The organism is Bradyrhizobium sp. Rc2d (genome assembly GCF_900099855.1).
GTDB lineage: Bacteria > Pseudomonadota > Alphaproteobacteria > Rhizobiales > Xanthobacteraceae > Bradyrhizobium.
In genome coordinates, this window is the sequence record NZ_FNCU01000009.1 from 173,014 (window position 1) to 219,643 (window position 46,630).

Sequence of the window (46,630 nt, forward strand, 5' to 3'; positions counted from 1 at the left end):
CAAAATGCGACGAAGCGGTGGCGATCGCTTGCGGCCGCTTCGCCCTTCGCAAGAAATGCGAAGTGGATCATACTGAACGGTGCGACGAGTTGCGTGAATGGGCGCGCGTGCACTTCCGCGAGAACGGCATCGCGTTGCGGATGAACCGTGAACTTACTCAAATCGAGTTTATCGAGCATTGTAGCGCCTTGCTTCAGAATCAGCTCACAACCATCAGTGCTGCCGCAAGCGGCAATAGCGGCGGCACTCCTCGCAGACGCCAGTCCGACCAGATTTGAGACCGATAGCAACTCCGCCACGCGCCGCTGCCAAGAAGCGGCGATCGGCACGGTTTGGATGAGCGCCATTGCCAGTAGCGATCAAGCCGACGGGCTCTTCGCTCGATAACCAGCCGCATGCTGCTCGGTGACGCCTTCTCACCAAAGAAGAGAACTCTCCTTGCCGGCCAGCTTCCACAGTCGCGATCGGTTCCTTGCCGAATATGCATATACGTCCGTTCTGTGAACGCAGCGCCTGCAGCGAACGTATGTTTGGCCAACCTGACCATGCGGCGACTGTTCTTCTCGATCCCATGACGCAAGGCGCGTTTGTGGATAGCTTTGCAGGTGTCGTGCCAGACGGGATGCGGATTTCAGAACGATGCGATTACTTAGAGCGCGTCGCGTGCAAGACGACGCTCGACGCAGGGGCGTCGCGGAGCGGGATGCCATTCTATAGTCTCTTCATATCCAGCGCGAATTGCAGTCATCTGCCGAGTTGGAGATGGCTGTGAGGAGAGCTCTGGCCTGTAATCTGCGCCAAATGGAGCTTCGGCGCGGCGATTCACGTCCTCCATGATCGCCGGCGGCAATCATGTACGAAAGGCAGCCGACACTATCGGCTGGTGCAGCGAGACCCAGTTGCGTTCGACGTGATGTCGCCACGGACATGCCATGGTCCTAAAATGGGCGCTCCGGCTGGGGAGGCGAACGCACATCTCTTGATCTTGTCTGGTGTCCGCTGGAGACTAACAATGATGGAAATCGGACAAAACGGTCGGTCCATCCCAGAGGGGAAACCGCATCTAGGCGTGGTTCACTCGTAAATCACGGAGCGCTGCTTTTTTTGAGCGGCCCTGCGGTTGTTACATGGTGGTGGAGAACCGCTGGTTCAAAGCAGCCCTGTTCCAGAAGTCCCGCTAAGTCTCGCGCGAATGATCTTGGCCGGGTCTCGTCTGACTCTGCATATTGCCCCGAATGTAGACGGCGGCGATGGTCTGAGTTCCTCGCTCCATCCAGCGATCGGGAGAGACCCATTGCGGCGCAGGAGCGCTGTGATTGGCGTGCTCGGTCGGTGTGACGTTTTTGCCCAGGTCGCCATGCGGCAGCGTTCTGATGGCAATCGCGGTTTATACCTTGGATGACCGCTTCCGAACGTTATTGAGCTATCGATCGATCGTCGATGACGCGCTGGCACCGGTGGGGCGGCGAGAAGCGGCGCGCTGCGCTGATCCGGAAAGTCTGTTAGTTGCACACAAGACGGGCGCCATCGGTCCCAAGGACCTGAAGAGAGTGGCGATACCACGGTGCAGCCCAAGGCCCGTTGCACATCCGACCAATGGGCGGCTCATGCGCCGGGCCATCAATCACCAAGCACGCCGGGCGCGACAAGCGCAACGGCGTATTCTGCGCCAGATTTGTCTGTGCCTGGCGAAGCGAGCCGCCATCACGGTCGGCCGTTATATCCACGCTCACCAGTTCGAACGCGCCCCGCGCCAACTCAAGCTCCTGCTGGCGCGGCTTGCCCGGATCATCCGCCGCAACATTGATGGCGATGCGGTGCTGGAAGCTCGCTAGATCTGGTGCAGCGGTCACGCTTCGGATGAGCATCCGCGCGGTCCAAACGACTATGCGTTACATGCACTGGACGTCGAGCGCTCCATCTTTTCGATTACAAGGTACGACTTGTGCCGGCGCCAGCTACAAAATGGGCAGTCCCGCCTATGGAGCCGCTGCTGGGCACATGCCTGTTCATATCCTGCGAGCCTTCCGATGCAGGCTGTGGGCCTCGTGCCTGCCGTGTCGCCAAAGACAACACCGTCGCACGTCCTGCCGGCCAGATCACTTACGCTAAATCCGTCCGAGCCTCGTCGCCCAATGGACACGAAAAAACGTATTAGTCTGAGATCATCCTCTCCAATGCTGCGCGGATCTTGGTTGCCCTCGACGTCTCGATCGATGCGCTGTATTGCCGGGAACCTCGTTGGACAGCAAAGGCCTCGAGGCGCCCGGCCAACGACTCCGTTTTGGGGTCGCGCCTGCTGGTGCTCACATCTTTTTCTTTGATGCCAGTCTGGTAGCTTGCGACCTCATCTATTACTCCGCTGGAGTGGGAATGCTTGTAAAACAGCGCTGGAAGGAACTTCTTCCCGTGAAACAGGTCTATTCCGGCATGCTCCAGCAGGGCGTCGGGTGAGGGCATGTAGTCGCTAGAACGATCCCCTTCGTCGGAAATCCTGCCGTGCTGATGAAGATTATCATGCCAGTCGTCGAAGTCTGATGATTTTTGGTGTGCCGCTAGCGCAAATTGCATGCCGAACATAACGCAGTCAGAAGCAGACTTCTGCGCGCCAATCCCGATAAAGGCCCACTTCGGATCCGTTCCCAGTTGCTGCAGTGATTCCCCTCGTAATTTGAAATAGTCAGTTACGAAGGTATAAAGGCTGGCCGGCTCCATCACGATAACCGTCGGCGGTGCGCCAGCGCGGGTTCGAACATCGGCAGCAAAGTGATGCATCCCGCCGTCCGCCAACCGCACGACAGCACGCCAAGCACTATTCGACGACCGGTCGGCTAACGCCTCGATAAGCGTGGCAGGCGAATCCATGTACTTGAGGCGAAGGTCCGGGTAACGCCTGTTATAGCTCTCAGCCAGGTGATGAAAATTTTCGAGGTCGAAGGACAACATCTTCTCGTCCGGCTGCAGGTTGGCAGATAGATAGCGAGCCACCTCCTGACCGTATGCCGTTAGACCGGACGGAATTCCCGCATGGCTGGCACGCTCGAGAGTGTGCTCTAGCAACTTGAGCTTCTCGTCAATGCGGGCGGAGCGACTAGGGCGCGACGCGTTTCCGCCGCGAGATGGTTCGGATGAGTGCTGCCGTTCAATACTCGATCCAGGCGGACTCGATCGCACGGAATCCAGGTGAATAGAGAACTCGGCTTCCTGGGCTTGTTCATCGTCCTGAGAGCTCTCGCATCGTGCGCTCAATCGTGAAATGCAGCCGCCCATATCATGCTCCTGTCAAACCGGTCACCAGAATGGACTCGACACGAGCCCCGCAAGGGTTGTTCGAACTCGTAATCGCGCATTGAGCGCCGTGCCAGCGATCTGCACAACGGCTCGCGGGCCGATGGAGAAGGTCACCGAGCGACTTGACAGGCAGGCATGCCGCGCCCTTTTTGATAGTAATCGGAAAAAGAGGTCAGCATTAGGGAGTAAGACGTCATCAACATTCTCGCCTCTCGCTCGCGCTCAATCGGAAGGTCGATACCGCGAGCGCCATCCTGCTGTCGCGCGAGCAACCCGCAATAGCGCTACGCGATAGCCTGGCTTTTGCGTAGAAGCGTGCCGCAGACGGCCGCCACGGCTGCAGGTCAGCTTCTCGTCAGCTACCTCGCCCATCATGCTATGCTGCCCAACCAGCTCCGAAGTGTCGGTGCCAGCGCACGGCATTACGCCAGGCTCAGCCCCTTCATCGATCCACTCTCGCTGACGAAAACTGACCGCTTTTGTCCGGCATGAGCTGCATCACAGATATTTCAGAAACCCTGTTGTGCGTTCAGGCAAGACTGGGAGATTTATGATGCGATAGATTGTATGAACCTGCTGTTGAATACGGTTTCGTCACCTTTGCCAAGAACGCCGCGCGAAAGTCCGAGGCCAATGCGTGACGAGCGGAGCGACTTTCAGTCGCTAGACCAGGATCGCCCGTAAGCCCGGTTGTTTCTTGGCCATGCATTAATTCGATCACGTGGTCGGGCGCTCTCCCGTGTTACGGGTTTTAGGCGTCAGCTCGTTAGTCAGCCAAGCGCCGGGCACTACCGCCGAGCAGCTATGTGGCACCTTTGGAGCAATCTCCGCAATTCAACAGCCCTACACCCATCGTGAGTGGCGGCTGGCTCTTCGCTGTTCGGTTTCTCACGGCCGTGCAATCCCCTGTCAGGTTCAATACACTTGCAATCGAGGAACCGGTCGCCAGCGTTTTGTCAACGTATTCAGAATCTTATGGAGTGAGTGGACGAGTTGGCACGGCGATTGCTGTAAGCGTGCAAGAACACAGGGTGGTGGCGGTGCTCGACAAAACTAAGGGCGGTCTCTTTGAGACGCTCGTGCCAGGTGCCCGGCAGATGCGGATTGGTTCTTGTAATGCTGTACCAAGCTCACAGCGGCTCGATGAAGTGGCCGGAGCAGCAACCGCGAGGGCTTGATCCATTCACGACAGATCGCGAAAGCCGGAAGCGACCGGGCGACCAGACACGCCACTCCCGCATGTGACGTTAGCCTCCCGATGGCGTGCGCGGCGCAATATCTCACCATGACTCTGCAAGCGAATGCTGGCCGTGCCAGGCATTCGCGGCATCGGACTGCTCGTGGACCGGAATCCGACTGGATCGCCGCCGCTCAATTAATGGACGCGTTCCCATCGATGCGCGTGAGCAGGCATGCCGCTGTCTGCTACCCGCGAAGGTGGGCACGAAGAAATCTCCTGGATGGTGAACGCGATCATAAGGCCATCGCACCAACAACTCGCCGATCTCGCGGCGGCCAATGGTTGGGCCCGGACACAGAGTTGCTTCGTCAAGGACCGTTCTCTCCTCATAGCCAGAGGTCAAATGACATCTCAAGCGTCTCGATTTACACCGGATCAGCCTCCGCAGATATCCTGCGAGTACTTGACTGAGCAAGCGCGAGCCATGTTCGGCCCACATCCGTTCGCTGCGGAGATGTCCCAGGACCAGGCCGCTAGCCTGCTGCCTGAATACCTGGCGATGTCACAGGCGTTCCCGTACCTGCAGGCGGGGTCACAAAGGGATCTCATATTCGATGCAATGCATCACAATCGAGACCTTGCGAGGGACATTGAACTGACCAGCGTGGTCGCAAATTTCATCTGTTGGGACGAGACGGGTGGTTATGGCCGAGTTCTGCACGGCGGAAAGGCGGCGCTACCCGATATTCTGGTGACTGAAAACTTCCACTCAAACCTGTTTAGAAAGGATGCTTCGCAACTACTGGGCAGAGCAGTACGGCCCAACTACAGCGCCACGACGAAGCGGTACCTGCATTCTCTCTATGCCGGATTGTCATCGAAAGACCCCCTAGTGCGTTGCGCCTACATGGTCGCTTTTGAGCTACATGCTGCGGACATGATCCAGTCGCTATGGACCACTCTAGTCAAAACCTTTAAGGCGCGGTCTGACGATCTTGAGTACTTCCGCAGCCATGTCGGCGGAGAAGATCCCGCGGAGAAGTATCACGGAGACATGACAAGCCGGCTGATTGGCGAACTTGTCCCGGCTGACCGTAATGGTCGCTTTTTGGATGAATTCGATCGAGCCTATCGGCTCAGCTTACAGTGGTGCCGCGATCTGCTCCGAATTGTCTCACTTGAGGAAGATGGTCAATCGGAGATCGAACACCATGGCCGTTGTCATTGTGGTTCTGTCAAGTTCTGCGTCCGAGCGCCGCGAGAGCTCTCTGCGGTTCGATGCAATTGCTCAATCTGCCAAATGTCCGGATTTTTGCACTTGCTCGTACCTGGCGATAAGCTTGGCATTGAGTGCGGCGAAGAATTCCTCACCGCGTACCAGTTCAACAAGCACATCGCTCGGCACACGTTTTGCCGGGTTTGTGGCGTAAAGCCATTCTATAGGCCGCGATCGAACCCCTCCGGATTCAGCGTAAATATCCGATGCCTGGATAACAGGACCATCGAACGCATAAGAATAAGCGAGTTCGATGGCGAGCATTGGGAGCAAGCATTCCGCTCGATGCACCAGGACCTGGAGTCCTGCGTCGAAGATCAAAAACCCTGGAGCGAACTCGAATGGCGCGCGCAATGAATGATAAATCCCGTCTGCTTTCAGAGGAAGCTCTGACAAAATACCGCATAGAACTATTGGTGAAGGGGACGGTCGTGATCGGCCCCCAGATATTGTTCACCCAAGATGACTTGGCCAGGATCGATCAGCTGCAGGCTGAGATTCCCGAAGAAGAAGTGCGGGAGGGAGATGCCGGTGACTCGCACAATGTCTTCGTCAAACGCGTGAGGGTAGACCCGCCCGGCCGCGCTCCTAGCAACGTGAGTGGTGCAGCTCCAGGGCAGATCATGGAACTACTTGAAAGGAAAGACCGCAGCTTCGCGCTAAGAAAAATCTTGGGAGCATCGTCAGATTACGTGGTTCGCCGATGCCAAATGCATCGTATGCCTCCTGGTTCCTTTGTTGGCATCCATCTGGATGCTGCGAGCGACCCGGATTTCGAGTACTCGGTGATTGTGCAGCTCGCGAGAGACTTCGAGGGGGGTGAGTTCGTGGTATATCCAAGCGCGTACGAACAGCAGGTATTCCGACCGCCATTTGGCGCCGTGCTTGTCACCACATGTAAGCTCCGGCATGAGGTGAAGCCTGTGCTGACCGGGGAGCGCCGATCGCTGGTCTACTTCTGTTCAAAACGCAGCGGCGCGAACCGCCGGATCATCGAAAGCTCTACTGGTGGCCAATGAGATTTTGAATGAGTTGGGTAACGGGTGAGCTCTCAGCAGATAAGGTTGGTAGCTTGGCCATCTTGTGTAAGATCCGGTTGGGTCTTTGTCGCTGTGGGATATAGACTGTTTTTTCAGGCTCAGCGAAAGGTCGCCGCCTTAAGCTGCTCGGAAGAAATCACGCTGTGACCGTCACGATCCGTGACGAGCTCCCGCACTGAACAGTGCGATCGGATTGTCCAAATTCCACTGAATCGAAGCGGAGCTGCGACATTGGTCAAGCGGGACCCTCGGTTCTTCCGACCCAAGCGAGCACCTCTAACGAGGTCCACCCGTTCTCGTCGAGCGGCGACGCAACGAGCGCGCCGGGGAGTCTCATGTCAGCCCGAGCCATCATTAATGAGCTGATCCGTTTGATGGAAATCGCGGCGGCGTTCGTGAGCGAGCGGCGCATCGGCGGGACGAAACTGCTAGCCTCTTCGGCCGAAAGTCTGCCAAAGGGTGCTCAGGATAGATTGTGGTAAGTCATCGTTGCTGCCTTGACGGCAGGCGAGTCGGCGCGTGCCGATGGTGCATTCGCGCCGCGCGCACGAAGCCCTGTTGTCGTCAGGTTCTCGACAGCTACCACACCTAGCAAAACAGCCGAATGCCCAGAGTGATTTGGGACGGCATCTGCGCGAACTGGGGCTTGTTGCAGGGGCCAGACCTCAGAAGAGGAGCCTCAGCTGAAGCCTCCTGATCGCGCTCGGTTTTTGCACGATCGTCCTGGAGCAGCCGAGTCCTAAGTCTATATTTCGAAGGTGAAAACGGATGGACTTTACCTCAACTCGCGGGGGGCTCCAGCAGTCGGGCAGCGCGGGCCCGCAAGAGAACTTGTCGGTTTCCCCGTCGGCAGACTCAGCGGCTTTCGAACAGCAGTTGAGGGAGATCGCCAATGCAGGTGGCGGCGTGCCGACGCAAGCCTCCATCCATCAAGTCGGCGCATCCTTACCCGAGGGGCAGCCCCTTAGGGAGGCGGGCGAGCACGAATACCCGCCAATACCGCATCGCGGAAGGGCTGGGACGATGCTGGCGGTCTCGATGCCGCCGCCACGGCCAACTTGGGCTTTCGTAGGCCGTAGCGGCGAGCCTCTCTATTCTGAAGACGCCCCTCTTGTCGAGGGACTGAGGGCGGCACTTATCAAGGGCGGGTTCAAGGAGCGCACTGCCAAGAGTCATGTAGACGCTCTTCTTAGATTCGGACGATGGCTTCTCAAGAACAACAAGCAGGGCATAGCCGAGCGTCTTTACGACGGCACGCTGGACAGCGATGCAGCGGAGTTCAAGAAGGCGGGCGAGCGGGGCATCCTTACCGCGCTCGGTCATCTGCGGGCCTCGCAGGCTGCGGGCGGAGTCGCGCCGATCGCAAGCCGGGCTAACCCTTCCGCCGATGATGCCGACCTCATCAAGGAGTACAAGTCGACTATCATCAAGGAACGCAAGAAGGAAGCGGCGACTGCGTACAAGTATGCAACTGCTCTTGGCAGCTTCAGTGAGTATCTGCGCAACGACGCCAGGCCAGGCATTGCTGCTCGGCTCTACGATCAGTCGCTTGACGAAGATCTCATGCGCTATGAGGCCAGCCCTCGTCCTCACCCGAAGATCGGTGCCGCACTGGTTCACCTGCGGCAGTCACTGGCTGGAGACGGAGCGGTCGAGCATGATAGCCATATTCTCCCCGAACATGCCGACCTGATGGACGCGATGCGCCTGGCGGATGCCGTTGCGCAGGACAGCGCGTTGCAGCGAATTGTCAGCTGGCCAGAAATGCTGCCTGCGCAAGGTCACGATCAGGACGCGCCGTTGAGCATCATGGACCAACCCAGCCCCTCGTCCTATCTGGCACTGCAACCAGGCCAGGTCGGCCGCAGCGCCGAACTTCTTTATTCCGAGGATGTCCCCCTTATTTTGGGGCTCAAGGAAGCGCTCCTTAGGGGCGGGGCCGCCGAGAGCACTGCCAGGAGCAATGTCGATTATCTTTTGAGCTTCGGCCGCTGGCTTTTTGCGAACGACAAGCCGCCAATCGCCGATCGGCTCGACCACGAGACGCTCGATAAAGATGTCGAGGAGTTTATAACCAAGCGTGGTGCCACGAACGTCCGGACAGCACTGGCTCATTTGCGGACCTCGCAAGTGGCGGGCGGAGTTGCGCCGGTCGCAGGCCGGCCTGACCTGAATCCATATCCCGAGGACACTGCCCTCATTAAACAGTACAAAGAACAGGCGGCGACTGCCGGCACATCAAAAACTGCCAAGACCTATGCAAGTCTCATTACCGATTTCGGTCACTACCTGCGCGAAAACAATAAGCAAAGTATTGCCTCTCGGCTTGGCGATGGCACGCTGGATGACGAAGACGAATCGCTAAATGAGGAGATAAATCTCTACAGGGATTCCGGTGGCCACAGAGCGATCGGCGCCGCACTGGAACATCTGCGGACTGGTGCGAGAAAACTCGGTCCTTCATCGCTTCATACCGAGGATGCAGAGCTCATTTCCGGGCTTGAGGACGCACTCATCAAGGCGAACTTCGAGAAGATTACCGCGCAGACCAACGGACGGATTCTCCGCAGATTCAGCCGTTGGCTCGTCGCAAACGAAAAGCCGGCAATTGCGTCCAGGCTTTACGATAAGTCGCTCGAGCAAGATGCCGCAACGTTTGACAAAGGTCCCAAGCGGCGCGCCCTTGCGGCACTAGATCATCTGCGGGCCGCACAGTCGGCAGACGGAATCGCGCCAAATGCAAGTCGCACCAAAACGGTAGCGACTCCCTTCCATTCCGAGGATGCTCAGCTTATTTCGGGGCTGGAAAAGGCACTCGTCGCAGCCAGGTACGAAGAGGCCAGCGCCCAGGCTACCGGCCGTTATATTCGCAAATTGAGCCAGTGGCTGTTTGCAAACAACAAGCCTGCAATTGCCGGCCGGATTGGCGAGGAGTCGCTGGACAAAGATGTAGAGGCATTCAAAGCGAGCGGGGGCGAGCAGCAAGTCGTTGCGGCCCTGGCTCATCTGCGGGCCTCTCAGTCGGCTGCCGGCATTGCGCCGAGGAAGGGCCGGCCTGGCCTCAGTCCTTATCCCGAGGATGCGGACCTGATCAGAGATTACAAGGCCACAGAATCCAAGCCTACTGCCAGGAACTATGCACCTATTCTGACCGGTTTCAGCGACTACTTGCGTCAAAGCCACAAGCAAAGCATTGCTGCTCGCCTGTCCGACGGGTCGCTGGATAAAGATGTCGAGGCCTATAAGAACTCTGGCGGCCATGCGAAGACCGGTGCCGCACTGGCTCATCTTCTCAAGTCGCCGGCGGGCGTTCGAGCCATAGAGCTCAGGCGCGTTGCTGACGCTGCCGGGCAGCATCCCGCGTCCGCGGGACGTATCAGCTCGCCTGCGGACCTTGCCGGGGAAGAGGACGACCAGCATCTATCGGCGGCGGTGGACGTACCCGGACTGTCGTCGTCTCTCGAACCAGCCTTGAATCAGCAGCGGGCACAGGGTCCCGAAGAGTACCCAGGTCCGTTAAACTGGCACTACGAGGACCCGGCGGCCGCGGACGAACCGATCGATGCACTTGATTGGGGCGACCTCCTGCCAAGCGAGGAGGTTTTTGAGCACGGCGCAGCGGACTCGAGGCCAACGAAGAGACAGAGGATCCAAGATGATCCGCAAGACGGCCAGATTGAGCAGCAGTTAAGCCAGATCAGCAATTCAGAAGTCCGCCCTTTAGTGCAGGCCCCTGCCGATCAACCGGGTGCCTCGCTATGGCAGGCACAGAGTGGACATGATTACGAGGCCGCGCCGCACATGGTCGTGAGACAGGCCGAGGACGCCGCTGCGCAGCAAAGCGCCCCTCAGGGAAGCGTCAACTGGCCATTGCTCCTCCCCGCAGCTTACGATCCGGATGTCCTTTGGGGGATGTTGGAGGACCGTCCACCGTGGTCCGGGTCAATCAATCCTGATCAGGCGCAGGAGATAGAGCAAGCTGCATCAACTGTTGGGGCCACCTCAAGCTGGTCGCTGCCCACGTCGCCCAACTTTGATTGGAGCATGGTGCCGACCACGCCATCCTCCGTCGGGCCTCAGTCCTCTGATGTCGAACGCCGTGTGGAGTCTCTGGTTGATTTGCTATCGCAGGAGTTGCGCGATGATGCTCACTTTGCGCCAATACGCACTCCACCTCACGCCCAGATCGCGGCTGGGGCTCCGACAGCCCCGCTCCATGGGCGCAGCGGGCCGCTGCTGGGTGTCACGGAATGGCTGGGCGATGAGCATATCACGGCCGACTACGCGCTCGTGGAAGAAGAGTTGCAGAGAATCGATCCGGATCTCGCCGCCCAGACCCGATTCGTTCGGCCCGCGCAAGCTCAGTTTCTGCGCTTGATCCCGAGCCAGAGCGACCGCCTACAAACCTTCCGGCAGATCGTCAATGATCAGGATGGCAACGATACCGCCAACTTCCTGTTCGTGCCCGTGAACGATGGTGGCGTTACTGGCGGCGGCGCCCACTGGTCGCTGCTGCTGGTTGACCGACGCGTGCGCACCGCCCCGGTTGCCTATCACTATGACTCCGCGGGGTCACGCAACAGCACCGTTGCAGAACAGCTCGCAGCACGTTTCGGCTCCCGCCTGCAACCGGCCCGCATGGCCCGGCAGCAGAACGGCCATGATTGCGGAGTCTATGTGGTAGACGCGACGCGAGCGCTGATTGGACGATTGGCGCAGGGCGAGCGGCCAGACAATGAGCCGCTGCACCTCGAGCACATCAGTTCCGATCGGCCGGCACTTCAGGAGCGACTTAGGGGTGGTCGCGATTGGGGCTGACAGAGCTCGCGCGAGACGAAGCAGACATTCACGTCACGTCGTCAGGTACCGGTTTCAGCGCGCGATCGAAAGCAGGGACAAGTTCGGATGAATTGAGCGGTTCAAGATATGGTCGCTGGGATCTCAATCAAACCATTCTTAGTAGCCGGTGCTGCAGATCGCGGGCCGCGGGCCTATCGCGCGCAATCACAAGGCACTCCACTGTGCCAGCCTCTTCGTCGGCGGCAAGCGGGATCACGCCCTCCTTGCGTGTGCGGTCGAACAGAAATCCTTCCTTGACGAAACGATCCTGCGCCGTTTGGAGGGACCGCGATCGAACATTTCTCGCGGATAAAATAACGTTGCAACCGGAATAGTCGAAGCCCAGCAGCCGGACGGCAATGCTGTGTAACACCGAGCCGCCACCCCAGCGGCCGTTCGCTTCATTAAACAGCAACCGTCCGTCATCCGCGAAAATGGCGTCAATGTTGATCATTCCGCGATATCCCAGGTCTCGCGCAAGCGCCACAAATCGGTAGGCATGCGCCTGGGCAGTCAACCATTGCTCGTTCCCCAGGTCGCTTGGAAGCTCAAGTCCTGTCCAGATCAGAGCTCTTTCGGATCGATCCGTACTTTTACGCAGACGTATGTTTCCACTGTTGGTGAAAACGATTGAACCATCATCCTCAATTTCATACTCGAGATAGAACAAAGACCGGGCCAGGTGGTACGATTCCACGACCAGCGTCTTACACGATGCCGTTGTCATCTCAGACCAAAGCGCGTCAGGATCGAACGACGGCCATGAAATTGGCCGGGTATCTCTTGCCCCAGGTAGTGGATCGCTTTCATCGCCGGTCAGGATGACATTTCCGACCCCACCGGCTCCATTGTCCAGCTTTACAATGACGCTGCCGGTCTCGGATCTGAGGGAAGTGACCGCTCTGAATAGTTCGTTTGAGTCCGTCGTGACGGATCCATTGGGCAGCGGAAGTGCGACGCTTGTCGCCAATTGACGGAAGTGGCTCTTGCGGTTCAACAGATCAGGCCCTCGCTGCAAAGCGAAGTCGTCGCCGGTCTGCGCTATGCCCAGCATGGCCGCCAGGCGTGCGACGCCTTCGGTAGAGTAGCAGGGATACAATCGCCAGGTTGATTTCTGACGACTATGTCTGTTGATTCGCTCAACGACAGTCTTGGACAGCAGTGTGCAATCATCAAGGACCGGCGATTGGCGGCCGCCTTCAGGTACAAGCAGACAAAGGCTCGATGCGTCGAAATCGAGCGTCGCGCCAATGAAGGATAGCAGATCCGCCGGGATGACTACCGGGGAGACTATCAGATCGCCCTCCTGAGCAAACCACGCTGAACGGTATGCCGAGTTGGCGGCCAGCGAAAGTTGAGCTGGTGTCAGATCGGCGCCAGACATTTGAGCCGTACCGGCATTCATGATCAAGATCCGCGGCATCCGCGACCTCCGAGCATTTGGACGCGATCAGAGACAGGGATCGTCATGCCAACAATGATGAACTTGCTGCGCCGTGGTGAGGCACTGAGCGGAGGCTGATTTTGCGCCGTCTCGATGTCACCTGCGATGTAGCGGGAGAGCACGGCCCGCCTCCAACTGCTGATCTCAATTGATAGCGCCTTACGGGCTTGATCGCGTGGCGATCTCCTTCAGCAAAAAATGCTGGATCTTGCCCAACGCGGTTTTCGGTAATTCTTGCGTGAAAATGATTTCGCGCGGCACCTTAAAACGAGCGAGCTGTGACTGGACATGCGCTATCAGCGCTTCCGCCTCGATCCGGGCCCCAGCTCGCCTGATCACATAAGCGACCGGTACTTCTTCCCAGCGCGGATCGGGGCGACCGACCACGGCGCATTCCGCGACATCCGGATGGCCTGTAAGCACACGCTCTACTTCTGCCGGATAGACATTCTCTCCGCCCGAAATGATCAGGTTTTTCTTGCGGTCGTGGACCCAAAAATATCCATCTGCGTCGCAGCGGCCAATGTCCCCAGTGCGATACCAACCATTGCTCAAAGCCTCACGCGTTGCCTGTTGATTGCCCCAATATCCGCAAAAAACGTTGGGCCCACGGATTGCGATCTCGCCTGGGGTACCGGGCGGCAAGTTGCTGCCCGAATCATCGATGATCGCCGCTTCGCAGCACAGACCTGCCTGGCCGCTTGAGCCCTCAGGCACGAGCTCTCCGCCGAGCTTCGTATACACAGCGATCGGGCAGGTCTCCGTCGAACCGTAAACCTGCAGGACTGGCACGCCGCGCCCGACAAAGCGCTCGACAAGGTGCTGAGGCACCATCGTCGATCCGGTACAGATTGCTCTGAGCGAGGATAGGTCGGTGCTTTCCCATCGACCATTGCTGGTCAGGGCTTGCATCATGGCTGGCACCAGGGCTGCCAGCGTCGGCCGGTCACGCTCGAACGCATCAAGCATGGTCTCCGGCGTAAAGCGGGTGTGGATAGTCACCGTCGCGCCCTGATGCAAACTCGGCGTCGACTGGATGTTCAAGCCACCGACGTGGAAAAACGGCAAAACAGCCAGCGCGTGATCGGCCGAGGTGAGGTCGTGCATGTGCTGGCTCATGATGCCGTTCCACAGCAACGCTTCCTGACGCAGCACGGCGCCTTTCGGTCGCCCTGTGGTGCCCGAAGTATAGACGATCAGAAGCGGGCAAGAGAGGTCCGCACGTGGATTGCGTCCGTCACCACAGTCTCCGTCCAGGAGATCGTCCAACTTGCTGCCGCCGAGAGGCGTAAAGTCCAACCCGACAGGGGAGGCATGGGGCACTTGCTTCGTCAGGACAGGCAAAGCTGCGTCGAAGCACTGCTCAAGAACGAGCGCTTTTGCCCCCGAGTCTGACAAAATGAAAAGGTGCTCGGCGGCCGCAAGGCGCCAATTCAATGGTACGAGGATTGCGCCGAGCCTCGCACAGGCATAGAGCAGCGCCAGATAATCAGGCCTGTTGAGGCTGAGGATCGCGATCCGGTCTCCCCTCTGGACGCCGAGCTGGCTCTTGAAGGCGCGAGCGATCCGCTCGATCCGTCGATTGAGGCTGACGTAGCTGAGAGTCTGCCCTTCGAAATGGATTGCGGTTTTGTCGGGAGTGTACGCAGCGTTTCGCTCGATCAGGCTGCAGAGATCCAACTTGTTATCCATGCGCCTCAGGCCCGCACAATACGTTTGTCCCGATGCGCTTCAGCCGACCCGGAATTGCTTGGCGAGGCCCCGATCACATGCTTCGGTTGATCTTTGTACAGGCTATGATCACACGGCCTTGGCTGAGCCCGGTTCTTGATGGTTGTCATGGGTTGCGAACAATGGATATTGCGTGAGGGATCTCAGGCGATTGATCACTCACTCTGTTCTGCTGGGCGGCGGTCGTGTGCATCTGTCGGTAATGATAGGCACACCACGAAGACAGTGTCTTGCCGCGTCTTTGATATACAGGCTCGCCGCACATATAGGCCGCTCTGGCATCTCCATCTTTGAAGCCGATGATGCAACGGCATTGGCCTTCAATATGGTCGATTAACAGGACCTTCTTGACGCCGTCGGGCTCTTTCAACTTGCTGCTCCATAATGCCAAGCAAAATCTTCCGATGCCGCGCTGGTCACGCGGAGCGACACTTGCAGCTCAGGCTCTTTGAAACCCTGCGCCGTTCTGAGGCCCGCCGTCTGTCGCACCTTTGCGCGATGTAAATGCCTTGCCAGCCACAGGAAAGCAGTTTGAACAGAGCGGAAAGCCGGTTCGGCGAACTGATTTTGGCGTGGTGTCGCGCCAGAGGAGGGGCTTGTTTTAGATTCGGGAAGCAGCGTAGCGGCTTCGGATGGAGGTCGACGTCGATCAAATCTGACCTCATCGGCTCTCTGGTGGCCCGGCCCAGGACAGCCACATAGTCTCGGGTCCGGAATGGCGAACCATTCAAAGCTACGTGCGAGCCATCGCGCCGCAATCGGGACTCGCTGCATAGCCCTTCCGGCCGACCCGCCACCGGGGATGAGGATCATGACCGACCATCGGGGCGTGGATCTGACCAACTGAGACATTCACAATCCTTCACAATCCCGGCGGCAGACCAAGATCCAACCTCAAGACCGTACAACTTAACGTTACGTCCGATTCAAGCCCTTTTGGGCAGCCTGTGTGAACGTGGCCAAGCTCTCAGGCTGCCGGAAACGGGCTGGTCTGGTGTCGCACGCATTCAGCGCTGCGATTTGCGTCAAGAAAGTTCGTCATCCCCTTGAGATCAGGGTCGCTGCCGATGAGCCCATTGTCGGAAACGCTCGCCCCTTTCGCGACCAAGTGCTCGCTGCCTTTGCAGCCGATTGCGCGCCTGACCTCCGCTGCGTCAATTGAATAGCTCAGTCACTTCTATCCGGCGCTGACCCTGCAATGCCAAATGCGGCATCCGACCGATAGTTTTCGATCAGGTCGGCCTGGATCGGGGCGCAGCTTGTAGCCCTTGAGGCGTTCGAAGAACGATCCCGCGAATGTTCCGGCGGCCGTCATCCAACGCACGTCGCGGTCGCTGACTTCGCCTGGCGGCGGGATTATCGCAGCGTCTGATAGAGGCGGTACAGCAGCCGCGCGCGAGGTTCAATCGACGAGATGTAGAGTTGCTCATAATGCGTATGCGCGCCCTTGCCGTCGACGCCAAGGCCGTCAAGGGTCGCGGTATGCGGCGCGGTGAAATTGCTATCGGAGCCGCCGCCGCTGAACGCGTCGAGCAGCTCGAAGCCAAGCTCGGCGGCAAGCTTTTTGGCGTGTTCGTAAAGCGCGGCACCGGCGCCGGTCTTCTCATATGGCGGACGGTTCAATTTGCCTAATACCTTCACGCTGACGCCCTCGGTGCGCGAGCTGATGCCGAGAATCTTCGGCACCAGCTCGTCGGCATGGGCCATGGTCGGGACGCGCATGTCGACTTGCGCATAGGCCAGTTCCGCGATCACGTTTGACCTGGTGCCGCCGCGGACGAAGCCGACATTGACGGTGATGCCGCGTGTGAGATCGTTCATCGCCTCCAGCGTCTGGATCACATGGCCGAGTTCCCGGATCGCGCTGCGGCCGTCCTCGGGGCGCGTGCCGGCATGCGCGGGCGCCCCCTTGATGAATACGTCGAAGCGCGCGACGCCCTTGCGCCCCGTGATGACCTTGCCGCCGTCGCGCGCCGGCTCGGTCACCAGCACGTATTTGGCCTTGCGGCCCTCGGCCTCGATCAGCGCGCGCGAGGTCGGGCTGCCGATCTCTTCGTCCGAGACGTAGCGCTGGGTGATGCCGAGCGGTGGGCGTACGTCATCGGCGCAGATTTGCCGGAATGCGTGATAGGCGAGGTAGGCGCCGCCCTTCATGTCGTAGATGCCGGGGCCGAACGCACTATCGCCGTCGATCTTGAAGGGTAGCCGTTCGATGGATCCCATCGGATGAACGGTGTCGAGATGGCTCAACACCAGAATGCCCGGTACGCCCTGCCCCCAAGAAGAGCGGGTCACCAAATGATCGCCGCAGCCGTCACGCCCCGCAACGCGCTCGACGCTGGCCGGCAGGTCGCGATAGCCTGCTGCGACGAGATCAGCCAGTTTGTTGATCTGATCCGGCCGCTCCGCCGGAGATTCGATCACGACCCAGCGGCGAATGCCCTCGAGAATCGGGGCGATTTCGAACGCGTTGCTGGACATAGTTGTCTGACGCCTTTGAATTCAATTGTCATCGCTTCTGCAAGATCATGACATCACCCATGTACTCACATCAGAATCGAGCCCGAGGATCTAGAGATTCGCCAACCGTTGTGACCCAGGGCGTGCGTCTGGAGCCGATCTTGCTGCGGCAACCTACGCGCCTGTCGATTATAACTGAGCTACCAAAGCTGGTAGTTTTCGACACGATTATGCAGCCCCAACGAGGCCGTACTGGAGTTGGGCGTTCTGGTGAGCTGTAATTGTTCTGATCAGGACCGTCCTGCGATATCCCCAAAAACGCATTGTCCTGACCAGGTGACCCGCACGCGTCTCGACGCGGGAGGTCGCCGACCAGCGCCAGCATAGTACGACCGGCGAAGCGCCGAAAATCACCGGAGCTGAGGGGCCTTCAATACGAGCTCTAATCCGTGAAACCAGTTGCAGCCCGGGCGATTGTTCGATGACTGTCGCTGGAAGCGACCAGCGATCCACCGTTCTGCTCTCCCGACGGCATCTGCGCAAGCCGCACTCAGTCAAGCAGTAAGGTTCGAAGCGCGCCCCGGAAGTTGATCAATGGATTGCCATGGCCTTCTCGGGCCGCGATGATTCGTCCGATAAAGATGGTATGTGTCCCAAGCACCTTGTGGTCATACAAAACGCATTCGAGCGCGCAAAATGCGTTCGGCAATAGCGGTACATCGAGGACGCCCTGATTCCAGGGCGCGGTATCGAAGCGGTGAACGCCTTTCGCCCCCTCCCGACCGCCAAAACGCAGTGCAAGGTCCTCTTGGTCGCTGCGGAGAAGACTGACTCCAAAGCTGCCGCTGGCAAGGATCTCGTCATGTGCCTCGGAGCGGGCATTGATGCCGACGACCAGGCACGGCGGCTCCATGCAGATGGATGTCACAGAACTCACCGTCAGTCCACGTCGTCCAGCTGCCGTTCCGGTCGTCACGATGGCGACACCGCTCGCCAGGCTTCGCATGGCCTGGCGGAACTCTGTCGGTTGGATAGACGGCATATCCCGAATCGCAGGAGAGAACTGGTGGCTCATGATCTGCCTCTGGAGTTGTACCCCACTTCTAGTGTCTCCACACCCAGAGACGACTTTGATCCCTATTGGGCCTGTAACGGGGTACCCGGTGTCGGAAATGCGTGACGAGTAAGCTCAGATTGAGACCGGGTGTGACTTCGATGTCCTCTGGATCAGCCACAATCATGACTGGACGGACGTGCAATATCTCGGCGCATTACGCCGGATCGGCGATCGCAGTGGCAGAACTGAGAATTGCCGCCGCCACGCGTTTCAACAGGGCCTCTTCAAGCAGAAAACCGCGCTGAGCGGCCAGCGACGCGCCAGTGCACATGGAGTCGTGGTCGCGATCCGACCAGCTGGGCTGGTACCTCGCTGGACCCCCGTGCGGACGGGATGATGCCGATTGCGGTACCGGAGCGCGCTTGCCAGAGTTTCTCCGCGTAGACGGCATCGACCCACCTAATGCACGTTTAGGAGAACACGTTTTTTTGCCTCGAGAAGATGCTCATCGAGCGTCGCATGCAGCGCACCCCGCAGCTCCGGCGGGATCGAGCTATCTGTATCGATCAATTCCCGAAACTTCCGAATGATGTGTTCTATCATTGCAACAGATCCGAGTGTTTCAATCTTCTGCCAGGACATCATCGATTGTCTCCTTTGGCGCGCAGCGCGCGCTTGGTCGCGGGTCCTCACCTCGGCAACCCCGGCTGCAACAGGCACTGGTCGATAAAAAAGTTGGATCTCGGGCCGCGTTCTCAGCGCGAATTGCTTTCGTCCGGGCGAGCGCAGGCGGCGCACGCTCCCTCAAATCCCGCAGAAGTGACGCGCATTCGCGGCCGCAATATTGTCGCGCTCGAGAACAGCAGTCTTGGTCGGAATACTGGAACATCGGCCAGCTCGGTTGTCACGCGTTCGAAACCGCGATCAGGCGCTTCAGTCGAGCGGCTGCGGCCCCGCGATCAAGTGATTCTTGTCCAAGTGCTACGCCTTCCTGCAGGGTCGAGGCCCGCCCGGCCACGACCAATGCCGCCGCCGCGTTCAAAAGCGCGGCGTCGCGAAATCGACCTGGTTCGCCATCAAGCACATTTTGCAGCGCAACGGCATTAGCCTCGGCATCGCTGCTCTCCAGCGCGTCGTTGCGGCAGCGGGGGAGCCCGGCTTCTTCCGGCGTCACTTCGAAGGTGCGGACTGTACCGGCCTCAAGCGCAGCAACAAAGGTTGGACCGGTGAGGGTTATTTCGTCGAGCCCGTCCGAGCCATGAACAACCCATACCGACTCGGCACCAAGATTCTTCAAGACGTACGCCAGAGGCTGCACCCATTCGGGAGAGAATACCCCAACGATCTGTCGCTTGACCCTGGCCGGATTGGACAGAGGCTCGATCAGATTAAAGATCGTGTGGGTTCCAAGTGCGGTCCGGATCTGGCCGAGGCGCTGCATCGCCGGATAATGGGCTGACGCGAACATGAAGCCGATGTCGGCTTCCTGCACACAACGTGCAATGGCCTCAGGTTTGAGATCGACCTTCACGCCGAGGCGCGCCAACAAGTCCGCGGCGCTTGAACCCGAAGACGCAGCGCGATTGGCATGCTTGGCGACAGGAATGCCGGCCCCGGCGACAATGAAGGAAGCACACGTCGACACGTTGACCGAATACATAAGGGTGTCGCTCGTGCCAGCGATACCGACGGGGTCGCATGCCGCCTCGAGCCGCGGCATTCTATTCCGCATCGCGGAGGCGGCGCCGGTGACTTCTTCGACCGTCTCGCCCCGGACCCGCATCCCCATCAACAAGCCACCGATTTGCGAGGGAGTCGCGTAACCCGACATCACGCTGTCGAAGGCTGACGCAGTTTCCTCACGCGTCAGAGTGGCGCCGGTGGCAACTTTGCCGATGATCGATTTAAGCGCTTCCATCGAACTTTACACGTTCCTTGTCCAAACCTAGGGCTCTTCCGTTCAACCAGGCGTCGTTGAGACCTGGCACCGGTTGCCTTGATGCAGCTGCCCGTCCCATCCGCAACGCGCCATGGCCTCATTGATGCTTGAGGCTGCAGTCGGTTGAGTATGGGCACCCTTGGCGAGGCTACAACCTGACGCTACGTGAGGGTCAAGCTCTCCATTTTGGTGGTGCCGTCCGTCGAAGGGAGATCGTTGGCCAGTTAGAACACTGCAGTTGCTTGACGCCGGGACCGATGGCACTGTCTCGCGCCCGCTTGCCGCGTCCGCAGCGGCCTCTTTACCGCGGTGTTCCGGCCGGATCACCGCATCCTTCAAAGCCTTTTAGCTTTCCGGCGCCGCCGTGGTGGAGCGTTGAAGCGGCTTCCTCTACCTGCTTCGAGGCTATCGGTGCTGAGTAGACCGAGGCCGATGTCAGCTGGCTCTCCAAAATAACCCGACCTGATTGTAAATGAAGGTGCGCAGGACAGCCTTCATAGAGCGATGGACGCGTCCCGTTGATCCGCCCGCGTGAGGCGGTGAGTCGCCGTGTTCGGTCCTGTCTTACAGTCGGAATACGCCGTACTGCGGCGCGTCGATCGGCGCGTTGAACGAAGCGCTCAATGCGATTGCGAGGGCAGTTCTGGTATCGACAGGATCAAGAATGCCGTCGTCCCAGATTTCCGAGGTCGCATAATAGGCACTTGACCGCTCGCGATATTCTTCAAGAATCGGCGCTCGAATGGCTGCCAATTCCTGGTCCGAGAGGCGCCCTCCGGCGCGAGCCAATTGTCTCGCCTTGACGTGGGTGAGAACTCCGGCGGCCTGCTCGGCGCCCATCGCAGATATCTGAGAATTCGGCCAGCTGAACACGAATCGAGGATCAAATGCGCGTCCCGACATAGCGTAAGTTCCTGCGCCGTGCGAGCTATTACAAATGATAGTAAACTTTGGCACAGACGCTCCGGACACCGCCATGATCAGCTTGGCCCCGTCCTTGGTGATCCCACGCCGTTCATATTCGCGGCCAACCATAAAGCCCGTGACGTTCTGCAGGAAGAGCAGGGGCGTACGGTTCTTGTCGCACAGCTGAATGAAATGTGCCCCCTTTAGCGCACTGTCGCCGAATAGAACGCCGTTATTGGCAAGGATCCCGAGTTGATATCCATGAAGCCGCGCAAAGCCGCACACGAGTGATGTCGCATAGCGCGGCTGGTATTCTTGAAATCGGCTGCCATCCACCAGACGAGCGATGATCTCTCGCATGTCGAACTGCGCTCGCGTGTCCTTTGGAATGATCCCGTAGAGTTCGGACGCACTATAGGCGGGCGGCTCGGGGGCTACTCGATCGATCGAGGTCTTCGCCGGTTGGTGGAAGCGAGCAACGACGTCGCGGGCAATCGCAATTGCGTGGATCTCGGAGCTTGCGAAGTAATCACTGGTGCCCGACACGCTGGTGTGCATGAGGGCGCCGCCAAGTTCTTCGGCGGACACTTGTTCGCCGGTGGCAGCCTTCACAACCGGAGGGCCGCCCAGAAAAATCGCTCCAGTACCTTCGACGATAATGTTGTATTCACTGAGCGCCGGGACGTACGCCCCTGCCGCGGTGCAGTGGCCCATGACGACGGCGACCTGCGGCACCCCGATCTTCGAGAGAACGGATTGATTGCGGAGAATTCGACCGGCATGGTAGCGATCAGCAAAGAATTCCGCCTGCAAAGGCAGGAATCCGCCGGCGCAGTCGCACAGGTGAACCACCGGCAGACGGTTTTCGATGGCTATATCCAGGGCCCGCACGATCTTCTTGACCGAGAGCGGATACCATGCGCCGCTCTTCACGCTGGCATCGTCGGCGTGAACAATAACCTCTCGTCCCGCCACAATGCCGATGCCGACGACCTGGGCGGCGCCGGGCACCTCGCCATCATATGCCTTGTTAGCCGCCAGCGTCGAAAGCTCTAGGAACGGAGTTTCCGGATCGAGCAAGGCCGCGAGTCGCTCACGAACAAACAGTTTATTCTGTCGACGCAGCCGCTCGAAGTCCCGCTCGGGCCGGTGGAAGCGGGCAAGGCGTTGGCGCTCCTTCAATTCGGCGGCAAGTTGTCTGTTGTGCAGGTCGTTGCGACGAAATTCCTGCGAGTTCACGTTCGCCGCGGAACCGATCCGCTGCATTTCAGCGCCCTTCTTTAGAGAGCGTGACCAGCACAGCGTCGTGCTCGAAGCTCTCACCTTCCTTGACGTGAATTCGATCGACGATGCCATCCTGTGGTGAGCGTATGATCGTTTCCAGCTTCATGCTTTCAATCATCATCAGCGCCATTCCCGCCGAGACCGATTGACCAGGCGAAACTGTGATCGCAACAACAAAGCCAGGCATCGGCGCCCGGGCCACCAGCGCGTGAGTCTCGTTATTCCCGGAAGCGCACGCCCGCAACGGGTCATTGTAGCGCAAAATGCGCGTCCTGCCGCGGATGTGGAGGTGAATGAGTTCGCCCTCGATCGCGAACCTGACCGATTCATTCTCGCCCGCAATGGTCAAGATGCCGCTACTGTCGCTGCGATGGGTGAGCGCGACAGGGGCAATCACCTGGTCTCGCAGATGAAGCCGGTAGCCCTGCTGGCTGGATGAAAGCCACAATTCATGATCTACGCCGTCGACCTCGAATGAGTGATGCACGTCAATTTCTCCAACTGCCGAGTGCTGCGTGAAGCTCGGGCACGGCGTCGGCCGCTTCGCGGACCGGTCTCGTCAGGAGAGCCGCCGATGCCAGGAACGCAGACATCCCGGCAGAAAAGGTCCCCGCTGCGAGATGTGGGTTTTCTTCAAGGTATCCCGTATGGAACTGACCGCCGAGAAATGCCTCGTCGCAAAGAATCCGGGCGAGCAAGCTCGCGTTGGTCTCGCACCCAAGTAGAACCAGTTCGCGAACCGCGCGATGGGCTTTCAGAGCAGCCTCTATGCGGCTCGGTGAATGCACGATGATCTTGGCGAGCATGGGATCGAACGCCGGCGTGATGTGCTGGCCTTGCATGATGCCGCTGTCGATCCGTACGCCATCCGGATACTCCAGAAGAAGTACTTTGCCGGTGGTCGGGACGTATCCGCGTTCGGGAGCTTCCGCGCAAAGCCTGAGCTCGATTGCGTGCCCATTTGAAACAATGTCGGACTGCGAAAGTGCAAGTTCGCGACCCGCTGCCGCATAGACTTGTTCGGCGATCAGATCGACGCCGGTGATCATCTCGGTCACCGGGTGTTCGACCTGAAGGCGTGTATTCATTTCCAGAAAGTAGAACTCTCCGCCGCTGAAAATGAACTCGACCGTTCCTGCATTCTGATAGTTCGCTGCACGGGCGATGCCGACGGCGGTCTCGCAAATCCGGGTCCGCAATTCTGGTGATAGCGCTGGCGAGGGCGTTTCCTCGATGATCTTCTGGAAACGGCGCTGTACCGAACATTCGCGCTCGAAGAGATGAATCAGGTTACCGAGGGAGTCACCGAGCACCTGTACTTCAATATGTCGCGGGCTTTCGATATATCGTTCAACATAAAGTCGTCCATCCCCAAAGTAGCGACGCGCTTCACTGCTCGCCTGCTCGATGGCTGCCTCCAACGTAGCAAGGTCTCGTACAATCCGCATTCCCTTGCCGCCACCGCCCCCTGATGGCTTCACGAGCAAAGGAACTCCAATAGCCCGCGCTCTCGAAACGAATGTCGCCGGATCATCTTCCTCGATGGCGCAGGGTGCGACTGGAAAGCCGTTGCCCTGAACGAAATTACGGGCGCGGATCTTATCGCCCATTAGCTCGATAGTTTCTGGAGCGGGTCCGATGAACGCAATGCCGGCCTTTATCACTGCCCTGGCGAATTCCGCATTCTCAGAAAGCATTCCATAACCCGGATGTAGCGCGCCGGCGTTCGCCTTGTGGGCGGCAGCGATGATCTGCGCGATGTCCAGATAGCTTGCGATCGGCGTGCGGCCGCTGATCGGAATAGCCAAGTCGGCCATTGAGACGGCCGGGCTCCCCGCGTCAACCTCGTGGTAGGCAATTGCAGAACGAAGTCCAAGCTTGTGCAACGTTTTGATGATACGTACGGCTATCTCGCCCCTATTGGCGATCAGAACTGTATCGAAGGGTAATTTGTGCATTCGCCTATCCGGACAAGCGTGATTGAACCAGAGCGTCCGTCAATTGTGGGCGGCCATGCTCGTCACCTGACCTCGCGGGACCGTCCTGCAGGTCAGGCTGGGACCACGTCTGGGCATGAGGCAAGCGAAACAGGCCGCCACATCCTTCACCTCGAGTCGCTGCTTCTCTTGTCAGTGTCTCGCACGAAGATCACGTAGCGACATTGCTGACTGAGGCTCGCTTGCTTGGATCTGAGGCAGGCAGTGATAGCGGTGCGATCTGGTATGTGGTTGCTACAAAGGCGGAACACGTCCTGAGTGCAAGCCTCTTTCTCTTCTGCGGTCGGCGTTTGATCGCGCGCGTTGACCGGCCCGGGGATTACAGCTGTCATTGCGACGGCAAGAGCGATGGCGCAGTGGTAGATCTTGAGGCGCGAAGCCAACTGAGTGCGTTGATTTTGAGTCATGGTATCCCTTCAAATCGGTGGGTCTGCGGTATTGTTCTTCCTGCGCGAAGCGCAACAGGGCCTGTCAACCGGGAAACAGGCCGGAACGGCTTAAGTACGATGCCGGCAAGCTCGTTCTCCCGCTTTTGCGGTCCTGACTGAACGGTGCTGGTCATCTGTCCGGCACGACAGAAACGAGACCTGCCGTAGTGGCGGAGCCCCACGAAGATGGGAAGCACTGGCGGCTGAACTGGCCGAGCAAGTGATCATTTTGGAGCTTTCCGGTGATTGTGCGGTCGGTGCATGCCTGCGACGCCGGGTCGAAGGGGCCCGGGCCAGCAGCTATCGCGACGCAGAGAGAGCAGGCAAAAGCCAGGTGCACTCAAGCCATTGTTGATGATGCATGCGATCGTGCAGAGCGAACCATGATGGCGCGCGTCGAGGCTATGTTTGGTGTAATCGCGCCTGTGTTCCACCTTATGTGAAGACGGCGGGCGGGGTATCTGGGATGGAGCCTTCGTCTTGCGTCCGTTCCGGTGAGGCTACGATGATGGGAGCGCCTGCCGTGTAGATCTCGAAACGCGCGATTACGTCCAGCCGCGACAGGAGCAGCCTCCGATGAAGCGCGGACAAGGGTGCATCTGGAAGATCTTGTCGTCCTGATTGAGTCATGCCAGGTGAGTTTAGATGTTTGAGACATTCGCAATTCTCATGATCTGTCAGGAAGCGTCTGGATTGTCAGACGTGGTTCCCACTTGTCCAGGATCGTACAATCTGACGCTAGGTGCGATTCAAGCCCCTTCGTGCGTCCGATCGTCTGAGAATGTCGGAGCTGTGCATCGTTCGTGTCAGCCTCGGTTGCAACGCGCACTTTGGCGTTTCGGAACAGCGGCTGTGCATGGCGACTGTCCGGTTCGGCAACTGGACCACGAGCGTCGCTGCTACGTGATTATACGGAGCGCCGCTGTCGCATTTCTTTGATCTGCGAATTGCATGCTCGCGGCATGAATCCGAAAAGTAAACTCTACCAGCCCGACCACTGGCGAGCCCGTGCGGAAGCAACGCGAAAGAAAGCGGAAGCGCTCGCTGACGGCAAACCCAGAGACAGGCTGCTTAAAATTGCCATGGAATATGACAACTTGGCTCGGCGTGCCCAAGTGTGGCAGACGCGCAGAGACGAGGACGATACGTGGCCTGAGCAAGAGCTGTAAAGCGTCGCTGCGGTTCGATAAAAACGCCCCAGCCGGTTGATAGCTACCCCCAATGGCTAGGCAAATGTCGCTCAGCAGGCAATTCAGTGGCGCTTGCACGGGACTTGAGGCGGCACCGTAGCGAGGCATACCGACGGTCCTGTGCCGCGCTCCAGATCGCGACAAGTACGTCGAGGGCGGAGCAGGCCGCCTGCCCAACGGCCACTTCAGGTCTACTCGTTTAGTCAGCTTCTCGAAAGCTAATCCTCTTATGATGAGGATGCGGAACCCTAGACCTCCATTCGCAGTCAATGCGTCGCGCTGAACGTAGAAGGCCGGATGCCATCCGCGCGTGGCAGTGTTGAGCTGTGACAGGTCAGTGTTTGGCACTTCGTCGCGGCTGCAATCCAGGCTAGCAAGCTGGCGGCATATCAGTTTCGTCAATTCGAGACATCTGCGTCATGCGTCACTATTTCGTTTGCGTCGGTCGGAGGGGCGGATTTTATATCCAGCTAGCCGCGCCAAGTGTGGACTTGAACCAAGTCTGTGAAACTCCACGTCCGATTGATGGTGCGCATACGTTGCGGCCGCGGTTTGCGAGAGGCGTCGAAAAGCCCCTCGCGCCTTTGCTATCCGCGAGATTATTTCAGAAGAAAGCTCTGATGATCCAGTAGATACCGACCCAAAGCAGCGCATTTATGAGGAGTGCGGCCAGCGGCCACAGGTTCCACCGCCTTTGCGCCTGCCGGGAGCGACAATCGGCGCCGTAATGCTTGATCGTTGGGTGCTTTGGTGCGCGCCAATGCGTCATTTCATCAGACGCCGCGCTGGTCCACGGAAAAATGCCAGGCCTTTCATGCCTCGTATCACTCATAAATTCGCAGTCCTCTTTCAAAGCGCGATTATCAGAATCCTTGTTTGTTGCGCGGCGAGCATCCGGCCGATGATATGCTCGCGCATCGTCGGTACAGGGAGGTCGCGTTCCGTCACCACAGCAATCTGCATGCCACGACGGAGAAGTGCCGGCATCGCTTTGATAGAAGAAAAAGCGCGTCTGTCGACGTTGGCGACAAGGAGTCGCTGCCCGTGGTCGGATTCGCGACGTCGACGTCTGAAAGACAACACCCGCATTAGCAGGAAAAGGGTGAGCGCTTCGCGAGCGCCATACCGGAAACAATGCGTTAGGAGTTGCATCGTAAGTGACGCGGGAAGATCGGCCGACGGTCGCAGTTGCAGTCAATGAGATCGAGTAATCATTGTCTCTGATCGTTAGCTTACAAGGAGGCAGCGAGATGGCAGGCGATCCGCTGGATGTTATCAGCTCGAAGACGGTTCATGCGAGGGATCCGCGGCTCTGGTGCGAGCCCGTTCGATTTGGCCCCCATACAACTCAATCGTGGTCATATAGATGGCGCATTGGCACTGTTTCAGACCCGGCGAGAAGGTTGCGAATGATCAAGTACGACCTCACGAAGCAGCAATATCGCCGCGAAGCGTCACCTGGTGCCGCCACTGGTTTTGCGAGCCATCATGGAATGTAGATGTCAAAGGCCATTATAGGGATGCCATGATGACGATCGATTCATTGAAGACGAGGTGACGGGCCAAGAGCCGCCGATTTCATGTACTTAAGCAGATCGCCATGAGACATGAATGGGCACGGGAACGAACGCTTGCTTGAAGCGCGAAAGCTCGATGGCAGATGTTACTGTTGCTGATGCGCGCGCTCTGTTCGGCGATGTGCGGCCAGCACTGGCTGGCATCGATGAGCAAGATGCTTCGCATGAGAGGGGCTCGAAGACGCAGTTGTCCGGTGAGCGAACCCGTCGGGCCACCAAGAGCGGGAAAGTGCAATCCGCGGGCTGAGTCGCCATCGCTCAGATCGTGCACGGCTCATAGTCAGGCAATCGGCGGCCCTTGAGAGCGTTCGTCGGCCACAATGCGAGCGTTAGAAGGCAAATAACAGGAGAACGAGTGATGATGGACATCTGCAGCTTTCTCGGATGGTTCGCTGAAGAGTGGCATAGGAACGCTGGGCCGAGGACCGAGCCGGTTGATGAGTTGCGAGACAACGTCATCTACGTCGAGTTCAAGGCCATCCGAGAGGCAAAGGAGGCGGCGTGCGAGCGCAGATCATAGAGAAGCTGGAGGCCGGTCGCGTGCAATACGGCCAGTTCGCTACCCTTCCGGGATCAGGCCCTTGCGGCCTGTTCTTTGTGCAGGGGCCTTGCGGGTGTGAACTCAAGATAACTGGATTAGTCCGTCCTGGCTGGGAGCATGTCGCTGTCTCGACGCCGCGGCGCTGTCCGAATTGGGACGAGATGTGCTTTGTCAAAGACCTGTTCTGGGATGAAGAGGAGTGCGTCATGCAATTGCATCCGCCACATTCGCAGTATGTGAATAACAGCCGATATTGCCTGCACCTGTGGAGACCCACTCATCGGGACATCCCAATGCCGCCGCCGAGCTTTGTAGGCATCGTTGGGCTAGGGCCATCAGAAGCGGCAATGTTGTTTGCGCGGATGAGCGCGACAGCATGATGAGCTGAGTTAACGATATTCGAGCGGAAGATGAGGCCGTGCGGCTGCAGAAGCAGACCGGTTCGGCACCGCCGGAATGAGGCGTCGCAAGCGGATATATGTCAGGACCGATCGCCTGTTGCAGTGTGCAGGGGGGGCTGAGCTGAATTCGCTGCTGTCAAGAAGGAGCCGCTGACAGTGCACTGATCCGGTTCAAGTGATGTCTCGCATGTCCAGGCCCCGCCTCGGCCACGAGGCGGAGCCGCCGTCACCCTGACTGCATCCGGAATTGCTCAAGCTAGGCCTGCCGGTCGCTGTGCAAGTGCCGTTAGTTCGTCGACCACTAGCACTACGTTGGCAGATTGTTAATTTTGTCGCGTTTTAGGATTCCCGAATCAATTTTTCAATGATTCATGGGTGGTCGGCTCTTGGAGGGCTGACCATGCCGGGATGGGAAGACGAACTCGAACGCTGGCTGATGCCGTTCTTGGACCGGCTGGGTCATAAGACCCGGCTTGTCCTCTGTATGTTGCGGGATTGATCGGTCCTGGCGATCGCAAGAGCGTGCAGCCGATGGCGGAACGCCTTGCCACGAGCAACTACGATCAGTTGCATCATTTCATTGCGGACGGTGTCTGGGACGCGACGCCGCTGGAAACAGAACTGCTCAACCAGGCGGACCGACTTGTCGGCGGCAGCGATGCGGTGCTGGTTATTGATGACACCTCACTGCCGAAGAAGGGTGAGCGCTCGGTCGGTGTTGCGGCTCAATACGCGTCGGCTCTCGGTAAAACGGCAAATTGCCAAACGCTGGTGTCTTTAACGCTTGCGCGCGGCGAAGTGCCAGTGATGGTCGCGTTACGTCTCTTTCTGCCTGACAGTTGGACAAGCGACGTGTCTCGTTTGAAGCGCGCTCGCGTGCCCGTCGAACACCGAACGCCACGGTCCAAGCCGGAGATTGCTTTGGCCGAGATTGACCGCGCGATGGCAGCCAACGTGCGCTTTGGATGTGTGCTGGCGGATGCAGGATACGGCCTCAGCGCACCGTTTCGACAAGGTCTAACAGAGCGCGGGCTGGCCTGGGCTGTCGGCATCCCTCGGCACCTGAAAGTGTATCCGGTCGATGTGAAGCTCATTTGGCCGATTACCAAGGTCCGGGGGAAACCACGAAAGCACCACGTGCCTGATATCTTATCGATTGCGGCGGAACAAATGCTGGCCAGCGCCAAATGGAAAACCGTGAGTTGGCGTAACGGGACGAAAGGTCGGCTCAAAGCACAATTTTGCTGCTCTCCGTGTCCGGACCGCCACAGCGCGAACACTCGTAAAGGTTCTCGAGATGTGCGGGGACGATCTGTCTCGTGCGAACGTCATGAAACAAGCCGCGAGCCTGAAAGACTTTGTCCCGGACACTCTGCTGCCGGGTGTGAAAATCAACACCAGCGCCGCGTCTTTTGCTCCAATCACTCAGCTCCGCATGGAGCGATTCAGGGGCGAGAAATGGAAGCTATTCGGCGAGGTGATAGGCGCGGAGGATGTTGCGCGCGAGTAGTCACCAGAGTCTTATCGCGGAAATGCTTCCCAAGTCCGTAAGGAGTCGGGAGGGGTGCCCTTCAGTTCTATCATCCCATCATAAAGACCAGCGCATGATCGGTTCGTCATCTTCGAAAACCTGCCGTGCCGGGTTGTCTTTGGCCGCGGTGCAATTGGCGCTACCAAGGCGGAGCTCGAGCGGCTCGGCTATAGGCGCGCTTTGGTGCTCACGACGCCCGAGCGGGGCGAGAGCCAGAAATAGCGGTAGGATCGGCCTGCTCTTGCGAGCAGCCCGGCTAATTCCTGCGCTTCCTACTTGAAAGGTTGCATTGCGGCTTTGCCGTCGTCGGTGCAGGTCGCGACCTAATCGCCGAGACCGAAACGGCACCCGACTCGTCCTGTACATCCATCTAAGGCACCGCCGCAGCGCTCACACCCCTTTATCGTTGGGATTCGCGACAGCGTCCTTTAAGGGGGGCGTCATCGGGAAGTTCAGATTCACGTTCCTGGGTGGAATGGGGCTCATGAACCACTTCGCATAAAGCGCCTTGAATTGACCATTCTGCATCATCGCGACCAGCGTCTTGTCGACGAGCGCTTTGAAGTCGGGATCGTCCTTTCGGATGATCAAGCCATAAGGCTCGGTCCGCAGACTGTCGTCGATAATGCGCCAATCGCCCGGATTCGAACTGTTGGCGATGAGACTGGCGAGCAGGATGTCGTCCATCACGAATGCCTCGCTGCGGCCCGTCGTCAGCGCGAGGAATGAGGCGGCGTGATCGGCCGACATGATATTTTTGGTCTGGAATTTCTTTTCCTGGGCACGGGACGCGAGCAGAGCAATTGAGGTCGAGCCAGTGGTCAGCGAGACCGGCTTTTCATTAAGGTCTTCGAAGCGTTTGACCGGGCCATCCTTCTTCACGACAGCACGAATGCTCGAGACGAAGATCGTGTCGCTGAAAGCCACGACCTTCTGTCGTTCCAGCGTATTGGTTGCGGGACCACAAACGATATCGATCGTACCGTTCTGAATGAGCGGGATTTGCGTGCTGAGTTGGATCGGCTGGAGCTTGGTCCGGAGGGAAGGCAGTTTGAGCTGGGTCTTCACCTCCTCGACGATTTTCGCGCAGAGATCCATCGCGAAGCCAACCGGCTTCTGGTTTTCGTCAAGATAAGAAAATGGCACCGAGACGTCGCGGTGTCCGAGCGTGATTTCACCGGCGTCCTTGATCCTCGCCAGCGTTCCGCCAGGAGACTGGGCGTGGGCCGGAATGGAAATCGCGACGGCGATGAGAACCGAATAAGCTCGCCATTTCATTACCTTACTCCCATTTGGCTGGCGTTGTATATAATCAATGATAATTTTATAAGCTCGATTGCATAAACGGTAAATGGATTTTATACAATAGGAAGCCTGCTCAGCACGCAGGCGAAAAGGAATATCCGGATGACAGGCGCAGCAGCCGCAAGACCTCGAGGAGCCGGAAGTCATGGCTCCGCGCCGGAAACCGTGCGCGAGGCACTGAGGGTCTCCATCAGCTCCGGCGAGCTTGCTCCTGGATCTCAGCTCAGACAGGACGAGCTTGCCGAGCGGTTCGGAACAAGCCGCATCCCCGTGAGAGAGGCACTCAGGCAGCTCGAAGCCGAAGGCTTTGTGACATTCCTGCCCAATCGTGGAGCGGTCGTTTCGGACCTGTCCATCGACGAAGTCATCGAATTGCTCGAGATTCGTATCGCGCTTGAGTGTCATGCTCTACGCCTCGCCATCCCCGCCATGGGAGAGAGCGATCTCGAAGAGGCGAAAGCGATCCTGCAGTCATACGACGAGGAGCCCGACCCGGCGAAGTGGGGCACGTTCAACTGGAAATTCCACGAGATGCTCTACATCCCGTGCAATCGTCCGCGCCTCTTGTCCATGATCGAGGCGAACTATGGTCATGTGAGCCGGTTTACGCGGACGCTGGTTTCCCGCGCGGCCGGCAAGGAGCGGCCGCAGCGCGAGCACTACCACTTGCTCGAGCTGTGCCGCGATGGACAAATCGAAAAGGCCGTCCGACTTCTTCGCGAGCATATCGTCGAGACGCAGAAGACCCTGAGATCCGCGCAACGCCATGCTGCGCGCGATCTCGGTTCCGGCGGTTGACACGAACCGCGCGAATCCTGCGACACAGGTCCAATGAACGACAGGAAATATCTGCGGGTGCGAGGCATCTAAGGGACGTCGTGAGACGCGTCTTGCCCGCTTCAATCCGAGCTGGAGAGATTGAATGAATGATCGTAACGTAGACATTGCCGTCATCGGCGCGGGAATCGTCGGTATCGCCTGCGCCTACTATCTCTCTAAGGCCCGTCCTGCATCCCGGATCGTGATCATCGACTCCAGCGCGCCGATGAGCTTGACCTCGGCGGCTTCGGGCGAAAACTATCGCAATTGGTGGCCTCATCCGGTCATGACGGCCTTCACGGATTATAGCATCGACCTGCTCGAGGACATTGCCCGCCAGCACGACAATCGCATTCACATGACCCGCCGCGGTTATGGGCTGGCCACACGCGACGCGAGGCCCGACCAACTGCTGAAGGATCTGCAAATAGGCTATGGGCCAGAAGGCGCCCGACGTATACGCCTCCATCAGGCCGCCTCGTCTGCAAGCTATACGCCAGCGGTCTCGGCGGATTGGGAAGATGCTCCCGAAGGGGTTGACGTGCTCCAAAACGCAGAGCTGATCCGTCGGCATTTTCCGACGTTCGATCCGGAAGTTTGCACGATTCTCCACATCCGGCGCGCTGGCGACATCAGCGGCCAACAGCTCGGCAGCCTGATGTTGGAGCAGATCCGCACAGCCGGAGGTGCTCTGATCACGGCCCGCGTCACCGAAATTGCCCAACAACATGAGGGGTTCGTCCTGACGACGCGCGGCCACAGCGGCGAAGAGAAGGTCCGCGCCGGGATCATCGTGAACGCCGCCGGCCCTTATGTCGCCGACATCGCGCGCATGCTCGGAGAGACGCTTCCGGTCGAGACCATCTTCCATCAGAAGATTGCTTTCGCGGACAATCTCGGTGCGATCGACCGTAGAATGCCGTTTTCGATCGATCTGGATGGGCAGACGATCGATTGGTCCCCGCAGGAGCGCCAGCTTATCGAGGAGGATCCTGCGATGGCCTGGCTGGCACGTCCGATGCCCGGCGGCATCCACTGCCGTCCAGAAGGTGGCGACAACGGGAAATGGATCAAGCTTGGCTGGGCCTACAATCGAAAGCCGTCGGCGCCCCGGGACGACCTTCCTACGGATCCTAACTTTCCGGACACCGTTCTCAGGGGCGCGAGCCGGCTGAATCCCCGCCTCAAGCAATACTACGGCCGGCTACCGCGACAGATTACCCACTACGGCGGCTACTACACGATGACCGAGGAGAATTGGCCCCTGATCGGTCCCATGAAAACGAAGCACGCCTTCGTGGCAGGTGCCTTGTCTGGCTTTGGAACGATGGCGGCCTGTGCAACAGGAGCGCTTTGCGCGGGGTGGATATTGGGTACCAAGCTGCCTGAATTCGCCGAGCACCTCAGCTTGTCTCGCTACGACGATGAAACCTTTCTTCGCCGACTACGGGAAAGTGCGAGCACTGGGGTTCTCTAGATCGATCGCCATTTTTGCAAGTGGATTTAGACGCATTTAATAGTGCGACCATCACCGCGAAAGCAACCTAGCGGAACGTCGATGGCAGTCCCTAGCAATGCAGAGGGAATAGCACTCGCTGAAGTAGGCTGTGAAGAATAGCGCAGAGGGCGACCACAGCCTATTTCCCTCTTCGGGAGTGAGCCATTTTTGCGAGCCGGTCATGGTGATGATCGGCACGCCCTTCGTCGCGAAGATGGTCGGCATCAACAATTCGCGCAGCGCAATGCTGTTTGGGGCCTTGATGGGCACGGTCAGCCGCGTTTCCGGCGGCCTTGCGGCAATCGATCGGCGTCTGGTGCCTTACGGCGCATTGACGGCGACGTTTCATACCGGGTTGGGATGCCTGGTCGCACCGTCCATTCTCTACTTCATGGTGCGCGCAATCATAGGAAGCTGAATGGCAGGACTGTTCAAAGTCGCAGCCGAAGCAGAAGAAGATGGCGGCCTCCCCTCCGATAGCATCCGCAATGCGCTCACGAACGAGATTGCGTTCGGTGTGCTCGTTCCGACTCGGCCTCGGAAGCGCAGCGGCTTGCCGGTCGCTTCGGGGCTTCCCGCACGGCGCTGCGGGAAGCTCTTCGGCAGCTCGTCGTCGGCGGGCTAGTCGAGGTGCGGGGTCGTCGCGGGGTCCTCGTGGCGCGGATGACACCCGAGCGCATCATGGAGATGTTCGAAGACAGCGCAGAGGTGGACGCCATGTGCGTCCGACTCGCGACGTTTCGCTTGACGCCGCTCGAGCGCAGTCACCTGATCGAGCTTCATGAGAGCTTGCTGGCGATGGTCGGAGCGAATGACGTTGATGCCTATGATGCGTTCAATTCCACGAATGCATCTACAGTGCGACTCACAACTCGATTATGGCCGAGCAGGCGCAGGATGTCCGCACGCTGCTCAGCGCCATCCGTCGCACCCAATTGCGGCAGGGCGATTGCATCCGCAAGTCCCGCGATGAGCACGACACCATCATGCAGGCAATCGCGGATAGGAACGGCGATACGGCCTCGCGCAGAAGCCGACCCATATGTTGAATGCCGCCCGGCGCTCCGACGCTATATCGACGATTGCGTCAGTGGGCCGTCAATGGGCCTGAGCCGCACGATCTCTGACAATCGCGGCGATAAACCGCTCTTGATGCAAACCAAAGTGCGCGCTAAGGGGCGTTTGCCGCAAGCGTGGCGCCGATGTTCTCACGATACTCTGCTGGCGGTGTCTGGAAGGCACGAATGAACGCGCGCCGCATGTTTGCGGGGCTGCCGAATCCAACTCGGTGAGAAATTTGCTGGACGGATAGCGGGGTGGTTTCTAGCAGGATGCGGGCCGCCTCGACCCTGATGCTTTCGACGAAACGCGCGGGCGTCGTCATCATTTCGTCCATGAAGGCGCGGCTGAAGTTCCGCGAGCTCATCGCTGCGCGCTTGGCAAGTGCGTCAACCGAAAGATCGGCCGTGAGGTTCGACAGCGCCCAATCCATGACCTGGCCGATTTGGCTGTTCTGGATCGATTGCGCCTTAAGGAAGTCACTCACCTGTGGCTGATTGCCAGGCCGCCGAACAAAGATGACCAGCATCCTGGCTACGTCCAGAAATGTTGCTTGCCCGCAGTCGTTTTCGATGAGGTATAGGCAGAGGTCGATACCAGCCATTCCGCCGACCGCTGTGTAGTAGGAACCGTCGCGGGCGAAAAGACGATCCGGCTCGACAATTACGCGAGGAAACATCGTTGCGAACGATTCGGTGTAATCGCGGTGTGTGGCGACCCGCCGTTGATTCAGCAAGCCGGCCGATGCGAGGACAAACGTCCCGGTGCAGGTCGCGCACATTCGACGTGTCGTGGGCGCGGCTCGGATCAACCAGTCGATCAGCGGCTGGTTGTCTCTTGGCGTCCGAAGTTCGTGACTGCCAGCAACCAGGATGGTGTCGTAGGACGTATCTAGGCCGGGGCCGATGACCTTGTCGGGAAGCATGCGCACGCCGGAGGAGCCTACGATGGACCCGGAGGCAGGGCTGATCAGATCGACCTTGTAGCGCACCGGCGTTGCCAGCGATCGATTGGCTTCATTGAACGCATCGATCGGCCCCATGAAGTCGATCGCGTTCGCCCCGTTGATGGCAACGATTCCGACATGAATGGTTTGTGCGGGAATTCCATGATTACCTCCGGTTGGGCCGGGCGCTGAAACGCCGAAGTGATCCACTGATCGAATCTCGACTATTCGAGGATCGATGACTGAGCGCGGACGCAAGCGTCCGTTGCCCTTGGGCCGGCTTTTGCCGGCTTCTGGGAATGCCAGTTCTCGATCTGGCTGGCAAGCTGTTCGACTGCAGATGTAACAGAAGTGGCTGCAGCGGTGCGGCCAAATTTACGTCGCCATCGGCCATTCGTAATCCAAAGCTCTTCGTTTCGGGGGAGCTTGGGGACCCGTAAGATTCCGGGCGCAAGTCAAATCTATTGCCGCTGCTCTCCGCCACCGGCAACAGCTCTCATTCGTCGAGGCGGCAAGGCTACGGTCGGTTGGTGGGCGGACAGCTCGGCGGAGCGTGATTTGCAGGAGCCCACGCACTTCGAAATCGCAGGCGGTATTCGCCTGGGCCGATGCCGATGTTGCGGACGAACGCACGTCTCATGCCATCGGCATTGCCGAAGCCGCATCGTATCGCGACTTGCTGAAGTGACTTCGCGCTGTCCTCGAGAAGTAATCGTGCTGCGTCCAGCCTTGCCGCATCCACGAATTCGCTCGGCGTCATGTTCATCTCCTGGCGAAACACGCGCGTGAAATTCCGCACGCTCATTCCGGCCCGTTCGGCTAGATTGTCGACCGAGAGCGGGGCGGTAAGGTTGTCGAGAACGTACTGCTGAACTTGCTGGATCTTGCTCTTGCCCGACATTTGGGCGGCAAGATGGGCGCTGAACTGTGACTGGCCCCCCGGGCGCTTCAGGAACATCACCATATAGCGCGCCACGATCAGTGCGAGCTCGCGTCCGTGATCTTCCTCGACGAGAGCGAGCGCCAGGTCCATCCCGGCTGTCACCCCGGCCGTCGTAAAGAGATTCCCGTCTCGGATGAAAATCTGATCGGAGTCGATGTTGAGCTTGGGGTACTCATTTCGCAGGCGTGTGGCGCATTCCCAATGCGTAGTCACGCGCTTTCCGTCGAGTAATCCGGCTGCAGCGAGCAAGAAGACTCCTGTACAAACAGAACCGAGCCGCCGTACTGTGCCGGCTCGGCGCCGCAGCCACTGAACCATGGCAGGGTCGACGGTCGCAAATGATGGATCGCCGCCGACCAGAAGCGTGTCGATTGGCTCGTCGGGATCAAAGATATGGCGGTCGGCCACGAAGCGTAGCCCGCCCGTTCCGCGCACAGGACCCGCTGAGCCAGCGATAAGCTGCACGTTGTAGGCGCTCGGATCTCCAAGCCGCCTGGCTGCCTCCCAGAACACTTCGGCTGGGCCGACAATGTCGAGAGACTGAACCCCTGCGGGAGCGAGCAACGCGATGCGCATCAACAATCCTCAATTGAGGTCAATCGTTATGCAATCTCTATTCCCATCGCGCGGCGCAAAGGCGTCATTTTCGGCCAAACATGCGTGATATTGGGACTCTTTGGTGCACGCGCCGCGATCTTGAGTCGCGCGGGATTCATAACACGCACGGGGGCCAGGGGCGAAGCCGGTGGTAAGAAAGCGCAGGTCAGGGCGCCTCGGCTGCCCGGTCAGTGAGACCGGTCCGTTCCACCATCGTCTCCAGAACGGTGAGCCAAATCTCGTAGTAGTCCCAGCTCGGGTCGGACCGGTCGTGGGTCGCCTCCCACGCGGAGATGGTCGCGATCAGCTCCGAACGAAAATCATCCCATTCGAACACGCCTTGTTTGGACAGCGCCAGCGCCATACCGAAGGCCTGGCGCTGCCAGGGAGCACCGAAGCAAAGGCTGCCGTTGTCCTTGGGTGGCATGTCGGAATGTCCCAGCATGCTGCCCAAGGCGAAGTGCTCGAAGCTCGTTTGCATCGCAGCCTTAAGCGCTCGGTGGCTTGACGATGGCGACGCCCATCATCGCCTCTGGAGTCACGAGTGCCGCCAGTTGCTCCTCGCTGAAATGATCCGTGCCCACCGGCCGCTCCGGAACGACGAACCAGCGAATCTGGGCGCTGCTGTCCCAGGTCTTGATCTCCTTGCCTGGATCTATGTCCAGGCCAAACTCGCCGAGCACCTTCCGCGGTTCACGCGCAGCCCGTGCGCGGAAGGAAGGATCCTTGTACCAGTAGGGCGGAAGACCGAGGATTGGCCACGGGTAGCACGAACAGAGCGTGCAGATGATGAGATTGTGAACCTCCGGCGTGTTGATCGCCGCCTTCATATGCTCGCCTTCAGCGCCGGCGCCTTTCGTCGGGAAGTTCATCTGTTCGACCGCGGCCATCGTATCCTCGGCCAAAAGCTTCTTGAATGCCGGATCGACCCACGCCTTCGCGACGAGCTTGGCGCCGTTGAACGGGCCCATCTCGGTCGCGAAGATCGCCATGATCTTGTCCACCGTCTCGCTGGTGATCACGCCCTTCTCAATCAGAAGCGCCTCCAGCGCGCGTGCGCGCGCCGCGTTAGCTGCCTCGCGGTCCTTGGAATATTCGAAACGGTCCATGAGAAGTTCCTCAGGATGCGGTGGCAGGTTCGAGATAGGCCTCGAACAGGTCTGCGTAGAAGGTGAAATTCGTCTCGGTGTTGCCCGGCCAGAGATCCTCAGGATCGAATTTGACGCAGTAGACGGGCATTGCTGTCCCAATTCCGTCGACACCGGTGTCGCAAAGATAGGTGTAGGCGTCGGGATAGACACTATCAATGATGCCTACTTTGTTGCGGAGATGACCGGGCAGGCGGGTATGGTCTACCGATTTCGGATTGGCCACCCGAACGACGGCCCCGGCCACGAAGCGGGCCGGCGCTGACCGCTCGCGCCTCGGATCGTCCCCGATCATCAGATATTTCCGCACGCGAGCATCCACTGCTGCGTCTCCGCCCTCCGGCATCGCCGCGGGTGACGACAGAAATGCCTCAGTGCGCGCGTCCAGCTCGGCTTGGGTGATGTAACCCTTGGCAACGAAATACCCGGAAATGCCGCCGAGCCATTTCTCGTAGTAACGGAACTTGAAATAGTCGAATGGGTTCATGGCTTCCGCGCCCTTGCGCAGATCCGCCCAGGTCCACTCGGTGTTGAAGGTGCTCGGTGTGGCTTCGAGGTCAAGCTGCCGGCTCAGCGCCATCATCGCAGTGTGGATGCCGAAGATTCGCTCCTCCCAGGCTTCCACGAAGACGCGTGTTTCGAGGGAAATCGGATCGAGGCCTTCAAGGCCTCCGAGATAGTGCTGCAATTTCATGCGGGAGCCCGCTTCCTTCAGATTGATGCCATCGCCCGGCTCGTTGCCAGAAGCTGCCGGATTTGGAGATGAGTCGACCTCCAGACTAGACAGCCGTGCGGCCCCTCCCGCCGATCTGCTAAGCAACGAGACTTGCGTCCGGCTGGGTCAGATCGGCAATCTCGTTACGAATCCGAGCCGCATCGATTCCTCTTCCGATGAAGACGATCGCGCTGACGCGAGGCTCGTTGGCTACCCACGGGCGGCCCGGCCGACCTTCGAGCGTCATGTGGACACCGTGAAATACCCAACGCCGGGCTTCACCCGTCAGCGACAGAATGCCCTTGCAGCGCAGTAGGCGATCTCCATTCTGTTGAACGAAGGCGCTCAGCCATTTGAAGAATCGAGACCCATCCAAGGGGCGCTCTTCGCGGACTTCCACGCTGATTACGGACGTGTCGTGCTCGTGTTCGAGATCGGAGAGTAACAGTGGTTCGATGGCGAGGCAGTTCTTCAGGTCGAAGGCCTTAATATCAACGATCGAGGCGACGTTCAGCCGGCCCTCGATCGAGGCCACCACACGCGCTATCGGATTGATCGCCCGAATGGTCGCCTCGCATTTGGCGAGACCGCCTTGTCCGGCTAGATCCAGCTTGCTGACCACCGCGATGTCGGCAAATGCGATCTGCTCGGCGGCGACATTCTCGCCGGAGCCCTGGTCGGCAAGCCAGCGATCGATGTAAGTAGCGTCCACCACCGTTACGACGGCATCGAGCATCGTCGTAGCGGACAGCACTTCGTCGACAATGAAACTTTGAATAATCGGGGCGGGGTCGGCCAGTCCCGTGGTCTCGATCAGAATGCGACGGATCGGCCGCGTTCCGGACAGCAGATTGGTGATCGTCGTGACGAGATCGTTCCGAACGGTGCAGCAGATACACCCGTTGTTTATCTGAAGGATCTCCTCGTCGACGCCGACAACCAGGTCAGCATCGATGCTGATGGCGCCGAACTCATTCACGATGACAGCGGAATCCGCCATCAGCGCGCTTTCGAGCAGTTGATTCAGCAGCGTCGTCTTGCCCGACCCAAGAAATCCCGTGAGAATAGTGACTGGAATTCTCTGTGATGTCCCCATTGACCCCCGCGCTTCTTTGCACCACTTCACGACGGAAGCTAGTTTTGGGGAGAGGGCGATCGCAACTTGGATGAGCGTGCAAATTCTGCCAAACAGCGTCAATAACGTGCGTTGCTGGCGGCAAAGCCTCGATGCTTAAGCGTCTGGTAACAGGGCCGTCACAGTCTACCGATCATTTTTCTGATCGTGAGATTCCCATGTCTTTCCGTGGTTTGAGAGCAAAGTTCATCATCATCATCGGCATCGCGCTTACGGGCATGATCGCTCTGGTGCCGATTGCGCTGTATAACATCAGGGACCAGATGATGATGGATCGACAAGCCAAGATCCAGCAGATGGTCGATATTGGTCACGGCATCCTGGCGCACTATCAAAAGCTCGAAAGCGACGGAAAGCTTGGCCGTGAGCAGGCCCAGGCTGCCGCTCTCGCGGAGATCAAGGGGTACGCTACGACAAGGTCGAGTTTTTCTGGATCAACGACATGGCGCCTAACATGATCATGAGTCCGGCCAAGCCTGAGCTCGATGGCAAGCCGGTTGGGGAGTTCAAGGATCCTGCTGGCAATTACCTCTTTCGAGGCTTTGTCGACGTCGTGCAGAAAAGTGGTGCCGGCTTCTATGGCTATCTCTGGCCGAAAATGGGCTCCGATGAGCCGGTCTCCAAGCTGTCTTATGTAAAGGGATTTTCGCCCTGGGGATGGATTATTGGCACAGGCATCTATCTGGACGACGTCGATGGGATTTTTCGGAAGACAGCCTGGACGTTCGCGTGGATTCTCACCGGTGCTGCAGCCACAGTTCAGCTTCCGCGGCAGCGACGTCGTGGCGATCCTGGAAAGGGCCTGCAAGGAAGTGGGATTCCCGGCAACGATCCGCGTCGATCAAGGCAGCAAGTTCGTGTCGCGCGATCTCGACCTGTGGGCCTACCAGCGCGGTGTCACGCTGGACTTCTCCAGGCCCGGCAAGCCAACCGACAACGCGTTCATCGAAGCCTTCAACAGCCGCTTCCGCGCCGAATGCCTCAACACGCACTGGTTCCTCAGCCTTGCGGACGCCCAAGAAAAAGTGGAGACTTGGCGCAGATATTATAACGAAGAACGGCCCCACGGCGCGATCGGCAATCGACCGCCGATTTTGCTGCACAACCACGTCGGCGCAACCAGCCCGCCAACGTGACAGAGGCGCAAAACTCTAGTTCTGGGTGGTCCAAAGTTCGGTCTCGCTGCAAAGAAGGGCAAAACTCTAGTTCTGAGTGGTCCAAACTTCGGTCTCGCTGCAAAACTTCGGTGTCGCTGCAAAAACCCCGAGACTCTAACTGCCGCTGGATGAAAAGCAGTGGCAGGTCACTCCTTCGTCAGGCTAATCGCTGTCGCTCAGGGCTGCTGCTCATGCACCCTTGAAGCAAGACTCAACTTTCAGGAAAAGTGGGGACTACGCTAGGCCAATGCCACGGCTATCCTTCGAGTGCCCGGTGCCGATGTCCAACTGTTCACCGCATGCGCCCAAGTTAGGTTGTTCAGAATAACAAGGTCCCCTGGTTTTAGCTTGAGAATAATCTCGTCACAAAAAAGTTTCTCGTAATCGGCGCCTGAACACCAGCTCCGTCCTGCATTAACGGGGTCCAGTTGGTGCAACTCAAAACCGTCCGGCGGGAACTTGAGAAGTTCGCGCTCTTGCAACATCCGAACGAAAAAGTGAAGACAGCTTTGGTCAACACTACCAATGTTATCCCAAAGGACATTCACATCGCGCCCTAGGAGAAGGGAAAAGCTTCTTTTCGGCCTTGCCATAACAATCGCCAGCAAAAGGCCCGGGATCTCGGATTTCACCTCGGCTACTATTTGGTCATCTGGTACCAAATAGTCATCCGGCGAGCTCAGACGATAAAGTGCTTTTGCACGAGTGATCATGCCCCGAGACAATGGTTTTGATCCAGGTAATATTTTTGTCGTTTTTTCTCGTAAAAGTCCCCATGCCTCACTTGTGTCGTCGATGTTCAATAGGATTGTTTCTCCTCCGTCTTTACTATTCTCGAAACAATAAAAGCACGACAACTGCATATTAGATATTCTATCTCCTTCGGAATGCGGGGTGACAAACTGATAATCATCTCGGGAATTAACGCTCATGAAGTATTTGTTGATCCGCCGTCGGTGACCAAGAAAATCGGAAAAGCCAGCCTCCAGCTCTAGCTTTTTTTGCAATCCCAGTTCACCGGCAATTTGATGTGCGAGGCCGTCCGCCTCGCTCGGTGAGACATTACGAATCAAAATGACACAGTCTCGACTGAGTGCCTCGATCACGCAAGTCACATCCAAGCCGCTGCACCCAAGGGTCAACAGCATGCGCCGATGTGAGAGATCAGGAGGCAGTTGTGGTTGCGACATTCGCCGTGGACCCGTTCTTCGTCGCTTTCGTCGTCTCACGAGCAAGGGCCGTGCCACAGACGTCAGCGGGCATTAAGCGAAAACGCTACTTAGTGCCGAGCCCCGGCCAATCTGCGAAAACGTGATGCGTGGCGAACTTTGCAACATCGAGCGGAATCCCTGCCGCAGGATCCTCTCTCACTCGACGAGCAGACCACCTGGAGAAAGCAGCGGCGAGCATTTTGGCTCGCAAAGGCAATTCGGGCAAGGCGCGGGCGCCCGATCTTGAGTGGTCGTCGCTGTTGACGACGCGTGCTGTTGTGTTGAGCTCTGTTCGGTTCAAGGCGTTAATGTCCCAAGCCCGACGGCATGACGGCAAAATTCTGGCAGCCCGGCGAGAAGCGTTGTTTTCTTCAGAATGAGCTCGCAGAAGGTCATTGGCGCGTCCGTTACTTAAGGTGAGCGCCAAGGAGGTTCTGCTGTACGCGCGGTGATGACGGCGGCTGTTGCAGAGCTTCCGACGACTTTGCGGACGCCCATGCGGTGATCGTCGCAAATGACGTCCGTATAGTTGTGCTGAGCTGTGTCTGGTTCAGGACGTCGATGTCCCAAGTCCGACGGCGGCATTCCGAGCGAGGCGCGCGTTGTTTCTTCAGGAAACGCTCGCAGTACGTCATTGGTATGCCGATTGCTTGAAATGCGGGGTGATCCGTTACGGCCTTCATCGTAGCCCCTGTCTAAGAGTTCAGATGAAACTTGCTACACCGGTTGGCTCTTGCATCTTTGTTGGTGGTGGTACGCTAGCTATTAGATGTGCTCAGCTAGTGATGGAGATGGGCCACGTGATCCGGGCGGCGCTGTGTGCCGACGCCATATTCCGCGATTGGGCCGCTCTCGCCGATATCTTGTGTGTGACGAGCATTGAAGAGCTATCTGCGCTGCTCAACGCCGAGCCAGTCGAGTGGATATTTTCCGTTGCCAATCCGTTCATATTGCCAGCAGATGTGTTTGGGAAAGCGCGTAGAGGCGCTTTCAGTTACCACGACGGTCCCTTGCCGCGATATGCCGGAACTCATGCGACGTCTTGGGCGCTTCTTGCCCGAGAGACCGAACATGGCATCACGTGGCATCGTATCGATCACGGTGTTGATACTGGTGAGCTGGTCGTCCAACGCCAAGTGTTGATTGCGACGAGCGATACTGCGCTGACGCTGAATCTCAAATGTTATGAGGCTGCTATCGATGGCTTCCGCGAGCTTCTAACTGGCTTAACAAATGGAGAGCTTAGTGCTCGTCCGCAAGCGCTAGCGGACCGAAGCTTTTTCCCGAAAGGTCGACGCCCAGATGCTGCGGGCTGTCTGCGATGGGATCGATCCGCACAAGATCTGGAAGCGATGACGCGCGCCTTAGACTTTGGCCCGTATCATACCAATTCATTGGGGTTGTCCAAGGCTCTCGTAGGCGATGACGTTGTCGTCGTCAGGCGCTTGGAGGTGACGGCTCGGCGCTCGGGCTTTGCTGCGGGGTCTTTAGTTGAGATCCACCCCAGCCACTGGCGTGTGGCGACAGGGACAGAGGATGTTGATGTTTGGCTTAGCAGCTTGGATGGTAAGGCTCTGGATGCGCGGGCACTCGCGAGGCGTTCTGATTCCCATGTAGGCGACCGCCTCCCGATTCTGAGCGATGACGAGGCGCGGAGCATAACGGTTGCGCATGAAATGTTAGCGCCTCGTGAGAGTTTTTGGCGACGGCGGCTTGAACAGTTCAAGACATCCCAGCTTTCCTTTTTGTCGTCTTCAGTAGCTTTGGCTGCACCTCAATGGCAGTTGAGTTCATGGCGAATTCCAGATGCTTTGGCTGAGCTGTCTCCCAGTAATCGCACGGAATTCTTGCTAACGGCTTGGCTGATCTACCTAGCCCGCACCACGGGAGAATTAGAGCTTCAATTGGGGTGGACTCCCGCGTCGAGTGGATCGCGAGCGGGCTTGAAAGCGCTCGAGGTGCTTGTCGCTTCTGTTGTGCCGATGGCAATTACCATCGATCTCGACAATGATTTTGCAGAGGCGCGCACGGTGGTGGCGGCCGAATTCGCTCAGCTGAAGGAGCAGGATAGCTTCGCGCGAGATCTTATCGCGCGCTGCCCAACGTTGCTCGGTATGGAGGCGTTACGATCGCGCCGGCCCTGGCCCGTTGGCGTTATGCTTACTGTAAGTGGCGAGTCTGCCACTGGTGACCTAGCTTCGAGCCCGACTTCTGAGGCAGCCCTGCCCGGTGAGGCGTTAACATTTGAGGTTTGCGCTCTAGATGGGAGCTTTCGATGGCACTTTGATGCAAGTCGCTTGGAGCCCAAGCATATCGACCGTATGACCCAGCATTTGCAAAATTTGCTATGTGCTGTGAAGGCAGATCCGCGGCAGCCGGTGGGGCAGATTGAACTCTTGTCATTCGCTGAGCGCGCGTATCTGCTGGAGGAGCTGAACCGGACGGCATCGGCCTATCCGTCGGACGTGTGCATCCACGAGCTGTTCGAGGCACAGGTTCGCCGTGCGCCGGACGCGGTGGCGGTGGTCCATGAGGAGGAGCGGCTAAGCTATGGCGAGCTGAATGCGCATGCCAACCAGCTGGCGCATCATCTGATCGGCCTCGGGGTCAGGCCGGACCAACCGGTGGCGATCTGCGTTGCGCGCGACGTGGCGATGGTGGTCGGGCTTTTAGCGATCCTCAAGGCGGGCGCGGCGTACCTGCCGCTGGACCCGGCCTATCCACCGGCGCGGCTGCGGCAGGTTCTCGACGATGCGGCGCCGCGGCTCCTGCTGGCCGATGCGGCCGGCCGATCCGCGCTGGGCGCCGATGCGCTGGCCGATGTGAGCGTGGTGGATCTGGAGACGGCCATGCCGGCGTGGGCAAATCTGCCGGCGTCGGATCCGGACCCGCGTGCGCTTGGCCTCACCTCACGCCATCTCGCCTATGTGATCTACACCTCCGGATCAACAGGCACGCCCAAGGGGGTCATGGTCGAGCATCGCGGAGTGGTGCGTCTGGTGGCGGAGAACGATTTCGTCGAGATCTCGCCGCAGGACGTTTTTCTCAACGCTTCCTCGCCGACATTCGATGCGACCACGTTCGAAGTCTGGGGAGCCTTGGCGAACGGCGCCAGTGTTGTGCTCTATCCTGAACGCTATCTCTCGACGGCAACGCTGGCCCGGATCATCCAAGACCAAGGCATCACTATTGCTTGGATGACTGCGCGGTTGTTCGACGTCTATGTCGGGGAGGGGCGGAGCACCAGTGGGCTGCAGCAACTGCTGGTCGGGGGCGAAGAGGTCTCAGCCAGTTCCATCAGAGCATGTCAGAAGCGACATCCGACGCTGCGAATCTCAAATGGCTACGGCCCGACCGAGAACACCACCTTCAGTCTCTGCTACCCGGTGCCTGCTGGCTTCGATGGCCAGCAACGGGTGCCACTGGGACGACCAATCCGGAATTCGGTGGTCTATCTGCTGGATGATCATGGCGGGCTGGTGCCGTTCGGTGCGGTCGGGGAGCTCTACGTCGGCGGGGCGGGGGTGGCGCGCGGTTATCTGAACCGGCCCGAGCTGACCGCGGAGCGGTTCATCGCCAGTCCCTTTGTGGACGGCGACCGGCTGTACCGCACCGGCGATCTGGCGCGCTACCTACCGGACGGCAATCTGGAGTTTTTGGGCCGCAACGACGACCAGGTGAAGATCCGCGGCTTCCGGATCGAGCCGGGCGAGATCGCGGCGCGGCTTTGCGAGCACCCGTTCGTGCGCGAGGCGGTGGTGGTGGCGCACGAGGGCCCCGGCGGCGAGCAGCGTCTTGTCGCCTATGTGGTGTGCGCGCCGGAAGCAGCTTCGAACGGGCTAGAGGGAAGCGAGCTTGCCGGCGCCTTGCGCGCGCACATAAGTGCGCACCTGCCGGAGTACATGGTGCCATCGGCGTTCGTGCGGCTGGCGGCGCTGCCGCTGACGGTGAACGGCAAGCTGGACCGCAAGGCGCTGGCTGCGCC

The 46,630-nt window shown here is 58.7% G+C and carries 30 protein-coding genes and 7 pseudogenes (1 of these 37 cut by a window edge); 17 read left to right on the forward strand and 20 right to left on the reverse strand.

Annotation, left to right across the window (positions count from 1 at the left end):
- Positions 1 to 179, reverse strand: the start of a protein-coding gene (locus BLV07_RS14345; protein WP_091886541.1) for a DUF3422 domain-containing protein. 1,147 nt of this gene lie to the left of the window's left edge; 179 of the gene's 1,326 nt are visible here — the first part of the coding sequence; the start codon lies at positions 177 to 179; its stop codon lies off the left edge, out of view.
- A gap of 1,194 nt (positions 180 to 1,373) precedes the next feature.
- On the opposite strand from BLV07_RS14345, the gene BLV07_RS46200 reads away from it, so the two are divergent.
- Entirely contained in the window at positions 1,374 to 1,835 is a 462-nt protein-coding gene (locus tag BLV07_RS46200) for a hypothetical protein (protein ID WP_143035422.1), read from the forward strand.
- 319 nt (positions 1,836 to 2,154) lie between these two features.
- Here the strand turns inward: BLV07_RS46200 and BLV07_RS14355 are convergent, their stop codons facing one another.
- A complete protein-coding gene (locus BLV07_RS14355; RefSeq protein WP_091886418.1) occupies positions 2,155 to 3,270 on the reverse strand; it encodes a YopJ family acetyltransferase in 1,116 nt (371 codons plus the stop codon).
- A 1,433-nt stretch (positions 3,271 to 4,703) separates the two neighbouring features.
- On the opposite strand from BLV07_RS14355, the gene BLV07_RS14360 reads away from it, so the two are divergent.
- The 3 genes from BLV07_RS14360 to BLV07_RS14370 all read left to right on the forward strand — a co-directional run bounded on the left by BLV07_RS14360 (position 4,704) and on the right by BLV07_RS14370 (position 11,605).
- Positions 4,704 to 6,104, forward strand: coding sequence for a GFA family protein (locus BLV07_RS14360; RefSeq protein WP_244551107.1), 1,401 nt, complete (start codon positions 4,704 to 4,706; stop codon positions 6,102 to 6,104).
- A complete protein-coding gene (locus BLV07_RS14365) occupies positions 6,089 to 6,766 on the forward strand; it encodes a 2OG-Fe(II) oxygenase (protein ID WP_091886421.1) in 678 nt (225 codons plus the stop codon). Before BLV07_RS14360 ends, BLV07_RS14365 begins: the two co-directional genes overlap by 16 nt.
- 1,044 nt (positions 6,767 to 7,810) lie before the next feature.
- On the forward strand, positions 7,811 to 11,605 hold the full coding sequence (locus BLV07_RS14370) for a Ulp1 family isopeptidase (protein ID WP_176945529.1): 3,795 nt from the start codon (positions 7,811 to 7,813) through the stop codon (positions 11,603 to 11,605).
- 127 nt (positions 11,606 to 11,732) lie between these two features.
- Here BLV07_RS14370 and BLV07_RS14375 read toward each other — a convergent pair whose 3' ends face one another.
- The 10 genes from BLV07_RS14375 to BLV07_RS14415 form a co-directional block, all read right to left on the reverse strand.
- Positions 11,733 to 13,049 carry a preATP grasp domain-containing protein gene (locus BLV07_RS14375; RefSeq protein WP_091886427.1) on the reverse strand — a complete coding sequence of 439 codons (1,317 nt, stop codon included), beginning with the start codon at positions 13,047 to 13,049 and terminating at the stop codon, positions 11,733 to 11,735.
- A gap of 180 nt (positions 13,050 to 13,229) precedes the next feature.
- Positions 13,230 to 14,750, reverse strand: coding sequence for a class I adenylate-forming enzyme family protein (locus BLV07_RS14380; RefSeq protein WP_176945537.1), 1,521 nt, complete (start codon positions 14,748 to 14,750; stop codon positions 13,230 to 13,232).
- Between the two features lie 157 nt (positions 14,751 to 14,907).
- Entirely contained in the window at positions 14,908 to 15,171 is a 264-nt protein-coding gene (locus tag BLV07_RS46205; RefSeq protein WP_143035423.1) for a hypothetical protein, read from the reverse strand.
- 986 nt (positions 15,172 to 16,157) lie between these two features.
- Positions 16,158 to 17,282 (reverse strand): M20 family metallopeptidase, encoded by a 1,125-nt coding sequence (locus tag BLV07_RS14385; RefSeq protein WP_091886433.1) that lies wholly within the window; start codon positions 17,280 to 17,282, stop codon positions 16,158 to 16,160.
- 529 nt (positions 17,283 to 17,811) lie between these two features.
- Positions 17,812 to 18,336, reverse strand: coding sequence for a flavin reductase family protein (locus BLV07_RS14390; RefSeq protein WP_244551108.1), 525 nt, complete (start codon positions 18,334 to 18,336; stop codon positions 17,812 to 17,814).
- 441 nt (positions 18,337 to 18,777) lie between these two features.
- The gene (locus tag BLV07_RS14395; protein ID WP_091886436.1) at positions 18,778 to 18,963 is read right to left on the reverse strand and encodes a hypothetical protein; all 186 of its coding nucleotides are present in this window, start codon (positions 18,961 to 18,963) and stop codon (positions 18,778 to 18,780) included.
- A gap of 259 nt (positions 18,964 to 19,222) precedes the next feature.
- Positions 19,223 to 20,236, reverse strand: a complete 1,014-nt coding sequence (gene trpD / locus BLV07_RS14400) for an anthranilate phosphoribosyltransferase (RefSeq protein WP_091886439.1) — start codon at positions 20,234 to 20,236, stop codon at positions 19,223 to 19,225.
- A gap of 585 nt (positions 20,237 to 20,821) precedes the next feature.
- Positions 20,822 to 22,429, reverse strand: coding sequence for an acyl-CoA carboxylase subunit beta (locus BLV07_RS14405; protein ID WP_176945530.1), 1,608 nt, complete (start codon positions 22,427 to 22,429; stop codon positions 20,822 to 20,824).
- Position 22,430: 1 nt separating this feature from the next.
- Positions 22,431 to 22,934: an acyl-CoA carboxylase biotin carboxyl carrier protein subunit gene (locus BLV07_RS47515; protein ID WP_176945531.1), complete on the reverse strand. Its 504-nt coding sequence runs from the start codon at positions 22,932 to 22,934 to the stop codon at positions 22,431 to 22,433.
- Between the two features lies 1 nt (position 22,935).
- Complete coding sequence (locus BLV07_RS14415) at positions 22,936 to 24,405, reverse strand: acetyl-CoA carboxylase biotin carboxylase subunit (RefSeq protein ID WP_091886442.1); 1,470 nt, start codon at positions 24,403 to 24,405, stop codon at positions 22,936 to 22,938.
- A gap of 3,592 nt (positions 24,406 to 27,997) precedes the next feature.
- Between BLV07_RS14415 and BLV07_RS47520 the strand changes: the two genes are divergently transcribed.
- The 4 genes and pseudogenes from BLV07_RS47520 to BLV07_RS48815 all read left to right on the forward strand — a co-directional run.
- Positions 27,998 to 28,159 (forward strand): hypothetical protein, encoded by a 162-nt coding sequence (locus tag BLV07_RS47520; protein WP_176945532.1) that lies wholly within the window; start codon positions 27,998 to 28,000, stop codon positions 28,157 to 28,159.
- A 77-nt stretch (positions 28,160 to 28,236) separates the two neighbouring features.
- Positions 28,237 to 28,560: a DUF7694 domain-containing protein gene (locus BLV07_RS50340; RefSeq protein WP_502689996.1), complete on the forward strand. Its 324-nt coding sequence runs from the start codon at positions 28,237 to 28,239 to the stop codon at positions 28,558 to 28,560.
- A 421-nt stretch (positions 28,561 to 28,981) separates the two neighbouring features.
- Positions 28,982 to 29,874, forward strand: a pseudogene (locus BLV07_RS14440) (IS701 family transposase); the annotation flags it as partial.
- A gap of 325 nt (positions 29,875 to 30,199) precedes the next feature.
- A pseudogene (locus BLV07_RS48815) lies at positions 30,200 to 30,316 on the forward strand (maleylacetate reductase); the annotation flags it as partial.
- 186 nt (positions 30,317 to 30,502) lie between these two features.
- Here the strand turns inward: BLV07_RS48815 and BLV07_RS14450 are convergent.
- A complete protein-coding gene (locus BLV07_RS14450) occupies positions 30,503 to 31,390 on the reverse strand; it encodes an amino acid ABC transporter substrate-binding protein (protein ID WP_091886453.1) in 888 nt (295 codons plus the stop codon).
- Between the two features lie 129 nt (positions 31,391 to 31,519).
- Here BLV07_RS14450 and BLV07_RS14455 point away from each other — a divergent pair, with 129 nt between their 5' ends.
- The 4 genes and pseudogenes from BLV07_RS14455 to BLV07_RS14470 all read left to right on the forward strand — a co-directional run.
- The gene (locus BLV07_RS14455) at positions 31,520 to 32,215 is read left to right on the forward strand and encodes a GntR family transcriptional regulator (RefSeq protein ID WP_091886458.1); all 696 of its coding nucleotides are present in this window, start codon (positions 31,520 to 31,522) and stop codon (positions 32,213 to 32,215) included.
- Positions 32,216 to 32,339: 124 nt separating this feature from the next.
- A complete protein-coding gene (locus BLV07_RS14460) occupies positions 32,340 to 33,713 on the forward strand; it encodes an NAD(P)/FAD-dependent oxidoreductase (RefSeq protein ID WP_091886461.1) in 1,374 nt (457 codons plus the stop codon).
- A 196-nt stretch (positions 33,714 to 33,909) separates the two neighbouring features.
- A pseudogene (locus BLV07_RS14465) lies at positions 33,910 to 34,152 on the forward strand (malonate transporter subunit MadM); the annotation flags it as partial.
- Positions 34,153 to 34,791 (forward strand): annotated as a pseudogene (locus BLV07_RS14470) (GntR family transcriptional regulator); the annotation flags it as partial.
- Positions 34,792 to 34,905: 114 nt separating this feature from the next.
- On the opposite strand, the gene BLV07_RS14475 reads toward BLV07_RS14470, so the two are convergent.
- From BLV07_RS14475 to BLV07_RS14500, 6 genes are all read right to left on the reverse strand, one after another.
- The gene (locus BLV07_RS14475; RefSeq protein ID WP_143035426.1) at positions 34,906 to 35,949 is read right to left on the reverse strand and encodes a GlxA family transcriptional regulator; all 1,044 of its coding nucleotides are present in this window, start codon (positions 35,947 to 35,949) and stop codon (positions 34,906 to 34,908) included.
- A 307-nt stretch (positions 35,950 to 36,256) separates the two neighbouring features.
- On the reverse strand, positions 36,257 to 37,258 hold the full coding sequence (locus BLV07_RS14480) for a GlxA family transcriptional regulator (RefSeq protein ID WP_091886467.1): 1,002 nt from the start codon (positions 37,256 to 37,258) through the stop codon (positions 36,257 to 36,259).
- Positions 37,259 to 37,445: 187 nt separating this feature from the next.
- On the reverse strand, positions 37,446 to 37,760 hold the full coding sequence (locus BLV07_RS14485) for a nitrile hydratase accessory protein (RefSeq protein ID WP_091886470.1): 315 nt from the start codon (positions 37,758 to 37,760) through the stop codon (positions 37,446 to 37,448).
- A 7-nt stretch (positions 37,761 to 37,767) separates the two neighbouring features.
- On the reverse strand, positions 37,768 to 38,388 hold the full coding sequence (gene nthA, locus BLV07_RS14490) for a nitrile hydratase subunit alpha (protein WP_091886472.1): 621 nt from the start codon (positions 38,386 to 38,388) through the stop codon (positions 37,768 to 37,770).
- A gap of 10 nt (positions 38,389 to 38,398) precedes the next feature.
- Complete coding sequence (gene nthB / locus BLV07_RS14495) at positions 38,399 to 39,121, reverse strand: nitrile hydratase subunit beta (RefSeq protein ID WP_091886475.1); 723 nt, start codon at positions 39,119 to 39,121, stop codon at positions 38,399 to 38,401.
- A gap of 118 nt (positions 39,122 to 39,239) precedes the next feature.
- Entirely contained in the window at positions 39,240 to 40,238 is a 999-nt protein-coding gene (locus BLV07_RS14500; protein ID WP_091886478.1) for a CobW family GTP-binding protein, read from the reverse strand.
- Between the two features lie 197 nt (positions 40,239 to 40,435).
- Between BLV07_RS14500 and BLV07_RS48825 the strand changes: the two genes are divergently transcribed.
- The 3 genes and pseudogenes from BLV07_RS48825 to BLV07_RS14510 all read left to right on the forward strand — a co-directional run.
- Positions 40,436 to 40,735 carry a hypothetical protein gene (locus BLV07_RS48825; RefSeq protein WP_244551109.1) on the forward strand — a complete coding sequence of 100 codons (300 nt, stop codon included), beginning with the start codon at positions 40,436 to 40,438 and terminating at the stop codon, positions 40,733 to 40,735.
- Between the two features lie 2 nt (positions 40,736 to 40,737).
- A pseudogene (locus BLV07_RS48830) lies at positions 40,738 to 40,938 on the forward strand (cache domain-containing protein); the annotation flags it as partial.
- Between the two features lie 73 nt (positions 40,939 to 41,011).
- Positions 41,012 to 41,413 (forward strand): annotated as a pseudogene (locus tag BLV07_RS14510) (integrase core domain-containing protein); the annotation flags it as partial.
- Between the two features lie 260 nt (positions 41,414 to 41,673).
- Here the strand turns inward: BLV07_RS14510 and BLV07_RS46220 are convergent.
- Positions 41,674 to 42,540, reverse strand: a complete 867-nt coding sequence (locus tag BLV07_RS46220; RefSeq protein WP_143035427.1) for a hypothetical protein — start codon at positions 42,538 to 42,540, stop codon at positions 41,674 to 41,676.
- Between the two features lie 896 nt (positions 42,541 to 43,436).
- Between BLV07_RS46220 and BLV07_RS50345 the strand changes: the two are divergent.
- Both BLV07_RS50345 and BLV07_RS48840 read left to right on the forward strand, forming a co-directional pair.
- A pseudogene (locus BLV07_RS50345) lies at positions 43,437 to 43,781 on the forward strand (formyltransferase family protein); the annotation flags it as partial.
- A gap of 1,185 nt (positions 43,782 to 44,966) precedes the next feature.
- On the forward strand, positions 44,967 to 46,630 hold a 1,664-nt coding region (locus BLV07_RS48840; protein WP_244551111.1), incomplete at its 3' end, for a non-ribosomal peptide synthetase.

Excerpts from the sequence above, each read along its gene's own strand:
- BLV07_RS46200 (WP_143035422.1), top strand. The coding sequence starts at position 1,374 with ATGGCAATCGCGGTTTATACCTTGGATGACCGCTTCCGAACGTTATTG.
- BLV07_RS14355 (WP_091886418.1), bottom strand. The coding sequence starts at position 3,270 with ATGGGCGGCTGCATTTCACGATTGAGCGCACGATGCGAGAGCTCTCAG.
- BLV07_RS14360 (WP_244551107.1), top strand. The coding sequence starts at position 4,704 with ATGCCGCTGTCTGCTACCCGCGAAGGTGGGCACGAAGAAATCTCCTGG.
- BLV07_RS14365 (WP_091886421.1), top strand. The coding sequence starts at position 6,089 with ATGGCGCGCGCAATGAATGATAAATCCCGTCTGCTTTCAGAGGAAGCT.
- BLV07_RS14370 (WP_176945529.1), top strand. The coding sequence starts at position 7,811 with ATGCTGGCGGTCTCGATGCCGCCGCCACGGCCAACTTGGGCTTTCGTA.
- BLV07_RS14375 (WP_091886427.1), bottom strand. The coding sequence starts at position 13,049 with ATGCCGCGGATCTTGATCATGAATGCCGGTACGGCTCAAATGTCTGGC.
- BLV07_RS14385 (WP_091886433.1), bottom strand. The coding sequence starts at position 17,282 with ATGTCCAGCAACGCGTTCGAAATCGCCCCGATTCTCGAGGGCATTCGC.
- BLV07_RS14390 (WP_244551108.1), bottom strand. The coding sequence starts at position 18,336 with ATGAGCCACCAGTTCTCTCCTGCGATTCGGGATATGCCGTCTATCCAA.
- BLV07_RS14395 (WP_091886436.1), bottom strand. The coding sequence starts at position 18,963 with ATGATGTCCTGGCAGAAGATTGAAACACTCGGATCTGTTGCAATGATA.
- trpD (WP_091886439.1), bottom strand. The coding sequence starts at position 20,236 with ATGGAAGCGCTTAAATCGATCATCGGCAAAGTTGCCACCGGCGCCACT.
- BLV07_RS14405 (WP_176945530.1), bottom strand. The coding sequence starts at position 22,429 with ATGCAGCGGATCGGTTCCGCGGCGAACGTGAACTCGCAGGAATTTCGT.
- BLV07_RS14415 (WP_091886442.1), bottom strand. The coding sequence starts at position 24,405 with ATGCACAAATTACCCTTCGATACAGTTCTGATCGCCAATAGGGGCGAG.
- BLV07_RS47520 (WP_176945532.1), top strand. The coding sequence starts at position 27,998 with ATGATGGACATCTGCAGCTTTCTCGGATGGTTCGCTGAAGAGTGGCAT.
- BLV07_RS14450 (WP_091886453.1), bottom strand. The coding sequence starts at position 31,390 with ATGAAATGGCGAGCTTATTCGGTTCTCATCGCCGTCGCGATTTCCATT.
- BLV07_RS14455 (WP_091886458.1), top strand. The coding sequence starts at position 31,520 with ATGACAGGCGCAGCAGCCGCAAGACCTCGAGGAGCCGGAAGTCATGGC.
- BLV07_RS14460 (WP_091886461.1), top strand. The coding sequence starts at position 32,340 with ATGAATGATCGTAACGTAGACATTGCCGTCATCGGCGCGGGAATCGTC.
- BLV07_RS14480 (WP_091886467.1), bottom strand. The coding sequence starts at position 37,258 with ATGCGCATCGCGTTGCTCGCTCCCGCAGGGGTTCAGTCTCTCGACATT.
- BLV07_RS14485 (WP_091886470.1), bottom strand. The coding sequence starts at position 37,760 with ATGCAAACGAGCTTCGAGCACTTCGCCTTGGGCAGCATGCTGGGACAT.
- nthA (WP_091886472.1), bottom strand. The coding sequence starts at position 38,388 with ATGGACCGTTTCGAATATTCCAAGGACCGCGAGGCAGCTAACGCGGCG.
- nthB (WP_091886475.1), bottom strand. The coding sequence starts at position 39,121 with ATGAAATTGCAGCACTATCTCGGAGGCCTTGAAGGCCTCGATCCGATT.
- BLV07_RS14500 (WP_091886478.1), bottom strand. The coding sequence starts at position 40,238 with ATGGGGACATCACAGAGAATTCCAGTCACTATTCTCACGGGATTTCTT.
- BLV07_RS48825 (WP_244551109.1), top strand. The coding sequence starts at position 40,436 with ATGTCTTTCCGTGGTTTGAGAGCAAAGTTCATCATCATCATCGGCATC.